This is a genomic window from Pseudomonas sp. H1_D05, assembly GCF_054682705.1.
In genome coordinates this window covers 842,501-898,139 of sequence record NZ_CP162825.1, presented here as the reverse complement: position 1 = coordinate 898,139, position 55,639 = coordinate 842,501, and the positions used below count along the sequence as shown (strand labels likewise).

The following is a 55,639-nucleotide window of genomic DNA, read 5'->3' as shown; positions in this document are numbered from 1 at the left end:
GGCAGATCATTCTGTTCATCGACGAACTGCATACCATGGTCGGCGCCGGTAAAGGCGAAGGCTCGATGGATGCCGGCAACATGCTCAAGCCTGCGCTGGCTCGCGGTGAGTTGCACTGCGTTGGCGCGACCACGCTCAACGAGTACCGCCAATATATAGAGAAGGACGCGGCGCTTGAGCGACGCTTCCAGAAAGTTCTGGTGGATGAGCCGAGCGAAGAAGACACCATTGCCATCCTGCGTGGCCTTAAAGAGCGTTACGAGGTTCACCACAAGGTGGCAATCACCGACGGCGCGATCATCGCCGCGGCCAAGCTCAGCCATCGCTACATCACTGACCGGCAGTTGCCGGACAAGGCCATCGATCTGATCGACGAGGCCGCTAGTCGCATCCGCATGGAAATCGACTCCAAACCGGAAGTGCTCGATCGTCTGGAACGTCGCCTGATTCAGTTGAAGGTGGAATCCCAGGCGCTGAAGAAAGAAAGCGACGAAGCGGCGATGAAACGTCTGGAGAAACTCCAGGAAGAAATCGTCCGCCTCGAACGCGAGTATTCCGATCTGGAAGAAATCTGGAACTCGGAAAAAGCCGAGGTGCAGGGTTCTGCGCAGATTCAGCAGAAGATCGAGCAGTCGCGGCAGGAACTGGAAGCCGCGCGCCGTAAAGGTGACCTCAACCGTATGGCTGAATTGCAGTACGGGGTGATCCCGGATCTGGAACGCAGCCTGCAAATGGTCGACCAGCACGGCAAGAGCGAAAACCAGTTGCTGCGCAGCAAGGTGACTGAAGAAGAAATCGCTGAAGTTGTGTCGAAGTGGACCGGCATCCCGGTGTCGAAAATGCTCGAAGGCGAGCGCGACAAGCTGATGAAGATGGAAAGCCTGTTGCACAAACGGGTCATCGGTCAGGAAGAGGCCGTGGTCGCCGTCGCCAACGCGGTACGCCGTTCGCGCGCCGGGTTGTCCGACCCGAATCGTCCGAGCGGCTCGTTCATGTTCCTCGGCCCGACCGGTGTCGGTAAAACCGAGCTGTGCAAGGCGCTGGCCGAATTCCTCTTTGATACGGAAGAGGCGATGGTGCGGATCGACATGTCCGAGTTCATGGAGAAACATTCCGTGGCTCGCCTGATCGGTGCACCACCGGGATACGTCGGCTACGAAGAGGGTGGTTACCTGACCGAGGCGGTGCGTCGCAAGCCTTATTCGGTGATCCTGCTGGACGAAGTCGAGAAGGCGCACCCGGATGTGTTCAACATCTTGCTGCAAGTGCTCGAGGATGGTCGCCTGACCGACAGCCATGGCCGTACGGTGGATTTCCGCAACACCGTGATCGTCATGACTTCGAACCTGGGGTCGGTACAGATCCAGGAACTGGTCGGTGATCGTGAGGCTCAACGTGCTGCAGTCATGGATGCGCTGACGTCGCACTTCCGTCCGGAGTTCATCAACCGGGTCGACGAAGTGGTGATCTTCGAGCCTTTGGCGCGGGATCAGATCGCGGGCATTACCGAGATCCAGTTGGGCCGTCTGCGCAGCCGTCTGGCCGAGCGCGAGCTGAAGCTGGAACTCAGTCCAGAGGCGATGGACAAGTTGATCGCCGTTGGTTACGACCCGGTGTATGGCGCACGTCCTTTGAAACGGGCGATTCAGCGCTGGATCGAAAACCCGCTGGCACAGTTGATCCTCTCGGGTCACTTCATGCCGGGCGACACGGCAACCGGCACTGTCGAGAACGACGAAATCGTTTTCAACTAAGCCTGAGCGCCAATGAAAAAAGGAGGGCCCCACATTGTGGGGCCTTTTTTTTCGTTAGGCTGTTGAACTCAAAGGAAAAGGCTTGTAAAGTGCGCCCCGCAGTCAGTCGCCAAGACGGTCTCAGCTCACTGAGTTGAAATCTGAAATAAGTTGCAAATCATTAACTTGAAAGCAATTTAGGGGGTTGACAGAGGTGTTCTAGGTTGTAGAATAGCGCGCCTCAGACACACGAACGCAGCGATGCGAAAACGGTGTCGAGAAGCTTCAGGTTTCACCGTTGTAAATTGAAATATGTAGTTCCGTGATAGCTCAGTCGGTAGAGCAAATGACTGTTAATCATTGGGTCCCAGGTTCGAGTCCTGGTCACGGAGCCAATTTCAAGCCGGGGTATAGCGCAGTCCGGTAGCGCGCCTGCTTTGGGAGCAGGATGTCAGGAGTTCGAATCCCCTTACCCCGACCATTTTTGGGTCGTTAGCTCAGTTGGTAGAGCAGTTGGCTTTTAACCAATTGGTCGTAGGTTCGAATCCCACACGACCCACCATTTTTGAAACCAGTTTGCGCTGGGATCGAATCTTAAGATCAGAGGCCAAAAGCGCTGATCGAAGAAGGCGATCTTTGAAAGGTCGCCTTTTTTTTACCGGGGTATAGCGCAGTCCGGTAGCGCGCCTGCTTTGGGAGCAGGATGTCAGGAGTTCGAATCCCCTTACCCCGACCATATTAAAAATCCTCGTATCGAAAGATACGGGGATTTTTTTGTCCGACAAAAACTCATTTCCCCTTCAAGTCATCATACAACCTGCCGATAGCCCGCTAACACGAGGGGACTGCCATGGCTTTCGCCCCTTGAATCTGGCCAATACAAGAATAAGGGCGTTCGTCATGTTGCTTCGTCAGTTGAATATTGCTCCCCGGGCAGCCCTGGGGTTCGCCCTGATCGCGGTGTTGGTAGCCTTGCTCGGCGTGTTTGCGCTGGGGCAGATGTCGAGCATTCGCGATAGTGAAGTCGCAGTAGAAAACCAGTGGCTGCCGAGCATTCGTGGCGGCGACGAGATCCGCGAGATCATGCTGCGCATCCGCACCATCTCGTTGCGTATGGCGCTGGATCAGGACGCGAACAATATCGCCACCTACCGCAGCCAGATGGACACCCGCGACAAAGAGCTGAGCGAGAAAATCGCCGCCTACGACAAACTGGTCGACACCCCGGAGGGCCAGCAGCTATATGACCAATTCAAAAAGAACTTCGCCGCGTATCGCAGCGGTATCGCTCAATCCTTCGCCCTCGCCGAGCAAGGCAAGCGTGATGAGTTGACCAAATTGTTGCTGGTCGACATGAAAACCGTCGTCGATGGCTCCGGCAAGCAACTCAACGACCTGGCGGATTTGTTCGCCAAACAGGTCGCCGCAGAAAGCCAGAAGTCCGCTGCGCACTACGAAAACTCGCGCACGATTGTCAGTTTGTTTATTGCCTTGGCCGCGCTGGCCACGGTGGCGCTGGCGATGATGCTCACCCGCAGTATCGTTCGTCCGCTCAGCAGCGCCGTGAACGCAGCAGAAAGTGTCGCGCAGGGGGATCTGACCCGGCCGATCGAAACCCATGGCAACGATGAAGTCAGTCGCTTGCTCAAAGCCTTGGCAACCATGCAGCAGAACCTGCGCGAGACGCTGCAAGGCATCAGCGGTTCGGCGACGCAACTGGCGACCGCTGCCGATGAACTCAATGCGGTAACTCTCGACAGCACCCAGGGACTGCAACAGCAGAACAACGAAATCGAACAAGCCGCGACGGCCGTCAACCAGATGACGGCAGCAGTGGAAGAGGTCGCACGCAATGCGGTGTCGACGTCTGACGCGACCCGTCAATCCAGCGAGTCGGCGCATCTGGGGCAGGTGCGCGTCAGTGAGACCGCCACGGCCATCAATGCATTGGCCAGCGACGTGCAACAGACCGGTGAGTTGGTGCAATCACTGGCCAATCAATCGCAGGACATCGGCAAAGTGCTCGACGTGATTCGGGCGATTGCCGAGCAGACCAATTTGCTGGCGCTCAACGCGGCGATTGAGGCGGCACGCGCCGGGGAGAGCGGGCGAGGCTTTGCCGTAGTCGCCGATGAAGTACGCGCGCTGGCCTATCGCACGCAGCAATCGACGCAGGAGATCGAGCAGATGGTCCAGGGCATGCGCAGCGGTTCGAGCCTGGCGCTGGATTCGATGCAGGCCAGTACCGCACGGGCGACGACCACGCTGGCCTTGGCTGAGCGTGCCGGTGAGGCGCTGCAAACCATTACCGCGTCGGTGCATGAGATCCATGAGCGCAATCTGGTGATCGCCAGCGCAGCTGAAGAACAAGCGCAAGTAGCCCGGGAAGTGGATCGCAACCTGGTGAATATTCGTGATTTATCGGTACGTTCGGCCGCCGGTGCCGACCAGACCAGCGCGTCCAGCCATGAGTTGTCGAAACTGGCCAATGCCTTGCAGGGCATGGTACGGCGCTTCCAGTTGTAAACGGGCAGACGTGAAAAAGCCGCGTTTCTCTCAGGAGAAGCGCGGCTTGTTTTTTATTGTCGATCAGGCGCCGTCTTGGTCTTTCAGGTGTTCGAACAGACCTTTTGGCATCTTCTTGCCATTGGCTTCAAAGTTGGCCTTCACGTTGTTGTAGGCCTCTTGTTCGTCGATGAAACCGTCATGGTTGGTGTCGATCTTGTCGAAATCGGACTTCGGCGCGACTTTCAGAAATTCGGCGCGCGAGACCTTGCCGTCACCGTCGCTGTCCGTCTTGGCCATCGAAGCATCGCCACATTTGCCTTCACCGCATTTGCCTTCCGGTGCTTTCACCGAAGTTTCTGCCGAGGCGACCATGTAGCCCTGCGCCAGTGGTTGAGCGGCAAACACCGAACCGGACAACATCAGGCCGCCCGCCAGCGCGGCGCCGATCAGGCCAATGGATTTTTTACCGAGGGTCGAAGTACGGGACATTTACATTCTCCTGGGCTGCACTGCGCAACCACACGTTAAGGACGATTGCCTGAGCAGGTGTTGCTCGGGTGTGGCCATTAAGCGGTGGCGGTGTATCGCGTCTGTGTCGCGGAGCGGGGGAGTTTGTAAGCGAAGGAGGGAAAAGCGGGGCGGGGATACAGTAAGAAACAGATCTTTCGATCAACACAAAACATTGTGGGAGCGAGCCGGCTCGCGAAAGCGTCGGGTCAGTCGCATTAACATTGACTGACAGAACGCATTCGCGAGCAGGCTCGCTCCCACAGGTTTTAGTGCAGTTTCAGGCGCGGCTCGGTGCCACGGCCAATCTTGCTGCCCAGCATCAACATCGCCGTGCGGAACGGCCCGTACAGCGCCATCTGGTGCATACGATACAGCGACACGTAAAACATCCGCGCCAGCCAGCCTTCGAGCATCACGCTACCGGTCAGATTGCCCATCAAGTTACCCACCGCCGAAAAGCGCGACAACGAGATCAGCGAGCCGTAGTCGGTGTACTTGTACTCCGGCAAGGTCTTGCCTTCGATGCGCAGTTTCAGCGATTTGGCCAGCAGCGACGCCTGTTGGTGCGCGGCTTGGGCACGCGGCGGCACATTGCGATCGGTACCCGGTTGCGGGCACGCGGCGCAGTCACCGAAAGCAAAGATGTTCTCGTCGCGGGTGGTTTGCAGCGTCGGCAGCACTTGCAGTTGATTGATGCGGTTGGTTTCCAGACCGTCGATGTCCTTGAGGAAACCCGGCGCGCGAATGCCCGCTGCCCAGACTTTCAGGCTGGCCTTGATCTCGTTGCCATCGGCGGTGACCAGGCTGTCGGCGGTTACTTCGCTGACCGAAGCGTTGGTCATCACGTTGACCCCGAGCTTTTCCAGGGTTTTGTGCACCGGCCCGCTGATACGCTCTGGCAGGGCAGGCAGTACCCGTGGACCGGCTTCGATCAGAGTGATGTGCATGTTTTCCGGTTTGATCCGGTCCAGACCATAAGCCGCCAGTTCGTGCGCGGCGTTGTGCAGTTCAGCCGCCAGCTCGACACCAGTGGCGCCAGCGCCGACGATCGCAACGCTGATTTGCTCGACCACATCGGTTTGCCCGGCGTGTGCACGCAGATAGTGATTAAGCAGTTGCTGATGGAAGCGCTCGGCCTGTTTGCGGGTGTCGAGGAACAGGCAGTGCTGTGCCGCACCCTGAGTGCCGAAGTCGTTGGTGGTGCTGCCGACGCTGATCACCAGTGAGTCGTATTGCACTTCACGTGCAGGAACCAGTTCTACGCCGTTTTCGTCGTAGGTGGCGGCCAACTGGATTTTCTTCTGTGCGCGATCGAGCCCGCTCATGCGCCCTAGCTGGAACTCGAAGTGGTTCCATTTTGCCTGGGCAACATAGTTGAGTTCGTCTTCGGAGGAGTTCAGCGATCCGGCGGCCACTTCGTGCAACAGCGGTTTCCAGATGTGCGTCAGGTTGGCGTCGACCAGCATCACACTGGCCGTGCCGCGCTTGCCCAGAGTCTTACCCAGACGGGTAGCCAACTCCAGACCGCCGGCGCCGCCGCCGACAATAACAATACGATGGGACATAGGGATAACTCGCAAGGTTTTTAAAGGAAATCGGTGCGGTTACCCAAGCGAGCGCCAAGCTGCTCATAGCGTCAGGTAACTGATAAATCGGCTCAACAGGCCAAGACCAATGGTCACTGCCAGCACCAGCACGAGGAGCATCCATGGCCGAAATGGCCGGCGCTCGACTCGGTGTTGGGACAGTTGCAGGTACTCTTCGACATGTTTCTGGTCTTCGGGGTTCAGGCGGCTGGTCATATTTGCCTCGTCAGGTAGACGTTGCTGAATGGGCAGAAGCTACAGCGGTTTTTATCCGGGGTTGAACGCAGCATAGCCGCTGTCCGGAACCGGTTCGACGCTCACCCGGTCTTCGAGGCGAATGATCCCGCTTTGTAACACCCGCGCGGTAATTCCGCCATGGCCGCGCACCGCTTGAAAGGTGCCCGGGCCGAGGTTGTTCTGCAGGCGTGCGCAGGGCTGACACCAGCCCGTGGTTTCGAATATTGCCTGACCGATACGAAAGCGCCGACCCTTGAGACTAAACAAATTGATACCGCTGATAACCAGATTGCGCCGCAGATCTTCAGGCCTGACGGGTTGATCGTCGGGGCGACCCATCAAGGCGCTGATTACCGCCAGATGTTCCCACTGGATCAGGGTTACCTGCCGCGCGTTACGCACACCGGGACGGGCATGATCGCCGGTCAGTCCTGCTTCCAGCCGCGCCTCGACGGCATCGAGTTCGATCATCGGCCCGCGCGACTCGGGGCGCACGCCAATCCAGCGCACATATCCGGTCTGCGGCACATCGGCGATCAATTGCTGAAGGGGGGTCACAGGCTGATTCCCACATCAAACACGATGCTGCGACCGAGGTTGCTGCGCAGAAAATCCGGCGCGTCCGGGTGGGCGAACAGCACGCGGGCGAAGGTCGGGCCGACGAGCGACAGCGAGCGCCAGCCTTGACGCAGGTATTCGGTGGGCGGGGGGAAATGGCTATTCAAATCCAGTACTTCTCGTTTGAGGCTGGCGAAGGCGATGATGTCGAGTTCGCCCAAGTCCATACCGCGTTCTTTGTAGTTGTGTGCTTTTTTGCGCAGGGTCGGCGCCAGTCGCAGCAGGAATTCATTGGCCGGGATTCGTTTCGGCTTGGCTTCGCGGCGCACCAGTTGGCTGAGGGAAAAGGCGCTGCGTCGTCGCTGCAATTCATCGCGCCATTCGTCGTTGAGCCGACGGCCCTCGTCGAGCACGAAGAACACCTCGAAATTGGCATCGCGAAACAATACGTCCGGCGGCTCGCCGGCCGGCGCGAATTCGTCGGCGCGGTAGGGAATGTTCAGGCCTTGCAGCAGGCGCTGGCAAACCCAACGCTCACGCTCCCATTTGCGGGCATTGGACAGAAAGGCGTTGGCCTGCTCGGCCGCGATGGTCAGCAGGCGTAAATAATCTGAGTCATCCATAAGCCCAAGCTTAGCGTTCAAATGCGACAAGCTGAAAGCGTTCCGCGGCAAAGTGCATCAGTGGGCAGTGGAGAAGGGCGGTGTAGACTCATGGAAATCGATTATTTGCGCCAAACCGTGAGGACTCATCGTGAAATTTCGCTGGCTGCTGCTGTTTGCTGTTTTTCCGCTGTGTGCCCATGCGCTCGAAACCGGTGAGCGTCTGGCTCCCTGGACGTTGCTCGATCAGTACGAGCAACCCTTCACCCTCGACAACAGCACCACCACGCTGCTGGTGGCACGGGATATGGACGGCGCCAAGCTGATCAAGGAAGCGTTGAAGGACCAACCCAAGGGCTATCTGGAGGCCCGTCACGCGGTGTTCGTTGCCGACATCCAGCGCATGCCGGCGCTGATTGCCAAAATGTTTGCCGTACCGGCCATGCGCGACTACCACTATCGGGTCATGCTGGATCGAGAAGGACGGGTTGCGTCGCGCTATCCCGGCGCGGAAGGCCAGGTGTTGTGGTTGCAACTCAAGGACGGTCGATTGCTCTCGCAACGTGAGTACGCCAACGCGGGTGACCTGCGCGAGGCACTGGAGAAGGCGCGCCCATGATCGGCGTCGAGGTGATGGCGACTGAAAGTCTGTTGCTGGGCTGGCTGATTTATCTGCCGGTGCTGCTTTGGGCGATCGTGCGGGCGCCGTGGGTCGAGTTGTTCAGCGACAGCCGGCGTCAGCATCTGCTGTTCGGCACCGTGTTTGCGTTGTTTCTCTTGTGGTTGATGCGCAGGGATTTCGACACAGGCGTGTCGTATCACTTCCTCGGTATGACGGCGGTAACCCTGTTGCTGGACTGGCCGCTGGCGATCGTTGGCGGGCTGGTGGCGCAAATCGGCCTGGTGCTGCTCGGGCGTCAGGATCTTGCGGCGATGGGGGTCAATGGCGCCTTGTTCATTTTGCTGCCGGTGCTGGTCACCGAGTGCGTGGCAATCCTTGTCGAGCGTGCTCAACCGCGCAACCCGTTCGTGTACATCTTCTGTTCCGGTTTTTTTGCCGCCGCGTTGTCGGCCTTGTTGTGCCTGATCCTCAGCCTGACGCTGCTGTGGTACGACGGCCTTTTCGCCATGCCGGAGTGGCTGGAAGACTTCATCGGTTACGTGTGGCTGATCATTTTCCCCGAAGCGTTCATCAACGGCATGATCATCAGTGCGCTGGTGGTATTCAGCCCGGAGTGGCTGGAGACCTTCAACCGCACGCGCTACCTTTCGGCGCCGTGGAAGGACGACGATCCGAAGTCTTGATCCACATCAAATCCGCCACGCGCGGGAAATTTCATGCTCGCGCAAATCCCTTCAGGAGCAGCGGCATGAGTGTTTACGAGTGGGCAAGGCAGGAGACCCGGCAGAGTCTGGACATGGCGCAGGAGGTGGGCTTTGACCCGGGGTTGAGTTTGCGTGCCTTGCTCAGTGCGGTGGTGCAGCAGAGCAAGGCCGTGCGCAACGCCGAAGACCTGGCCGACGAGTTGCGCTTTCTGGCGGAAAACCTCGACGACGATCAGGACTACGGCTTTATGCGGCCCTGATCGAGATCAGTGACGCGGATCGAAGTCGCCGGAAAACAGTTCGTCCTCGGCATCCGGTGCGACCGGAATCTTGTGTTCTTCAGAGGCCCAGGCGCCGAGGTCGATCAGTTTGCAGCGCGCGGAGCAGAATGGACGAAATTCGCTTTCAGGCGTGAATTCCACGGGGGCGCCGCAGGTTGGGCATTCAACGGTGGGGATCTGGCTCATGCTTGGCCTCCGGATAAAGTCAGGTAAAAGTGATGCAGACGCTCTACTTCGCTGTGCAGCCAGGCGAGGTCGCGGTCGTTGACCACTACGTCGTCGGCGCGGCTCACACGCTCTTCGCGGCTCGACTGAGCCTTGAGGATCGCCTGAACCTGCTGCTCGCTGGTCTGGTCACGCTGCAAGGTACGTTCGATCTGCAATTGTTGCGGGGCGTCGATCACCAGGATGCGCTGAGTCATCGCGTATTGCCCGGATTCGATCAACAGCGGCGAAACCAGTATCGCGTAAGGCGATTTTGCCAGCGCCAGATGATGAGCGATTTCCTCGGCGATCAACGGATGCAGCAGGGCTTCGAGCCAGCGGCGTTCTTCCGGCACTTCAAAGATCAGTTTGCGCAGGGCGGCGCGATCCAGCGTGCCGTCGCCCTGTAAAACGCCAGGCCCGAAGTGTTCGGCTATTTTTGCCAGTGCCGGACGTCCGGGTTCAACCACCCAACGCGCCGCGTGATCGGCATCCACCACGTGGACACCCAGATCAATGAAGTGCTGAGCCGCTGCGCTTTTGCCGCTGCCGATGCCGCCGGTGAGGCCGAGAATCCAGGGTTTTTCCACAGGGGTATTCATTTCAAACCGACAAACTGCCAATAGAAGGCGGTTATTTGACCACCCCAGAGCAAGGCAATCCAGCCGGCAATTGCCAGATAAGGGCCGAAGGGGATTGGCGTCGAGGTTTTTTGCTCGCGCAGGCGCAACAAAATCACCCCGATAATGGCGCCGACCAGTGATGACAACAGAATCGTCAGCGGCAGAATCTGCCAGCCGCCCCATGCCCCCAGCAGCGCCAACAGTTTGAAATCACCATGACCGATGCCGTCCTTGCCAGTCAGCAGTTTGAACAGCCAGAACACTGACCACAGCGCCAGATAACCGGCCACCGCGCCCCACAACGCATCGTGCAAGGTCACGAACAGGCCGAAACTGTTGACGATCAACCCCAGCCACAGCAACGGCAGCACCAGCACATCGGGCAATAGTTGATGCTCGGTGTCGATCAGACTCATCGCCAGCAGACCCCAGGTGAGGACGATCAGCAGGCACGCCGGCCAACCGAAACCCAAGTGCCAGGCGATGAAGGCCGAAAGCAGCCCACAGGCCAGCTCGGTCAACGGATAACGTTTGCTGATCGGTGCGGAGCACGCTGAACAGCGCCCGCGCAGCCATAGATAACTGAGCAGGGGAACGTTCTCCCACGGGCGAATCCGGTGGGCGCAATGCGGGCATTCGGAGTGCGGCAGCATCAGGTTGTAGATGGGTTGCGAGGCTTCGCCGGGCAAACCGAGCACATCGTGTGCCTGTTGGCGCCAGTCGCGTTCGAGCATTTTCGGCAGGCGCCAGATCAGCACATTGAGGAAACTGCCGACCACCAGGCCCAGCAGCAGGGCGGTGCCGACAAACGCTAGCGGATACACGGCAAACAGTTCGTCGATAGGCATGTCAGATCGCTGAGCCGAGTTGGAAGATCGGCAGGTACATGGCCACCACCAGCCCGCCGACGATCACCCCCAGCACGACCATGATGAACGGCTCCATGAGGCTGGTGAGGTTGTCGACCATGTTATCCACTTCTTCCTCGTAAAAGCCCGCAACCTTGTCGAGCATGTCATCCAGGGCGCCGGACTCTTCGCCAATCGCGGTCATTTGCACGGCCATGCTGGGAAAGACCCCGGTGCTGCGCATCGAGAAATTCAGCTGCATACCGGTGGACACGTCCTGGCGAATGCGCAGCACGGCTCGCTTGAAGACCACGTTGCCGGTGGCGCCGGCCACCGAGTCAAGCGCTTCGACCAACGGCACACCGGCGGCAAACGTGGTCGACAAGGTTCGAGCGAATCGCGCCACGGCGGACTTGTACATCAGTGTGCCCACCAGTGGCAGTTTCAGCAGCCAGGTGTCTTTGCGATCGCGCAAGGCCTGGGATGTTTTTAGCGCGTGGCGGGTGCCAAAAATCGCTGCGACCAGTGCAGCGAGAATCGCCCACCACCATTGCTGCATGAATTCCGACAGGCTGATCACCATCAGGGTGAACGCCGGCAGTTCGGCACCGAAACCGGAAAACACTGACTGAAATTGTGGCACTACTTTGACCAGCAGAATCCCGGTGACAACAGCCGCGACCAGCACCACGGCGGTGGGATAGGTCATGGCTTTCTTGATCTTGGCTTTGAGGCTTTCGCTTTTTTCCTTATAGGTCGCGACGCGTTCGAGCAAGGTGTCGAGGGCGCCGGACTGCTCGCCGGCATCGACCAGGTTGCAATACAACTCGTCGAAATACTGCGGTTTCTTGCGCAGGGCTGCGGCGAAGCTGTTACCGGCCGCGACCTCCTGTTTCACGTCGTCCACCAGTTGGCGCATGGCCGGGTTATCAAAGCCTTCGCCAATAATGTCGAACGACTGCAACAGCGGTACGCCGGCTTTCATCATGGTCGCCATCTGCCGGGTGAACAGGGCAATGTCCCGGGCCTTGATGCGTTTGCCAAAGCTCAGCAATGACGCGGATTTCTTGCGCACCTTGCCGGGATTGATCCCCTGTTTACGCAATTGTGCCTTGATCAGCGCCGGGTTCTGGCCGCTCAGTTCACCGGTGACTTTGCTGCCTTTTCTGTCTGTGCCTTCCCAGGCATAAATACTGATTTTTGCTGCCTTGACCGCCATGTTCAGTCCTTGGTGACCCGGTTGATTTCTTCAAGGCTGGTGATGCCTTGCATGGCCTTGTGCAGCCCGGAGGTGCGCAGGTCGTCGAAGCCGTCGCGGCGCATCTGCAGGTCGATTTCCAGCGAGTTACCTTCGGCCATGATCAAGCGTTGCAGCTCCGGTGTGTTTTTCACCACTTCATAAATCCCCACGCGTCCTTTGTAACCGCCGTTGCAGTGATCGCAACCGACCGGCTCGTAGATCGTGAAATGGCCGATGCGTTCCTCGGGGAAGCCTTCCTTGAGCAAGGTTTCGCGCGGGATCTCGATGGCTTTCTTGCAGTGGCTGCACAGTTTGCGCGCCAGGCGCTGGGCGATGATCAGGCTGACCGAGGTGGCGATGTTGAAACCGGGAATGCCCATGTTGTGCAGGCGCGTCAGGGTTTCCGCAGCGCTGTTGGTGTGCAGGGTCGAGAGCACCAGGTGACCGGTCTGCGCGGCTTTGATGGCGATCTCGGCGGTTTCCAGGTCGCGGATTTCACCGACCATGATCACGTCCGGGTCCTGACGCAGAAACGAGCGCAATGCCTGGGCAAAGTCGAGCCCTTGCTTGGGATTGACGTTGACCTGGTTGATGCCTTCCATGTTGATTTCCACCGGGTCTTCGGCGGTGGAGATATTGATGTCGACGGTGTTGAGAATATTCAGGCCGGTGTACAGCGAAACGGTTTTACCCGAACCGGTGGGCCCGGTGACCAGGATCATGCCCTGTGGCTGCTTGAGTGCGGCCATGTACAGATCCTTTTGCTCGGGCTCATAGCCGAGGGCGTCGATACCGATCTGCGCGCTGGACGGGTCGAGAATCCGGATCACCACTTTTTCGCCCCACAGGGTCGGCAGCGTGTTGACCCGGAAATCGATCGACTTGCTTTTCGACAGGCGCATCTTGATCCGCCCGTCCTGAGGTTTGCGCCGTTCCGAAATATCCAGGCTGGCCATGACTTTCAGGCGTGCGGCGATGCGCCCGGCCAGTTGAATCGGCGGTTTGGCAACCTCGCGCAGGATGCCGTCGGTGCGCACCCGCACCCGGTAGTTTTTTTCGTAAGGCTCGAAGTGCAAGTCGGAAGAACCGCTTTTGATCGCGTCGAGCAGCATCTTGTGCACGAAGCGCACCACCGGCGCATCGTCGGCGTCGAGGCCGCCGATGGCGTCCTGCTTGCTGTCGTCGACGGATTCGACATCGACCCCGTCGAGATCGACATCGGCCATGTCCTCGAGACCGCTGGTGTGGGTGTCGAAGAATTTTTCGATGGCATCGGTAAGTTTGTCGTCCTCGACCAGAATGGCTTCGGTGCTCAGCCCGGTGCTGAATTGAATGTCGTTGATCGCTTGATGATTGCTCGGGTCGGAAATGCCCACGAACAGCTTGTTGCCACGCCGCCACAAGGGCAGGGCGTGATGCTGACGCACGAGTTTTTCGCTGACCAGGCCTTTGGGCTGGGTTTCCTTGTCCAGGCAATTGAGATCAAGCAAGGCCATGCCGAAATGCTCACTGGCAATCTCGGCCACCTGCCAGCTCTTGACCAGTTTGTTCTGCACCAGATAGCTGACCAGCGACAGGCGATTGCGCTGGGCCTGTTGCCAGGCTTGCTGGGCGCCTTTTTCCGTGAGCAGTTCGGCCTGGACCAATTGCTTGGCCAGACCGCTCAGAGCGATGTCATTCATGGGGATTCCGCACGCTTGCCGTTCATGACTTATAGCCTAGTCAAGTGACAGCGCCAAACACGGCGGGTGCAGGTGACAAAAAGTGTCAGATAGTGCGGTTACAGGTTGTAGGAATTGGCGTTGCAAGCGCTTCGCGCCTAATGAACGGGGCTTTGCAGGCATTGGCATGGCCTATGCTCCGTGCCTTGCAGATCATGAGAATTCGACTCATGCATGGAGCGTGTCTATGAAAAAACAACAAGGTTTTACTCTGATCGAGCTGCTGATCGTGGTGGCGATCATCGGGATTCTGGCGACCATCGCGTTGCCGCAGTATTCCAAGTATCAGGCGCGGTCGAAGGTGACGGCGGGGCTGGCGGAAATCAGCGCGCTGAAGGTGCCGTTTGAAGACACCATCAATCAAGGCACTGATCCGACTCTGACCCTAGTCGCGGGCAGTGCCACCGCTGCGACTTCCAACTGCACACTGGCCGCTTCCGGCACGGCATCCACCGGTGCCGGGACCATCACTTGCACATTGCTCAATGCTCCGGGTCCGGTGCTGAGCAAAACCATCACCCTGACACGTTCCTCAGGGACCGGCGCAGGTGTGTGGACTTGTGGTACCACCGTTGCTCCGGACTATTCGCCTAAAGGCTGCACTGCCACCGGTACATAAGCTGACGTGTGCTGGCCAGAATGCTCCGCTCTGCGGGGCATTTTTATTGTCTGGCACTTTACAAAAGCTTCAATAATTTCAGCGCCTTAGGAACTTTCCAAAAAACCGCAACTTGCATGTGAATATTCATCGAGTCATGCATTTTGCATGAATCCGGAATTTTCATATATCTGTAACCTATTGATTTATATACCTTTTGTGTCTTTCAAAAAGTTGGCACAACGTTCGCAACTACCTTGGTAACCCTGCTGACAAGACAACCAGCAGACTTTCCAGAAAAACAGGAGTTACTCGTATGAAGAAGTTCGCTATCACTGCCGCTGCTGCTACCGCGCTGACCCTGACCATGGCTTCCGGTGCATTCGCACAATCCACCCAGGCTACTCAGGCTCCAATGACTCTGGCCGCCGGTGAAGTCACCAAGGCGAAAGAAGCTACTTCCGACACCTGGATCACCACCAAAGTCAAAAGCGATCTGGTCACCGAAAAAGGCATTCCGGGCACCGACATCAAAGTAGAAACCAACAAAGGCGTGGTTTCCCTGTCCTCCACTGTTGCAGTGACCGAGGCTCAGAAAACCACCGCAGTGAACATCACCAAGAAAATCAAAGGCGTTAAAGCGGTCTCCGCTGACGGCCTGAAAGCCGAGTAAGGCATGACTTCTCGCCTGGACCGGGAGAAGGCGCGACAGACGGGCCGAGCCATACGTCTGCCGCAACTTTAGAGTTCATGCGAACGGTCACACGGATGTGACCATTACGGGCCCCGGCACTTGTGTCGGGGCCTGTTCTATTTCAGGGACGAAAGAGTCGAAGGGCACCGCAAAACAACTGTGGGAGCGAGCTTGCTCGCGAAAGCGGTATGCCAGTCACAATGGATTTGACTGACCAGACGCCTTCGCGAGCAAGCTCGCTCCCACATGGGTAAGTGATTTGGATCAGTTACCGCGTTTGCTGTTGATCTGCCGCAGGCGATTGCCTTCGAAGCGCAGGTATTGATACATGCCGTTGCTCGGGCCGTAAGTCCACTCCTCGACCTGAAACTCCTCGCGGCGATTGGCGCTGCGCTTGTAGCCCAACACATTACGGCTGACCGGCTCACCGCATTTCTGCAGGACTTCGCTGGAACGGTCGCCCAGGCTGATCAGTTGACTGCCGCAGCGCAGGGTATCGGACGCCGAGGCGTGGCTGGCCGCGAAGGTCATTGCGATCAAGGCCAGCCACTGCAGTTTCATCATTCGGCATCCAGGTGCATTTGCGTCACCACGCGGCCATCGCTCTCGGCTTCACCGAGACTGGCGTCGATGAAGTACACGCGGTCGTCTGCCAACTGGCCTTTATCGACCAGATAATCCTTGATGCTGCTGGCACGGTCCTGACCCAACTGACGCAACAACACCTCGCTGCCACTCCAGAACTTGATCACGCCTTCGCGCATCTTCGCCGTGCGTTCTTCCTTGCCCAGATCCTTCCATTGCGCCGGTGGCTGGGTTTTCAGGCGGGTGCGGTAAATGCCTTCGAGCAGTGGACCTTTCTCGTTGTCCGGCACTTGCAGCAATGACGCCTGCGCCGGGACTTTATCGCCGCGACGCTGGAGCATCTTGTAGTAGTTGTACTGGTACTCACGCTCCAGACGCTGCTCGGCGAGCAATGGACCATCGCTGCTCTGCGCGGCAGTGCCTTCGATTTCCAGACGCAGGGCCGGGCGCTCCTTGAGCGCCTGAGACAGTTTGATCAGCGCCGCTTCGGCATCCTTGTTCAACTCGCTGGAACCCGGGGCAAACGACACCGTGCCAAGGTCTTCCGAACCGCCGCCACTGATCAGTCCGCCAATCATTTTGAAGGGCGCGGCAGCGGCTTTGACGATGAGATTGCGCAGGGTCTGCCAGACAATCGGCATCACGCTGAATTGCGGGTTGTTCAAGTCGCCGGTCACCGGCAACTCGATGGAGATCTTGCCGTCGACGTCTTTGAGCAAGGCAATCGCCAGTTTCAGTGGCAGGCTCACAGCATCCGGGCTGTCGACTTTCTCACCGAGTTGCAATTGCTCGACCACCACTTTGTTTTCGGCTTTGAGCTGGCCCTTGGTGATCAGGTAATGCAGGTCGAGGTTGAGGCGGCCCTTGCGGATGCGGTAACCGGCGAATTTGCCGGAGTAGGGCGTCAACGTCGTCAGCTCGACACGTTTGAAACTGGTGGCGATGTCGAGGCTGGCCATCGGGTCGAACGGATTGACCGCGCCCTTGATGGTCACCGGTGCATAGCGGTCGACCTTGCCTTTGATGTCGACACTGGCCGGTTTCGCCTGACGGCTGTCGATGGTGCCGATCTGGCCATTGAGTTGCTGCACGGCGGTAGCGAAATTCGGCGTCAGGCTGAAGTCGGCGAAGTTGGCCGAACCGTCGTTGATGGCGATGCCGCCGATGTGAATGCCCAGCGGTTTCTGGTTGCTGGCCGGTTTCGCTGCTGCGCTTTTGGTGCCGCTGTCGGCGGGCTGCGGGATCAGCAGGTCATCGATGTTGGTGGTGCGATCATCGTTGATCATGAACCGCACATACGGCTGGAACAGGTTGACCTTGTCAATCGACAGGCTGTCGCCGTGCTGATAGTTCAAGCCTTCGACCACGACCTGCTGCCACTTGAGGAAATCGCGGGTTTTCAGGGTGTCGAGGGTGTGCAGTTGATCGATCTGCGCGCGCCCGGTGACGCTTAGGGCCAGCGGCTCGGTGCTCTTGAGATTGACCTTGAGATCACTGCCGAGCATGCCGCTGCGCAGTTCCAGGCGAATGAACGGGTTGATGTAAGACTGCGCGACTCGCAGGTCGATGTCCTGGGTTTTTACATTGAGCTGGGCGTTGACTGGGGCGAGATTGACCGTGCCGTCAGCCGTGATCTTGCCTTGCTTGCCCACACCGCTGTCGAGTTTGAGCTTGAAGGGCGAGCCGTTGAGGCTGTCGAAGTCTTGCAGATCGACATTCAGCGGGGTGATGTCCAGTGCTACTGCCGGTTTGGCCGAGCGGTCGGCCAGATGCACGGTGTAATTGCGCAATTGCACGTCTTTGAGCAGCACTTGCCACGGTTTGCTCGGCGCCGGTGGGGTTTTCGGCGAGTCGGCAGCTGCCGGTGTGTTCGCCGGTTCGGCAGCCGCTTTGGCAGCCGGTTTCGATGGCTGGCTGGCAAACAGTTTCTGCCAGTCGAGTTGGCCGTCGGCTTCGAGCGCCGCCCAGGTTTCCAGTTTCTGGCTGCGGATCTTGCCGACCACCACTTGTTGTTTGGCCAGATCCACCGAGGTCTCGCTGACATCGAGTCGTTCAAGTTTCGCCAGTGGCCGCCCGTCCGGAGCCTTGATGGCGAATGGCGCGATGCTCACTGCGACATTGTTCAACTGCAGTTCGGTTTCTTTCGACAGATTGAGTTTGTATTCGCTGCTGAGGCTGATCACGCCGTCTTCGAGTACCAAAGGCACCGAGTCACGCACGTAGGGCCAGAAGGCTTTCATCTTGCCGTCGGTGACTTTCAGGGTGCCTTCCGAGGTGAATGGGATCAGGCTGAAGTTGCCGCTCCAGTCGATCCGGCCACCGGCGGGGCCGATGGCGACCAGGGTCATGTCGGCGCTGTCTTCGGGCAGGGTGCTGAGGTTTTTCAGTTCGAAGCTGAGGTCATCGTAGAGAAATTCGATGGGTTCGCTGGGACGCACGTCCTCAAAGTGCACGACGCCGCCGGCCAGTTTGATGTTGTCGATGCGCAGCGGGAAGGGCTTGGCGTCAGGGTCGGCCGGTGTCGGCTCGCTGGCCGGCACATTGAACAGGCCGAGCAGGTTGAGCTTGCCGTCTTTGGCGAAGAGGATTTCGGTTTTTGGCTTGTCCAGCTCGATGTTGGCCAGATGCAGGGCTTTGGTCCACAGGCTGTCGATTTGCAGGTCGGCGTACAGGCGATCAAAACCGATCTGTTCCTTGCCCGGCTCGCCGATGACCAGCCCCCACAAGGTAACTTCAAGGCTGAACGGGTTGAGCTCGATACGCTGGATATGCGCAGGCACTGTTGCGTAGTTGGCCAGTTGCTGATTGGCCACGCGCAGGGCGATGCCCGGCAAAATCAGAAACCCCAGCAGGCTGTAGAGGGCCAGAGCAGTCAACAAGGCGCCAATCGCGCGAATCAATCCTTTGGGCATGTGCGGCTTCATCTGTCTGAATCGGAGTGCCTTGGAGTATGGCACGCGATTCTGGTTCCGAAGTAACAGCCGTGCTGCAGGATTGTTCAGATTTCTCTGTAATCACAAAAAATGTGGGAGCGAGCTTGCTCGCGAAAGCGGTCGTCCAGTTGATCAAGATGCCGACTGACACGACGCCTTCGCGAGCAAGCTCGCTCCCACAGGGAAACAGTTGCCGCCGCGCGAGCGCTTCAGAGCTGCAGAATCAGGGTTTTCAGCGGCGGTTGCTGATCCATCGACGGGAAGTCGGCGCCTGGGGTCATCACGCTCCACTCACGCACCGGTCGCCCGGCCTTCTCGGCACAGCGCAGCACCTGCTCGCGCCAGTCGTCCATGCTGACTTTCGCCAGATTGTTGCAGCAGATCAGCACGCCATTATCGGCGGTGGTCAGCAGGGCCGGTTTGAGCAGGCTCTGATAGTCACGCAGCAAATCGACAGTGCCGAATGCGCTCTTGGCCCACGCTGGCGGATCAAGCAGGACCAGATCGTATTGGCGCTGATCGAGGCGCTGGTAGCTCGGCAGTTTTTGTCCACGGCGCTGACTGATCGGCAGCCCGGCGAGTTGCCGGATCGCCGGAAAGTAATCGGACTGGATGAATTCCATCTCGGGCAACTGGGGGTTGAGCAAACCGTTTTCGCGACCGACCGCCAGATTGCCTTCGGCGAAATCCAGATTGCACACTTCACGCGCGCCACCGGCGGCCGCGCTGAGGCCGACGCCGCAGGTGTAGGCGAACAGGTTGAGCACGGATTTGCCTTGGGCGTGATCCTTGACCCAGCCACGGGTGTTGCGCAGATCGAGGAACAGCAAGGGATCCTGCCCGGCATGGCGGCCGCGCACCCGATAGTTTAGGCCCCATTCGTGGCCGACCAGATCTGCCAGCGCTGCGTCATCAGCTTTGTAGACGCTGTCTTCACGGTCAATGCGCGAGTTGCCACGGGAACGGTCGTTGTAAACCAGCAAGGTTTCCATCCCCAGGCTCTGATTAACCATGGCGTGCAGTTGCAGCAGGTCGTCGCGCTCCAGCGTCTGGTGGAAGCTTTGCACCAGCAGTTGCGGGCCGTAGCGGTCGATGGTCAGGCCACCGGCACCTTCCTGGCTGCCATGGAACAGCCGATAGCAATCGGTGCCCTGGCGGTGCAACTCGGCCAGCAGATCCTGGCGTTGATCGAGGGCGGCGCGCAGCGCCTGATTCAAGGAAGACATGCGGGCGCCTTGCTGGAGAGAATGGGGGCGCGGGAGTTTAGCAGCTTGGCGGGCTATCGAGTTGCGCCCTTCGCGAGCAGGCTCGCTCCCTCATGGGATCCATGGTGCAAATTAGATCTCCTGTGGGAGCGAGCTTGCTCGCGAAGGCGTCCGACGAAGTTTTCAGCTCAAGCCCATCCGGCGTTTGGCGCGTTGTACCGAGCCATTGCGCATTGCCCAGCGCAGCATCGGTGCGCTGCGTCTGACGCTGGCGCGAATCAGTTGCCGTTGCAGCGAACTCTGGCGGACGTCGAGCATGTCGCTGGCCCAGTCCGGCAACAGGTCGATCCCGGCCTTCATCATCAGATCGCCAAACGGTCGCGCCAGAACACTCGGCGCCGGCGCGTCGAGCAGCAGGCGCAAAACCTCACGGCTGCGCTCGTCGCACAGCAACTGCGGGCGCATGCGTTGCAGATACTCGGCCACGGCTTGCCGCGATTTCGGTACATCGCGCGCGCCCAGGCGTTCGGCTATCACGGCGATTTCCGTGTAATAACGATCCTGATCTGCCCCCGACAACTGCGGATTGCGATAACGCAAATGCGCCGCCAGAAAGTTACTCACTTCCGCCACATGCACCCAGGTCAACAAATCCGCATCGCTGGCTGCGTAGGGCCGGCCATCAGGCGCCGTGCCGACCACCTGCAAGTGAATGGTGCGCACTTTCTCGATCAACCAGTCGGCGTCCCGGCGCGAGCCAAACGTGGTACCGGACACAAACTGGCTGGTGCGCCGCAAACGCCCGAGCATGTCCTCACGAAAGTTCGAATGATCCCAGACCCCGGCCAATGCCAGCGGATGCAAAGCTTGCAGCAACAGCGCGCTGATGCCACCGATCAACATGCTGCTGAAATCGCCGTGCACCTGCCAACTGATCGAGTCCGGACCAAACAGGCCGGGATCGCCCTTGGGATTTTCCAGGTCGAGCTGACCGAGCGACAGCCCGGTCAGGCTCATGAGTTGCTGTTCGATACGGCAGCGGATGAATTCCATGACCACTCAGTGAGAAAGGCCAGGCGCGGCCGGTTGACCGCGCCCGGGGTGTTACTGATTGAGGCGCTTGTCGATCAGGCCTTGCACCACACTCGGATCGGCCAGGGTCGAGGTATCACCGAGGCTGTCGAGTTCGTTGCAGGCGATCTTGCGCAAGATGCGCCGCATGATCTTGCCTGAGCGGGTTTTCGGCAAGGCCGGCGCCCACTGGATCAGATCCGGTTTGGCGAAGCTGCCGATTTCCTTGCTGACGTGGGCCAGCAATTCTTTCTTCAACTCGTCATTCGGTTCGGTGCCGTTCATGGGTGTGACGAAGGCGTAGATGCCCTGACCTTTGACGTCGTGGGGGTAACCGACCACGGCAGCCTCGGCGATGCTGTCGTGCAGTACCAGCGCGCTTTCCACTTCGGCGGTGCCGATGCGATGGCCGGAGACGTTGATCACGTCATCGATGCGCCCGGTGATCCAGTAATCGCCGTCCTCATCGCGGCGTGCGCCGTCGCCGGTGAAGTAGTAGCCGGGGTAGGGTTTGAAATAGGTGTCGACCATGCGCTGCGGGTCGCCATAGACGCTGCGGATCTGCGCCGGCCAACTCGACTTGATCGCCAGCACGCCACTGCCGGCGCCTTTGATTTCCTTGCCGTGCTCATCGAGCAGCACCGGTTGCACGCCGAACATCGGTTGCGTGGCGCAGCCAGGCTTGATTCGCTGGGCGCTGACCAGGGGACTGAGCATGATGCCGCCGGTTTCGGTCTGCCACCAAGTGTCGACGATGGGGCAGCGCTGTTCTCCGACGACATTGAAATACCATTCCCACGCTTCCGGGTTGATCGGCTCACCGACGCTGCCGAGTAATCTGAGGCTGGCGCGCGAGGTTTCCTTCAACGGCTCGGCGCCTTCGCGCATCAACGCGCGCAGGGCGGTCGGCGCGGTGTAGAAAATGTTGACCTTGTGTTTATCAATCACCTGCCAGAAACGTGAACTGCTCGGATAGCTCGGCACGCCTTCGAACATCAGCGTGGTCGCACCATTGGCCAGCGGGCCGTAGACAATGTAGCTGTGACCGGTGACCCAGCCGACGTCAGCAGTGCACCAGAACACTTCGCCGTCGCGGTAATCGAGCACGTACTTGAAGGTCATCGCCGCTTGCAGCAGGTAGCCGCCGGTGGTGTGCAGCACGCCTTTGGGTTTGCCGGTGCTGCCGGAGGTGTAGAGGATGAACAGCGGGTCTTCGGCGTCCATCGGCTCCGGTGGGCAATCGTCGCTGACCTCGCGCACGGCCTGGTGATACCAGAGGTCACGACCCTCGACCCAGTCGACTTTGCCTTGGCTGCGCTCGACCACCACGACGGTGCTGACGTCGGGGCAACTTTGCAGGGCTTTGTCGACGTTCTGCTTGAGCGGGACGAACTTGCCACCGCGCACGCCTTCATCGGCGGTGATCACCGTGCGGCAATCGGCATCGAGGATGCGGTCACGCAGGGAGTCAGGGGAGAAACCGCCAAACACCACCGAATGGATTGCGCCGATCCGCGAACAGGCGAGCATGGCGTATGCGGCCTCGGGGATCATTGGCATGTAGATGCACACCCGGTCGCCTTTCTTCACACCACGGCTTTTCAGCACGTTGGCCAGGCGGCAGACGTGGTGATGGAGTTTTTTATAAGTGATTTGCGCTGATTCTGCCGGGTCGTCGCCCTCCCAGAGCAGGGCGGTCTGATCGCCGCGCTTGTCCAGATGGCGGTCGATGCAGTTGTAACTGACGTTCAGCTTCGCACCGGCAAACCAGGCGGCTTCACCGGTTTTCAGGTCGTAGCGCTGAACGGTCTGCCACGGCGTGCTCCAGTCGAGGAACCGCGTGGCCTGTTCGGCCCAGAAGGTGCTGGGGTGTTCAATGGATTCGCGGTACAGGCGCCGATAGTCTTCCTGACTCAACTGAGCGGCCCGGCGGACGGCATCGGCTTTGGGGAACGTGCTGATATCGAACATGACGGTTCCTTATTCTTGTGGTGCGACAGGAATAAAGATGCGCCGAGCGATGCAGAGGTTCAAGTCATGTGTAAAACAACTGTGGGAGCGAGCCTGCTCGCGAATGCGGTGAGTCAGTCAACAAAGAGGCTGAATGACACACCGCATTCGCGAGCAGGCTCGCTCCCACATTGGAAATGGGTTGCCCACTGGAATTGTGGGCAACCCATTCACATCACCCGCGGTGACGACCGCGGAAGTAGTTGATCAGGCCCTGAGTGGACGGATCATCAGCGTTGGTTTCATCGCTGCCGACCAGACGGTTGTAAACGCCTTTGCCCAGTTCCTTGCCCAGTTCCACGCCCCATTGGTCGAAGGCGTTAATGCCCCAGACCACGCTTTGCACGAACACTTTGTGTTCATACATCGCCACCAGTGCGCCGAGACGACGCGGGCTGATGCGCTCGACCACGAGGGTGTTGCTCGGACGGTTGCCCGGGATCACCTTGTGCGGCGCGAGCTTGTGCACTTCTTCTTCGCTCATGCCCTTGTCGCGCAGTTCCTGCTCGGCTTCCGGCAAGGTCTTGCCGAGCATCAGCGCCTGGCTCTGCGACAGGCAGTTGGCGTAAAGCCACTGGTGGTGGTCGGAGACCGGGTTGAAGCTGACGATCGGCACGATGAAATCGGCCGGAATCAACTGCGAACCTTGATGCAGCAACTGGTGGTAGGCGTGCTGACCGTTGCAGCCGACGCCGCCCCAGATCACCGGACCGGTATCGGTCGACACCGGCGTGCCGTCCTGACGCACGCTCTTGCCGTTGGATTCCATGTCCAGCTGTTGCAAGTGCTTGGTGATGTTACGCAGATAGTGGTCGTACGGCAGGATCGCGTGGCTTTGCGCGCCCCAGAAGTTGCCGTACCACACACCGAGCAGGGCCAGCAGCACCGGCATGTTCTGTTCGAACGGCGCGGTCTGGAAATGCTGGTCCATGGTGTAGGCGCCGGACAGCAGTTCCTTGAAGTTGGACATGCCGATGGCCAGGGCGATCGGCAAACCGATGGCCGACCACAGCGAATAACGACCACCGACCCAGTCCCACATCGGGAAGATGTTTTCTTCGCGGATACCGAACGCTACGGCAGCAGCGTTGTTGCTCGATACGGCGATGAAGTGACGATACAGCTCGGCTTCCGAACCGCCCTGCGCCAGGTACCAGGCGCGCGCAGCCTGAGCGTTCTTCAGGGTTTCGAGGGTGTTGAAGGATTTCGACGAAACAATGAACAGCGTGGTCTCGGCGCGCAGTTTCTGCGTCAGCTCGTGGAACTCACTGCCGTCGATGTTCGCCAGATAATGGCAACGCACGCCTTTCTGTGCGTAGGACAGCAGCGCTTCGGAAACCAGCTCAGGGCCGAGGAACGAGCCACCGATACCGATGTTGACCACGTCGGTGATCGGCTTCTCGGTGTAACCGCGCCACAGACCGTCGTGGATTCGGCCGACCAGATCGGTAATCTGGTTCAGGACTTTGTGGACTTCCGGCATCACGTTGACGCCGTTGACCGACAGTTTGTCGCCTACCGGGCGGCGCAGGGCGGTGTGCAGCGCCGGGCGGCCTTCGGAAGTGTTGACGATTTCGCCTTCAAACAGCGCTTTGATGGCGCCCTTGAGATCGACTTCATTGGCCAGACCGACCAGCAGGTTGCGGGTCTGGGCGTTGATCAAATTCTTCGAATAATCGAGAAACAGTCCGCAGCTGCTGAGGGTGAACTGGTTGAAACGCTGCGGATCGGCGTTGAAGGCTTCGCGCATGCTGAAATCCTGCATGGCTTGGCGGTGATCTTTCAACGCTTGCCAGGCGGGCAGAGCGGTAACGTCTTGAGGAGTGAGGTAATACGCCATCGCTGCGGTTTTCCTTTTTACTTGAACGGCCTTTTGAACACTGAACAGACCCGGCACGCCATGTTTGGGCATGGGATCAACTGCGTCGACACGATTTCTGGACACAGGGCGAATACAGTAAACCTCGCGCTGCGTTCTGTCTTGACTTTGTCTGACCAGATCCCTGTACTTTTTTAACATCGAGACCGGGAACTGGCCGACAAACGGAGGGGGAGCGGGGCGATTTCGTGATCAGGCGAGCTGAACCGGGATGGCGTTGCTGGTGTGACTCAGCTCGTTGCCTGGCGCCATGTAGAGCATGCGCGGCTTGAAATTGACCAGTTCCGCTTCGCTGTAATGGGCGTAGGCACAAATGATCACACGGTTGCCAACCTTGGCTTTGTGCGCTGCGGCGCCGTTGACGGAGATCATCCGCGAGCCTTCTTCGCCACGAATCGCGTAGGTGGTGAAACGCTCGCCGTTGTCGACGTTATAAATCTGGATCTGCTCGTATTCACGAATGCCGGACAAGTCCAGCCACTCGCCATCAATGGCGCACGAACCTTCGTAATCGAGCACCGCATGAGTGACTTCGGCGCGGTGCAGTTTGGCCTTGAGCATGATCGCGTGCATGAGGGATTTTCCCGGGTTGGAATCGAACGGCGGGCAGTGTGCCCGAAGGCTTTAGGGGCGGCAATAAGGCTTGAAACGCAATTTTCATAACACCGAAAACCACTGTAGGAGTGAGCCTGCTCGCGATAGCGGTGTGTCATTCAACACTAATGCTGACTGACACACCGCTATCGCGAGCAGGCTCACTCCTACAGGGGGTATTGCGGTGTTTTTAAGCGGGGGTGTCGAGGTTCAGATGCAGGTTGTCGATCAACCGAGTAGTGCCAAGAAACGCCGCCACCAGAATCACCAGATCGCGATCCTCCGCCGTCGCTGGACGCAAGGTCAGTGCATGGCGGATTTCCAGGTAATCCGGACGCAGGCCCGCCGCTTCCAGCTGCTGTACCTGGGCACTGATCATTGCCGGGAAGTCGCGTTGGCCTTGCTTGATCAACTCGGCAATGTTGCTCAGCGAGCGATAGACCACCGGAGCCACCGCGCGCTGTTCCTCGTTGAGGAAGCCATTGCGCGATGACAGCGCCAGGCCATCGGCTGCACGCACGGTCGGTTCGCCGATGATCTGGATCGGCATGTTCAGGTCATGCACCAGCGCGCGGATCACCGCCAGTTGCTGGTAATCCTTCTGACCGAAAATCGCCAGATCCGGCTGGACCATGTTGAACAGTTTGCTGACGACGGTCGCCACACCCTCGAAATGCCCCGGACGGCTGGCGCCGCACAGGCCTTCGGACAACTGCGGCACGCTGACCCGAGTCTGACCGGCCATGCCGTCGGGGTACATTTCTTCGACAGTCGGCGCGAAGAGCAGGGAGCAACCGGCTTCGAGCAGCTTCTCCTGATCCGCTGCCAACGTGCGCGGGTATTTATCGAGGTCTTCGCCGGCGCCGAACTGCAGCGGGTTGACGAAAATACTCGCGACCACGAAGTCCACCCGTTGGGTGGCTTTGGTGATCAGTGCAACGTGACCGCTGTGCAGGTTGCCCATGGTCGGCACAAAGCCGATGCGCTTGCCTTCGCTGCGGGCGCGGGCTACGGCGGCGCGCAGTTCGCGTACGGTTTTAACGGTGTTCATGCAGAGAATCCGTGTTCGATGCCAGGGAACGTGGTGGCTTTGACTTCGTTGACGTAAGCCTTCAGCGCGGATTGGATGCTGTCCTGGCCGTGCATGAAGTTTTTGACAAATTTCGGCACGCGGCCGGTGATCGACAGGCCGAGCATGTCGTGCAGTACCAGGACCTGGCCGTCGGTGGCGTTACCGGCGCCGATGCCGATGACTGGAATCTTCACCGCCTGGCTGATTTCGGCAGCCAGTTCGCTCGGTACGCATTCGAGCAGCAGCATGGCGGCGCCGGCCTGTTCCAGCGAGATCGCATCGGCACGCATCTGCCGCGCCTGATTTTCGTTACGGCCCTGCACTTTATAGCCGCCGAGAATGTTCACTGCTTGCGGAGTCAGGCCCATGTGCGCGCATACCGGTACACCGCGCTCGGCGAGCAGACGGATCGACTCGGCCAGCCACAGCTGACCTTCGACCTTGACCATGTGCGCACCGGCCTGCATCAGCATGGCGCTGTTAGTCATGGTTTGTTCAAGGGTGGCGTTGGCCATGAACGGCAAGTCAGCCAGGATCAGGGCATCGGTATTGCCACGTTTGACGCAAGCGGTGTGGTAGGCCATTTCTGCGGTGGTCACCGGCAAAGTGCTGTCGTGACCTTGCAGGACCATGCCGAGGGAGTCGCCCACCAGCAGCACTTCGACACCAGCCTCGTTGCAGGCGTGGGCGAAGGTCGCGTCATAGCAGGTCAGCATGGTGATCTTTTCACCTTTCTGCTTGAGGCTCTGGAGCGTGGTCAGGGTGATGGCTGGCATGTAAAAAATCCTCGTTCAGGCGCTCTGGAAACTACTGCGAGTAACGCGCGTGATTCTTCATCTACTCAGGCGCACGCTCTTTTGTCGTGCTTATAAGGCCTGGATTGCGCCCGTATGTGCCGGGTTGGCGGCAGCGGGACGCCTATAGTCGTGATGAGCCAACAGGAAGTCAATTGCGTGTGTTACCGCATTGTTACGAGGGGAGTGTTACCGGCGTTACTGATGCGATTCAGCGCTGCGGCGGGCCTGATTCGCGGGGTTTTTGTCGGACAATAAATCTGGATGTGGCGCAATCCCTGTAGGAGTGAGCCTGCTCGCGATAGCGTTCTGTCAGCCAAAGATTTATTGGTTGATCCACCGCTATCGCGAGCAGGCTCACTCCTACAAAGGGCGGATTTGTGTCAGGCGTGGGGGAGGCGTTCCAGGCCGACGAACGGGCAGGCTGCCAGCAGCTCGGACAAGGTGCGGCCATCGGCCAGACGCATATCTTGCGGCGCCAGTTCGGCGAGGGGATAGAGCACGAACGCACGTTCCTGAATCTGATAATGCGGGACTTTCAGGCGCGGTTCGTCGATCAAGCGATCACCGAACAGCAGAATATCCAGGTCCAACGTGCGCGGGCCCCAGCGCTCCAGACGCTCGCGGCCCTGATCATTCTCGATCGCCTGTAAGGCATCGAGCAGATCCAGCGGCGCAAGATCGCTGTCAAGCGCAGCGACCGCGTTGGTGTACCGCGGTTGGCCTGGCAGCAACGAGTCGCTTTGATAGAAGGCGGAAACGCCCGCGAGTGTGGTCTGCGGCAGTTGCCCCAGCGCCTCGACGGCGCTGCGCAACTGTTCGGCCGGGTCAGCGAGGTTACTGCCCATGCCGATGTAGATGCGTTCCATGCCTTTATTCGCCTGTAGCGCTCGGGGCGCCGGCGCGTTTGCGCTTGGAACCGCTGCTGCGGCGACGTTTGCGCGGAGCACCGCTGGCGTCATCGCCCTTGCCGCTGAGGTCGCGGATCATATCGCGACGTTCGCTGTCGTTGGCGTCCTGATAGTCAGTCCACCATTCACCGAGGCCATCAGTCTCCTCGCCGGCGCTTTCACGCAGCAACAGGAAGTCGTAACCGGCGCGGAAACGCGGATTGTCCAGCAACAGGTCGGCACGTTTGCCGCTGCGGCGTGGCAGGCGCTCCTGCATGTCCCAGATCTCGCGGATCGGCATAGTGAAGCGTTTCGGAATCGCAATGCGCTGGCATTGTTCGGCGATCAGCTCGTGCGCGCCTTCCTGCATCGCTGGAATCGGCGGCATGCCACGTTCCTGCAAGCGCAACACGCGAGCCGGCAAAGCAGGCCACAACAGTGCGGCAAACAGGAACGCCGGGGTCACCGGTTTGTTCTGCTTGATGCGCAGGTCAGTGTTGGTCAGCGCTTCGCTGATCAGCGTGTGGGTGTATTCCGGGTTGTGTTCCAGCGCATCGGCACTGGCCGGGAACAGCGGGGCGAACAGTTGCAGATCGACCAGCATTTCGAAGGTGATCGCGCCGTGCCCAGAGAGGAACAGCTTGAGCACTTCTTCGAACAGACGTGCTGACGGAATCTCGCGTAGCATCGGCGCCAGTTCGCGGATCGGCTGCACCGTGTGCTTCTCGATGCCGAAATTGAGCTTGGCGGCGAAACGCACGGCGCGCAGCATGCGTACCGGGTCTTCCTGGTAGCGCTGCTTCGGATCACCGATCAGTCGGATCAGGTGATTGCGGATGTCGTGTACGCCGTTGGCGTAGTCGAGGATGCGCTCGCTGACCGGGTCGTAATACAGGGCGTTGATGGTGAAGTCGCGGCGTTGCGCGTCTTCTTCCAGGGTGCCGTAAACGTTGTCGCGCAGAATGCGCCCGCTCTCGTTACGCGAAGACTGGTTGCTGTCTTCGTCGTCTTCGTTGACCGGGTGATTGGCGCGGAAGGTCGCGACTTCGATGATTTCGCGACCGAAATGGATGTGCACCAGTTTGAAGCGACGGCCAATGATCCGCGCATTGCGGAATTCGGCACGGACTTGCTCGGGGGTGGCGCTGGTGGCGACGTCGAAATCCTTGGGCGTGATGCCCAGCAGCATGTCACGCACGCAACCGCCGACCAGATAAGCCTGGTAACCGGCACCTTGCAGGCGTTCGACGATATTCACCGCATAGCGGCTGAATTGCGTTTTCTGCAGCGAATGTTGGCCGCTGTTGAGCACTTCAGGGGTGCTGCGGATGTGTTGCGTACGACGCACGGGAGTTCGGAATGACTGGAACAGCTTCTTCAGCATGGGATGCACTGTTTGAAGGAATGTTCGGCCATACCAAAGAATGACCGCATGATGGGCGCAGATTCTAGCATTTAGTCGGGGGATGGTGTAGGACACGGCAGATTTGAGCTGTAAGCCGCAAGCTGCAAGGGGCGAGCAAGGGAAAATCGAAGGATTTTGCCGGAAGGGAGAAACTACAAGGGGAGCCGAAGCTCCCCAAGAAGTAGTTGCGTGCTCTTTTTATTATTGATTCGGGCTTCTTGTTTTTGTTGAGTGCCCTCGCCACGAAGTGTTTCCTTCGTGACCCTCCCAATCGGGAGCCAAGAGCAAACGGATTGCTTTGGTCGCTGAATTGCAGTGATCTCTCGATCCAACCAGTACAGGCTCTGTCTTAGGACAGTTTTTGTTGTTCTCGGCCTGGTCGTGGGGCAAGCCCCAAATACAACGCCTCTCCAAAAGAATCAGTTAGCTGCGCCTCTCGCCGTCTTGTTTTTATTGTGCGTGAGTCGATTCGTCTTATTTTTATTGTCTTGTGCATTGCTTGTTATTGTTCTTGTACCAAACATATAGCAGGGGCCGTGCCAACTTTTGCGAAACCCAATAAAACAAGGGGTTAGGTCGATATAACCGTTTTGTCGGGGCGAAAAAAAGCCGGGGTTTCGTTACCGATAACCCCGGCTTCTGTTACGTGAATCGACTGAGGTAACAGTTTTTTCACATCTTCAAGCGTTACCCGCACACTCGACAGGTAACGTTCAGCTCTCGCTGGCGACCCCGGTCTTGCGCCGTGGGATGCCTAGACGCTGACGGCGCTCCCACAGACATTTACGGCTGACGCCCAGTTTGCGCGCCAGTTCGGTCTCGGTCATGTGGTCCTGATGCTCGAGAACGAAGTGCTGGAAGTAGTCTTCCAGCGACAGGTCTTCGGTCGGCTCGTGGCTGCTGTTGCTGGCGTTACCCGGCGTTTGTGGCGGCAGACCGATGAACTCGTCGTCTTCCAGATCGCTCAGCTCGATGTCGATGCCCAGCAGGTCGGCGGAGATTTCCGCGCTTTCGCTCAGAATCACCGCGCGCTCGACTGCGTTTTCCAGTTCACGCACGTTACCCGGCCAGGAATAATGACGAATCGCCTGTTCGGCATCCGCGGCAAATTTCAGGTCGGTACGGTTGATGCGCGCACTTTGGCGAGCGAGGAAAGCCGTGGCGATCTCGTTGACGTCGGCGCCGCGCTCGCGCAGGGCAGGCAGTTTTAACGCGATCACGTGCAGACGGTAATAAAGGTCTTCACGGAACTGGCCGATTTTCGCCAGGCTCTTCAAGTCGCGGTGAGTGGCCGCGATCAGGCGTACATCGACCTTCTGCGACTGCACCGAGCCAACACGGCGAATTTCGCCTTCCTGCAACACACGCAGCAGTCGAGCCTGAGCTTCCAGCGGCAGTTCGCCGATTTCGTCGAGGAACAAGGTGCCGCCGTCCGCCGCTTCGACCAGACCGGCACGCCCGGCGCTGGCGCCGGTGAATGCGCCTTTCTCGTGGCCGAACAGTTCGGACTCGATCAGGCTTTCCGGAATGGCTGCGCAGTTCACCGAGATCATCGGCGCCTTGGCGCGTTTCGACAGGTTGTGCAGTGCGCGGGCCACCAGTTCTTTACCGGTGCCGGACTCGCCCTGGATCAACACATTGGAATCGGTTGGCGCGACTTTGCGGATCTTGCTGTACAAGTCCTGCATCGGTGGGCAGGAGCCGATGATGCCAATCTCGCCATTGCTGTTGTCGACGGCGGATTTGCCGCTGCCATTGGCCGGTTTACTGGCAACTGCTTCGCCGGCCGCCGGTGCCGATTGGCGATCACGCAGGATCCGCGCGACAGCCTGAAGCATTTCATCGTGGTCGAAAGGCTTGGCGATGTAGTCCACCGCGCCCATCTTCATCGAGTCGACCGCCGAGCGCAGGCTGGCATAGCTGGTCATGATCAGCACCGGTGTGCCCTGGCCGAGCTTGATCAGCTCAGTACCCGGCGCGCCCGGCAAACGCAGATCGCTGACGATCAGATCGAACGTAGGAATGGTGAAGCGTTCTTGTGCTTCCTGCACTGAACCGGCTTCGCTGACCTGGTACTGGTTGCGTTCCAGCAGGCGGCGCAAGGCGGAGCGGATAATTGTTTCGTCTTCGACGATCAAAATGTGCGGCATTGATTCGATACTCTCGACGGTCTCAGTTCACAGCGGACGTCGCTTCGACATGACGCGGTAAGGTCACCCGGATACGGGTGCCGCGTTGGCTCTGTACATCAGCCGGGCTGTCGATGGTGATTTGTCCATAATGCTCTTCAACGATGGAATAGACCAGTGCAAGGCCCAGACCGGTGCCTTCGCCAGGATCCTTGGTGGTGAAGAAGGGTTCGAACAATCTATCCATGATGTTCTTCGGAATACCGCTGCCTTCGTCTTCGACGATCAGATCGACCGTGTGTTCGCCGGCTTCGCTCTTGACCCGTACCGCACTGTGCGGCGGCGAGGCGTCGCGGGCGTTGGAGAGCAAGTTGATCAATACCTGGGCGAGTCGCTGCGGATCGCCTTCGACCCAATGATCAGGATCGCAGAGGTTGTAGAACTGCACCTCGAAATTGCGTCGGTTCAGGGCCAGCAGGCCGATTGCATCTTGAGCGACCTCTGCCAGACAAACGGGCTCGTCACTGTGCTGATGGCTGCCAGCGTGGGCGAAACTCATCAACGACTGGACGATGCGCGACACACGTTTGGTCTGTTCGAGAATCTGCCCGCTGATTTCCGTCAGTTCGCCGTCGTCTTCACGCTCTTCGCGCAGGTTTTGCGCAAGACAAGCAATGCCGGTGATCGGGTTGCCGATTTCGTGAGCCACACCCGCCGCGAGACGACCAATGCTGGCCAGACGCTCGGAGTGCACCAGTTTGTCTTCGAGCATCTGCGTTTCGGTCAAATCTTCGACCAGTAGCACCAGGCCGCTGTTACCCGGTGCCAACGGTTCGTCGATTGCCGCTTTGTGCAGGTTCAACCAGCGTGTTTGGCCATCGAGGGCCAGGTGCTGTTTGTGCAAATGCTCGTCCGGCAGATCGATGAAACCTTGCAGCAGGCCTTTCCATGGCTCGCCGATGGTACTCAGGCGCGAACCGACCACGCGTTGCGCGGCGATTCCGGTGAGCTCTTCCATGGCCTTGTTCCACATCAGGATCTCTTGATCCTTGGCCAGCGAGCAGACGCCCATCGGCAGTTCCTGCAAGGTTTGGCGGTGGTAACGGCGCAGGGCGTCGAGTTCGGCGGCCAGGCCTGTGAGGCGCGAGTGGTAATCCTCGAGGCGGCTTTCGATGAAGTGGATGTCTTCGGTCACATAGTTTTCGCCACCCGCCTTGTAGGGCAGGAAGGTTTCCACCATGTCCTGCGCCACGCTCGGGCCCATCAGACCGGAAAGGTTGGCCTCGATACGGTCACGCAAACGGCGCAGTGCATAAGGACGGCGTTCGTCAAATGGTAGATAGAGGTCACGCAACGCTTGCTCGACTTCTTTCTGCGCAGCCTTGGCGCCCAGCGGTTTGGCCAGTTGTGTGGCGAATTCCTGTGGCGAGGCCGCATGCAGTTCACGGCGCTGCGGACGACGGACGTTGTCTACCGCACAGGCTTCGGCGGCGCTGGCTTCTTCCGGGCTGGCGTTGGTGAACAGCGAGATCAGCGTGAACATCAAGACGTTTGCAGCCAGCGAGGCGATTGCCGCCATGTGCCAACTGGTGTCGTCGAGCACGTAAATCATGTTCAGCAGCGGGATGTAGAAACCCTGCAGATTGCCGACCAGCGGCAGCAGCATGGTCACTACCCAGACCAGAATCCCCGCCAGCAGACCGGCGATAAAGCCGCGACGGTTGGCGGTCGGCCAGTACAACACCGACAACACCCCGGGCAGGAATTGCAGGGTCGCGACAAACGCGACGATGCCGAGGTTGGCCAGATCCTGCTCGGCGCCAAGCATCAGGTAGAAACCGAAACCGGCCATGATGATCGCGACGATCAGCGCGCGGCGGGTCCACTTCAGCCAGCGGTAGATGTTGCCTTCGGCCGGCGGCTGGTAGAGCGGCAAAACCAAGTGGTTCAGCGCCATGCCCGACAGCGCCAGCGTGGTGACGATGATCAGCCCGCTGGCCGCCGATAAACCGCCGACATAGGCGAGCAACGCCAGCGGTTTGCTGTTGGCGGCGATGCCGATGCCGAGGGTGAAGTATTCCGGGTTGGTTGTGGCGCCGAGTTTGAGGCCGGCCCAGAGAATCAGCGGCACCGCCAGGCTCATCAGCAGCAGGAACAGCGGCAGGCCCCAGCTCGCACTGACCAGCGAGCGCGGGTTGAGGTTTTCGGTAAAAGTCATGTGATACATGTGCGGCATCACGATCGCCGAGGCAAAGAACACCAGCAGCAGCGTACGCCAGGGGCCTTCCTGCAACGGCGTGTGCAGCGCGGCGAGGGCAGTCTGGTTTTGCAGCAGCCAAATCTCAAGCTGTTGCGGACCATCGAACACGCCGTACAGCGCATACAGGCCGACGCCGCCGAGAGCGATCAGTTTGATCACCGACTCGAAGGCAATCGCAAACACCAGCCCTTCGTGCTTCTCACGAGTGGCGATATGCCGGGAACCGAAGAAAATCGTGAACAGGATGATCAGCGCACAGAACGCCAGCGCGACGCGACTCTGGATCGGCTCGCCGGTCAGAATGCCGATGGAGTCGGCCACCGCCTGAATCTGCAACGCCAGCAGCGGCAGCACACCGATCAACATGAAAATAGTGGTCAGCGCGCCGGCCCAGGTGCTGCGAAAGCGAAACGCGAACAGATCCGCCAGCGACGACAGTTGATAGGTGCGGGTGATTTTCAGGATCGGATAGAGCAACACCGGCGCTAGCAGAAATGCGCCGGACACGCCGAGGTAACTGGACAGAAAGCCGTAGCCGTACTGATAGGCGAGGCCGACCGTGCCGTAGAACGCCCACGCACTGGCGTAAACCCCCAGCGACAAGGTGTAGGTCAGCGGGTGGCGAATGATCGCCCGCGGGATCATGCCCCGTTCGCTGATCCAGGCGACGCCGAACAGCACCGCCAGGTACGCGGCGCTGATCAGGATCATCTGGGTCAGGCTAAAGCTCATCGGCATCTTTTTGGCTCTGCAGGATGAAGGTCACGACAATCAGGATCAACCAGAGCAGATAGGGGCGATACCAGGCGCCCGTAGCGTCGATCCACCAATCCATGATGGCGGGGGAAAACAGGTAGATCCCCACGACTAAAAGCAGGACCAAGCGATAGATGTACATCCCGGCCTCTCTTTTTTATGCGCGTGCCCGAAAACGTGCGGCGATGGTAACGGATGGGCGCGCGACTGCAAGTGTCGTCATAGCAGTTGCGCTTCGGGCAGGGTCAGTGTGCGCGGGATCTTCGTGGCATCCCAGTGTGCGCTGCCCCACTTGAGTAATTCTTGCGGTGAGGCGTGGGCCAGTTCAGCGCCAGGGTTTTGCCCCAGAGCACGCAGGGCGCGCAGCAACAATGGTGTGGCTTGATCGGCTTGCAGCGGCGGCGAGCGATAGGACTTGCCGAGTTTGTTGCCGTCCGGTTGGGTAATCAGCGGCAGGTGCAGATAGCGCGGCTGGCGCAACCCCAGCAACTCTTGCAGATAGAGTTGGCGCGGCGTCGAGTCGAGCAGGTCGGCACCACGCACGATGTCGGTGATACCTTGCCAGGCATCATCCAGCACCACCGCCAGTTGATAGGCGTAGAGACCGTCACGGCGGCGGATCACGAAATCGCCGACGTCGCGACCCAGATGCTGGCGGTATTCGCCTTGCACGCGGTCGATAAAGTGGTATTCCAGTTCGGGTACGCGCAGGCGGATAGCGGCGTCTTGCTGATCGTGGCCAGCATTGCGGCACAGGCCCGGATAAATCCCGTTATACGCTTCGAGCTGTTTGCGCGAGCACGTGCAGGCGTAAGCGAGGCCGTGATTGAACAGGCTGTTGAGCACGTCCGCGTAGGCGTCGTGGCGATCGCTCTGGCGCACCATGTCGCCGTCCCATTCGAAGCCGTAGCTTTCCAGCGCCTTGAGAATCGCCGCTTGTGCGCCGGGTTCTTCGCGGGGCGGGTCGAGATCTTCCATGCGCACCAGCCAGCGACCGCCGACCGAGCGAGCGTCGAGGTAAGAGGCGAGGGCGGCAACCAGCGAACCGAAGTGCAAGTGGCCACTGGGGGTTGGGGCGAAGCGGCCGATGTAGGCGGGGGATGTTTTGGCAGTCATGGAGACGAAGCTACTTTTCAGGCTATACGCAGGTCAACCTGTGGGAGTGAGCCTGCTCGCGATAGCGGTGTGACATTCAACACCGATATCGACCGACCCACCGCTATCGCGAGCAGGCTCACTCCTACAAAAGGCAAAAGGCAGAAACAAAAACGGAGCGTTCGCACGCTCCGTTTTTCGTTCAGGTCGAGATTACTTGCCGACCTGCTTTTCCTTGATTTCCGCCAAGGTCTTGCAGTCGATGCACAGATCCGCGGTTGGACGGGCTTCGAGGCGCTTGACGCCGATCTCGATGCCGCAGGACTCGCACCAGCCGTACTCTTCGTCCTGAATCAGCTCCAGGGTCTTGTCGATCTTCTTGATCAACTTGCGCTCGCGGTCGCGGGCGCGCAGCTCGAGGGCGAATTCTTCTTCCTGACTGGCACGGTCGGCCGGGTCAGGGAAGTTGGCCGCTTCGTCTTTCATGTGATCAACAGTACGGTCGACTTCCTGCATCAAGTCCTGTTTCCACTTGTTCAGGATCTTGGTGAAGTGCGCTCGCATCGGGGCGCCCATGTACTCTTCACCGGCCTTCGGAACATAAGGTTCGAAACCGCTGATCGTCGTTTGCTGCTGTTGCTTTGCTTGGGTGGGCATGAAATGGACCGCCTCTACTCTTGTAATCCATTGCGCAGGATTGCTCCATCACCGACACCTGCCGGCCCTGCGGCTGCAAGCGGGCGAACTTACCAGATCAATTCGGCCTGCGCTACTCCCGGATGTCGAGGCCCCGGCGGGTGGCGCTTGCAAATGTTTGGCAAGCCGTGTCTGGTGGTGCTGAAGACCTGTTCAATCACTGATTTTAGTCAATCCTGGAGCGTACGCTCATATCGTTACAGTCCAGCGTTCTCGAGGCTGTGACCGCTGCGGGTTCTCGCTCGTTCCGGCAGATGGGTAGAATCGTCTCTTTTTCCCTGCCGAAGGAAAACCAATGGCTCAGCCCTACAGTGCGCGCAGTCGTGCGATCGAACCGTTCCATGTGATGGCGCTGCTGGCGCGGGCCAATGAATTACAGGCTGAAGGCCACGACGTGATCCACCTGGAAATCGGCGAGCCGGACTTTACTACTGCCGAGCCGATCATCCGTGCCGGGCAGGCCGCTTTAACGGCGGGCAAGACCCGTTACACCGCTGCGCGCGGCATTCCTGAATTGCGCGAGGCGATTTCCGGTTTTTACCAATCGCGCTATGGCCTGAACATCGATCCGCGGCGGATTCTGATCACGCCGGGCGGTTCCGGTGCGCTGTTGCTGGCCAGCGCTTTGCTGGTCGATCCAGGTAAACACTGGCTGCTGGCGGATCCGGGTTATCCGTGTAACCGGCATTTTCTGCGGCTGGTGGAAGGTGCCGCGCAGCTTGTTCCTGTAGGGCCGGACGTGCGCTATCAGTTGACTCCGGATCTGGTCGAGCGTCATTGGGATCACGACAGCGTCGGTGCATTGGTCGCTTCGCCGGCCAACCCGACCGGGACGATCCTGACCCGCGATGAGCTGGGCGGGTTATCCACAGCCATCAAGGCGAAACACGGGCATCTGGTGGTGGACGAGATCTATCACGGTCTGACTTACGGCACCGATGCTGCGAGCGTGCTGGAAGTCGATGACAGCGCTTTTGTGTTGAACAGTTTCTCCAAATATTTCGGCATGACCGGCTGGCGTCTCGGCTGGCTGGTGGCGCCGGATGCTGCCGTCAGCGAGCTGGAAAAACTGGCGCAGAACCTCTACATCAGCGCGCCGAGCATGGCCCAATATGCGGCGTTGGCCTGTTTCGAACCGGACACCATCGCCATTCTGGAAGAGCGCCGAACCGAATTTGGTCGCCGCCGTGATTTCCTCCTGCCAGCGTTGCGCGAGTTGGGTTTCAACATCGCCGTGGAGCCGGAAGGCGCGTTCTATCTTTACGCCGATATCAGCCAGTTCGGCGGCGATGCCTTCGCGTTCTGCCGACATTTTCTCGAAACCGAACATGTAGCGTTCACCCCGGGTCTGGATTTCGGTCGCTATCAGGCCAGCCACCATGTGCGTTTTGCCTACACGCAAAACCTCCCTCGCTTACAGGAAGCGGTGGAGCGTATTGCCCGTGGTTTGAAGAGCTGGCAAGGCTGATGCGCTTTTATCCTGCTCTGGAAGAGGCGCGACTGATCCGTCGTTACAAGCGTTTTCTCGCCGATATCGAAACCGTTGACGGCGAGTTGCTGACCATTCACTGCCCCAACACTGGTTCGATGCTCAACTGTCAGGTCGAAGGCGGGCAGGTCTGGTTCAGCCGCTCAAATGACCCCAAGCGTAAATTGCCCGGTACTTGGGAAATTGGCGAAACCCCGCAGGGTCGGTTGTTTTGCGTGAATACCGCACGGGCCAACGGTTTGGTCGAGGAGGCGCTGCAGGCCGGCGTCATCAGCGAGTTGAACGGCTTTACCGCATTGAAACGTGAAGTCGCATACGGGCAGGAAAAGAGCCGAATCGACTTCCGCCTCGAATACCCGAGCGGCCCGGCTTATGTTGAAGTGAAAAGCGTCACCCTCGGTTTCGACGGCACCGCCGTGGCGGCGTTTCCCGATGCGGTGACCCAGCGCGGCGCCAAACATCTGCGTGAGCTGGCGCATCTGGCGCGGGACGGCATTCGGGCGGTGCAGTTGTATTGCGTCAATCTGACCGGGATTGACGCGGTGCGGCCGGCGAAGGAAATCGATTCGGCCTACGCCGATGCGCTTCTCGAAGCGGTGGCTTGTGGCGTTGAGGTGCTGGCGTATGGCGTGCGGCTGGACCATGAAGAGATGGTCATCGACCGGCGTCTCGACGTGCTGCTTAACGGTTAAACATCGATCCACAGCCCTTGCGCATCTTCCCGGCAAGAAATGGCGGTGAGTGCTTGCCCGGCGCAAGGCCCGGCGACGCATTCACCGTCCTCGATCAGAAACAGTGCGCCGTGGGTGGCGCACTGGATCAGGCTGTTGCTCGGGTCGAGAAACCGGTCGGGTTGCCATTCCAGGCCCACGCCCCGGTGCGGGCAGCGATTGAGGTAGACATAGGCCTGACCATTGCGACGCACGGCAAACAGCTTTTTTCCGTCGATCTCGAATCCACGACTTTTCGCTTCGGCCAGATCGGCGCCTGCGCAGAGAAGCTTCATGACTATCCTCTAGTGTCCGCTCGTGTCTGGATATGTCCGAGCTTGACGTTTAAATGCAAACAATTATCAAATGGCGGCCTTCACCCGCAGGCATCTGGCAGATGTCGAGGATACTTGGCCTGCCATCCGGATGCCCGGGAAAAAACCTTATTCAAGGAAGCTGTGTATGCGCCTGAGTACCCGCGTTGCCGTGCTGTGTGTCGGACTTTTGGTCAGCCACCAGGCTGCAGCGGCCGATTTGCCGCAACGTTGGGTCAGCGCCGGCGGTGCGCTGTCGGAGTGGGTAACGGCATTGGGCGGCGAGTCGAAACTGGTTGGCGTCGATACCACCAGCCAGCATCCGGAGTCGTTGAAGGCGCTACCGAGTATTGGTTATCAGCGCAGTCTGTCCGCTGAGGGCATTCTCAGTTTGCGCCCGGATATCCTGATCGGCACCGAAGAAATGGGCCCGCCACCGGTACTGTCGCAGGTAAAAGCGGCCAAGGTTCAGGTGGCGTTGTTTTCGGCTCAGCCAGATCTGCCAACGCTGGAGAAAAACGTTACTCATTTGGGCCAATTGCTCGGCGCACAGGCTCAGGCCGCGCAAATGCTGCACAGTTATCAACAGCAACTCGATGCGCAGAAGGCCCGGGTTACTGAAGTGCAGACCAAACAAAAAGCACCGGGTGTGTTGCTGTTGCTTGGACATGCCGGTGGCAAGCCATTGATTGCTGGCAAGGACACCGCCGCCGACTGGTTGCTGCAACAGGCGGGCGGACATAACCTGGCGACGCAAACGGGTTACAAGCCGTTTTCCGTGGAATCCCTTGCCAGTCTCGATCCTGAAGTGCTGGTGTTCGCCGACCGTGCATTGACCGGTGAGGCGGCGAAAGCGGCGCTGTTCAAGGAAAACCCGATTCTCAATTCAAGTCGCGCCGCGAAGACCGGGCGTGTGCTGGAGCTGGATCCGACCCTGCTGGTCGGTGGGCTCGGGCCGCGTTTGCCAGCGGCGCTGAAAACCCTGACTGACGGTTTCTATCCGGCCAAGAGCGGCCAATGACCACACTGGTAAAACCCCGTGACTTGTTCATTGGCCTGACGCTCCTGTGTTTATTGGCGATCTGGCTATCGTTGGCACTCGGGCCTGTCAGTCTGCCGCTGTTCGACACGTTGCGTGCCGCGCTACGCATGCTTGGTGTGCCGTTGGCACCGGACGGACTGGAGCAGGCTGAGCTGATCCTTGGGCAGATTCGTCTGCCGCGAACGCTGCTGGGACTTGCAGTGGGCGGTGTGCTGGCGTTGTCTGGCGTGGCGATGCAGGGCTTGTTTCGTAACCCGCTGGCCGATCCGGGACTGGTCGGTGTTTCCAGCGGAGCGGCATTGGGCGCAGCGATCGCGATTGTCGGCGGTGCTTTTTTTGGCGGCCTGCCGGAATGGATCGGGCCGTATCTGCTGTCGGTCTGCGCGTTTCTCGGCGGCCTCGGCGTGACGGCGCTGGTGTATCGACTGGGTCGCCGTAATGGCCAGACCAACGTCGCTACCATGTTGCTGGCGGGCATTGCACTGACGGCGCTGGCCGGTTCGGCGGTGGGGCTGTTCACTTATCTGGCGGATGACGCGACCTTGCGTACGCTGACGTTCTGGAACCTCGGCAGTCTCAACGGCGCCAGTTACGCGCGGTTGTGGCCATTGCTGATCATCAGCGCCGGCGTGGCGTTGTGGTTGCCGCGTCGCGCCAAAGCGCTGAATGCCTTGCTGCTCGGGGAATCCGAGGCTGGTCATTTGGGCATTGATGTCGAGCGGCTCAAGCGTGAATTGGTGTTTTGCACGGCGCTCGGGGTTGGCGCAGCAGTGGCGGCCGCCGGGATGATCGGTTTTGTCGGGCTGGTGGTGCCGCATCTGGTGCGCTTGCTGGCGGGGCCGGATCACAAAGTGTTGCTGCCGGCCTCCGTGCTGGCGGGGGCGAGCCTGTTGCTGTTGGCTGATCTGGTCGCGCGGCTGGCGCTGGCACCGGCAGAGTTGCCGATCGGCATCGTCACCGCGTTTATCGGTGCGCCGTTCTTCCTCTATTTGCTGCTGCGAGGGCGTGCCTGATGTTGCGTGCGCAGAATCTGCACATCCAGCGTGGTCGCAAGGCTGTGCTCAGCGATGTCTCGTTGCAGCTCGAACCGGGTCAAGTGCTCGGTGTGCTTGGGCCGAACGGTGCTGGCAAAAGTACGTTACTCGGTGCCTTGTGCGGTGAACTGGCAGCGAGCGCGGGCGGAGTTTCGCTCGATGGGCAAGCGTTGAGTCACTGGACTGGCCCGCAGCGCGCGCAACGACTGGCGGTGTTGCCTCAGGTGTCGACCCTGGATTTTGCTTTTCGCGTTGAGGAAGTGGTCGGCATGGGCCGCTTGCCTTGGCAAAGCGGGCGGGTGCGGGATGCCGAAATCATCGCACAGGCATTGACGGCAGCGGATGCCGGGCACTTGAGCGGTCGCAGTTATCTGGCGTTGTCCGGGGGCGAGCGTCAGCGTGTGCATCTGGCGCGGGTGCTCGCGCAGCTTTGGCCGGGGCAGGCCGGACAGACGCTGCTGCTGGATGAACCAACGTCAATGCTCGATCCGCTGCATCAACACACGACACTGCAGGCCGTACGCGAGTTTGCCGATCGTGGCGCGGCGGTGTTGGTGATCCTGCATGATCTGAATCTGGCGGCGCGTTATTGTGATCGCATTCTGCTGCTGGAGGGTGGGCGTCCGGTGGCGCTGGATACACCGCAGCAGGTTTTGCGTCCGGACACGCTTCAGGCCGTATTCGGTCTCGAAGTGTTGGTGCAGCCGCACCCGGAGCGCGGGCATCCGCTGATCATCGCCCGCTGACAGGATCCTTGAGGTGATGGCATGCGTGGGTTGTGGTTGTTGGCGGTGATGTTACTTGCGGGGTGTCAGCATGTTGCGGCGCCACCGCCGATCAATGGCGAGATTCGCGACCTGCACAGCGGTCAGGTGCTGACGGCACAGCAGTTGCTGACGGGTCTTGCCGAGCCTGAGCGGCTGATCATTGGTGAGCAGCATGACAACGCCGATCATCACGCCGCGCAATTGTGGCTGTTGCGCTCGCTCGGTGAACAGCGGTCGCAGGGCAGTCTGCTATTGGAAATGCTCACGCCGGATCAGCAGCCTCGCGTTGATCAAGTGCGCCAGGCTGCAACGCCGCCCGCGGACTTCCCTGCCGCATTGGCCTGGAAGGACGGCTGGGACTGGAATCTCTATGAACCCATTGTCCGCTTCGCGCTGACTCAGCCGTATCCACTGCTGGCGGCGAATCTGGATAGCGCTGAAATCCGCGCCTTCTATCGTGATCCGCCGGTGTTAAAGGGGACGCGCAGCAATACGGAATCCGTGAAAGCCGTTTTGCTGGAGCAGATCAGCGATTCCCACTGTGGCCTGCTGCCCGAATCACAGATGCCGGCGATGCTCGCCGTTCAGCAACAACGTGATCGGCGTATGGCCGAACGTCTGCTGGCGGCTCCTTCACCTTCAGTCCTGCTGGCCGGTGCGTGGCATGCGCGCAAGGACGTCGGCGTGCCGTTGCATGTTGTGGATCTGGGCGCCGCCCAGGCACCCACCGTGTTGATGCTGGCAGAGCAGGGCGCCGAAGTGACCGCCGCGATGGCCGACTACGTTTGGTACACGCCGGCAACGCCAAAGCAGGATTACTGCGAGCAGATGCGTAAACAGTTCGGCAAATGACTTTTCCACAGGCAAAAAAAGACCCGGTAAAAACCGGGTCAAATAACCGTGATTAGCCTGATGAGGAGATAATCTGAGAGTCCGAACCAAGGGCTTTTCAGAATATCGACTGATCTCGCGACCAGTTGTGATAATCATAGCGATTCTCATTACCGAGTCAACAACTGTTTTTCCGTTTCTTTGAAATCGTCTGGAAAATGGTCGGTACGCCCCGCAAACAAAGACTTTTAGTGTTGACCTTCAGTCGGTGTCATTTGCGTGATCTGCCGATTCAACTGGCCGATCCGCCGTGCCATGCTCTCGATCAGGCTGTGGGCGATCTTTGGATTGGTGCGGATCATGCTCAAAAAATGATCACCGGGAATCAGCATCACCGTGCTCGGTTCTCGTGCGATCACCGTGGCGTTGCGTGGCTCGCCAGTAAACACGGCCATGGCACCGAAAATCTCGTCTTTGGCCACATCTCCCACCTTATGCCCGTCGACAAACGCTTCGGCATGTCCGTCGATGATCACGAACACGTGATCAGCCGCGTCCCCTTGGTTGATGAGGATTTCACCCGCCTCGACCCGTTTGAAGCCATTGGTGCTGCGAAACTCGCGCGGTTTCAGTTCCGCGACGGCATGGGCGAGGATCGCCATCTGCCCCAGCAGATACTCTAGAAACTGGTCTGTCCGATGAGCGTCGGCATACACATGCTGGAAAACCTCACGGCGCCAATAGGGCGTCAAGCGCAACGCCCCGTCACTGCACAAACGGCAATCAGCCCAGTCCTCACCTTGCTGAAGGCCGATCAAATCGCCGTCCTGCCAATAAAACAGCGGACGGGCGCCGATACAGCCGTTGATCATCCCTTCATTCAGCATGAATAGCTGATCGGCGGGTAACTGCGTCAGCAAATCATCCGCCGCCTCCAGTTCCAGCATTGGACCGCAAGGCGCCAAATCGCGCAGCCACAGTGCGGGCAAGCTCTGCAAACGGTTGATCAAGGCATCGGCGCAGGCCGATTGTTCCCCCAGTAAATACATGACGGTCAATGCCCGTTCAGTTCTTGTGGCGCGAGGAAATGGCTTCGAGTTGCTTGTTGAGGGCGTCCTTGCGTTCGGCAGGGATGTCGTTCCAGTGCACATCCATCAGCGCGCCTTCGATCGCATACAACAACACCTTCGATGCGCGAAACCCGCGGGTACGCACGGCCCGGTAGGCGTCCACCGCGCCCAGGCGACGCAAGTCCGAGGCGCTGTGGATGCCCACGGCATGCAGCCATTGCGCCGACGTCTTGCCAAGATTCTTCAGGTGTTGCAGTTCATCATTCATCAAGCCTCCTTGCGACGGCCGAATGGTGCGTGGGCGAGCTTCTCAGGAGTGTAGCCATCAGTAGGAAAAGCGTGATTGTTTGGTCGGATTCAACGCAAACGCTTCTAAGAAAGGGCGCTTGAAAGGCTTGCGAACGCAGAAAGAAGGGGAAAAAACACATATCAATGTAGGCGTGAGCCTGCTCGCGATAGCGGACTGGCAGGCACACATGTGTTTAATGTTAGACCGCTATCGCGAGCAGGCTCACGCCTACAGGGTGGGCGTCGTGTCAGAGGGGAGGCGACTATCAGCGGGTGCGATAGCGCAGGCGCGTACCGAAATTCATCGACATCAGAATCTCGTCAGCGCTCAGTTCCGGCGGGAAGTAAGCCCCGGAAATCTGCGCGTGAGCCAGGCTCGCGCCTTCCAGCGACGCATTGCGGAAATCGATGCCTCGCAGATCGGCAGAACGGAAATACGCGTCCCTGAAATCCACGCCATCGGCATTCAGTTCGCGCAAATCAAGACCACGGAAATCGCCGCCGACCATGTCGATCGGGCCATCTTGTGGGCGCTCTTTGTTGAAACCTGTGATGTCGTCTTTGTGCAGCAAGGCATATAGCGGGGTGTCGAGAAGTTTCGGCTGGCTCATGTCATATCACCGTTAGTTTTATGACGCCAGTATAGTGCCACTATTTGGCGGCCGTGAAGCAAGCGTGGGCTTCACGGCCGAAATAGTTTTTTACAGGCCTGGCAGGCGTTGACGAATCTGCGCGACCACGGTGTCCAGCGTGCCGGATTCATTGGTCTGTACGCGTTTGCTGCGCAGGATTTCTTCCGGCGTCAGCGCTTCGCGATTGGCCTGCTGCGCTTCGATCACCGCCAGGGTGGCGTCGGACGGATCCTTTTGGTCGGCCTGACGAATCGCCAGCCAGCTCTCGATCACCGCTTGTGGCGCGTTGCAATCGAGGATCAGGAATGGCGTGCCGGTGGCTTCGGCAATTTTTGCCGCGTTGTCGCGTTGTTCGCGCTTCAGGTAAGTCGCGTCGATCACCACCGGGAAACCGGCGTGCAGGATCACTTCAGCGATTTCATGCAGACGCGCGTAAGTGGCGGCGCTGGCGTCGGCACTGTAAATGCCAGCCTGCACATCATTAGCAACAGTTTGCTCACCGAACAGACGCTTGCGTTCTACGTCCGAACGCAGACGGATGGCACCCAGCGCTTCGACCAGACGCATGGCCACGTGGCTCTTGCCGACAGCGGAAACACCGTGGGTGATTGCCATGAAGCGCGATGGAATGGTGCTGTAGCTTTCCGCCAGGTTGGCGTAGTTGCGGTACTGGCGCAGGGTGGTGGCGCGCTGCACCGGGGTCGCGTCAGCCGGCATGCTGAACAGGGCAACCTTGGCACGCACCAGTGCACGGTAGGCTTTATAGAAGTTCAGCACTTCCAGGCCCTGATAGTCGCCAGTCAGCTCCAGATACTGGCTGATGAAGCGGCGCGCCAGGGATTTCAGACCACGGTCTTCCAGGTCCATCGCGAGGAAACCGGTGTCGGCCCAGACGTCAGTGAAGCGGAACGGTTCGTTGAACTCGATGCAGTCGAAGATAACCACTTTGCCGTCGATGACCGTGGCGTTGCCCAAGTGGATATCACCGTGGCATTCACGGGTGAACCCTTCGACCTTGCGCTGGGCGAACAGTGGCTTGAGACGTTCGAAGCTGCTTTCGGCCCAGGCTTTCAGTGCCTCGAGTTGCAGCAGATCGTTTTTGTCGCTGAGAAACGGCAGGATCTGTTCGAAGTTTTGCGAGACCGGCGCCATCACGCTGTCCGGGGTGCCGGCGTCGTGTTCGGCCGGGACCTTTGGCGCGGTGAGGTGGAAGCGTGCGATCTGCTCTGCCATCTCGTCGATGTGCCGAGTCGTCAGCTCACCGTTGGCTTGCAAGGTGCTGAGCAAACCGCTCTGCGGGAATTGACGCATTTTCAGCACGTATTCGATGGCCGGACCGTCGCCGCCCAGTTGCGGTGCTTCAAGGCTGCCGGTGACTGGCAACACTTCCAGATACAAATCATCGGTCAGATGCTGGTTCAAACGCAGCTCTTCCGCACAGAAATGCGCGCGCGATTCGAGGCCAGTGAAGTCGAGGAAGCCGAAATTAACCGGCTTCTTCACTTTATAAGCGAAGGGACCGGTGAGGATCACCCACGAGATATGGGTTTCGATGACCTGAAACCCTTCGACAGGGTGCGGGTAGAGGGCCGGGTTTTGCAGGGCAGCGATCAGAGACTGGCTCACGGGCGATCCTTCAGAGACTGGGGGAAATTCGAGGCCGCCATTATGGCCGCTCGCCAGCCCGACGCAAACCTCGGAGCGCTCCTGTTGAGGATGAATAAAGTGCGTATAATCCGCCGCCATGACTCGAACTCGATCCCCCCGTACCAAGAAAAAACCACCCTCCAAGGGCCTTAGCCCATGGTTGAGCTGGGCCATTAAACTCAGTCTGGTCGGCCTTGTCGTGCTGGCTGGCTTCGCCGTTTACCTCGATGCCGTGGTGCAGGAGAAGTTCTCCGGCAAGCGCTGGACCATCCCGGCCAAGGTTTACGCGCGGCCGCTCGAGCTGTTCGTCGGACAAAAGCTCAGCAAGGACGACTTCCTTACCGAACTCGATGCCCTCGGTTATCGCCGCGAAGCCGTGAGCAATGGCCCCGGCGCGGCAGCCGTTAGCGGCAACACCGTCGATTTGAATACCCGTGGCTTCCAGTTCTATGAAGGCCTGGAAAAACCGCAGCCGGTGCGCGTGCGTTTCTCTGGCGATTATGTGGCTGAGCTGTCAGCGACCAACGGTTCGAAATTGTCTGTGGTGCGCCTCGAACCGCTGATGATCGGTGGTATTTATCCGAAAAATCTCGAAGACCGCATTCTGATCAAGCTCGATCAAGTGCCGCCATATCTGCTCGAAACTCTGGTTGCCGTGGAAGACCGCGATTACTACAGCCACTGGGGCGTGTCGCCGAAGTCGATTGCCCGCGCTATCTGGGTCAACACCTCGGGCGGCAAGATGACGCAGGGCGGCAGTACGCTGACCCAGCAGTTGGTGAAAAACTTCTACCTGACCAACGAACGCAGCCTGACCCGCAAACTCACCGAAGCGATGATGGCGATGCTGCTGGAGCTGCATTACGACAAAAAGGAAATCCTTGAGGCCTACCTCAACGAAGTCTTTGTCGGCCAGGACGGTCAACGTGCGGTCCACGGTTTCGGTCTGGCCAGTCAGTTCTTCTTCGGTCAGCCGTTGTCCGAGCTGAAACTGCATCAGGTAGCGTTGCTGGTCGGCATGGTCAAAGGCCCGTCTTACTACAACCCGCGTCGCAACCCGGAGCGCGCACTTGAACGGCGTAACCTGGTGCTCGATGTGCTTGAGCAACAGGGCGTGGCGACGGCCGAGCAGGTCGAAGCGGCGAAGAAAATGCCATTGGGCGTAACCACGCGCGGCAAGCTCGCCGACAGTTCGTTCCCGGGCTTCATCGATCTGGTCAAACGTCAGTTGCGTGAAGACTATCGCGACGAAGACTTGACCGAAGAAGGCCTGCGCATCTTCACCAGCTTCGACCCGATCCTGCAGATGAAAGCCGAGGCGTCGGTCAACGACACCTTTAAACGTCTGTCCGGGCGCAAAGGCTCTGATGACGTGGAAGCGGCGATGGTCGTGACCAATCCGGAAACCGGTGAAGTCCAGGCGATGATCGGCAGCCGTCAGGCCAGTTATGCCGGGTTCAACCGCGCACTGGATGCCGTGCGACCGATCGGCTCGTTGATCAAGCCTGCGGTTTATCTGACTGCGCTGGAAAAACCGAGCCAGTACACCCTGACCAGTTGGCTGTCGGACGACCCGTTGTCGGTCAAAGGCGCGAACGGTCAGGTGTGGAAACCGCAGAACTACGACCGTCGCTCCCACGGCACCGTGTTCCTTTATCAGGGGCTCGCGCATTCCTACAACCTTTCGACTTCGCGTCTAGGTCTGGAAGTTGGTGTGCCGAATGTGCTCAAGACCTTGGGTCGTCTGGGTGTGACGCGCGAATTTCCTGCATTCCCGTCGATGTTGCTCGGTGCCGGTGGCATGACCCCGATCGAAGTCGCGACCATGTACCAGACGCTGGCCAACGGTGGTTTCAATACGCCGATGCGCGGTATTCGCAGTGTGCTGACCGCCGAGGGCGAACCGCTCAAGCGTTATCCGTTCCAGATCGAGCAGCGCTTCGATCCGGCGTCCATCTATCTGATCCAGAACGCCATGCAGCGCGTGATGCGTGAAGGTACCGGCAGCTCGGTTTATAACGTGTTGCCGAAGACTTTGACGCTGGCGGGCAAGACCGGTACCAGTAACGATTCCCGTGACAGCTGGTTCGCCGGTTTCAGTCAGGATCTGCTGGCGGTGGTCTGGCTGGGGCGCGATGACAACGGCAAGACGCCGTTCACCGGGGCCACCGGTGCGTTGCAGGTCTGGACCAGTTTCATGCGCAAGGCCGATCCGCTACCGCTGGACATGCCGCAGCCGGACAATGTCGTACAGGCTTGGGTCGATTCGCGTACCGGGCAGGGCTCCGATGCCAACTGTCCGGGGGCGGTGCAGATGCCGTATATTCGCGGCAGCGAACCGCCACCCGGCGCCGCGTGTGCGGGCGAAACGCCTGCCTCCGGCGAGTCGGTGATGGATTGGGTCAAGGGCTGGATGAATTAAGCAAAGAGGGTTTCAAGTGAACAAGTGGTTGATTCCAGCGGTGACCGCCGTGGCTTTGCTCAGCGGCTGCTCTACCGTACAGCGTGGTTCGATTCCGGTTGTTGACTCCGGTACTGCGGTGTCCAACAGCGAACGTATTTCGGCCAATGGCGGCTTTCGTCAAACCACCGTAAAGCGTCCTGCGCAAGCGCAGACTCAAGCGATTCCGCAAGGCGATACCGGCGTGGTGGTGATGGTGCCGGGTGGCGGCGCGACAACGTCCGCGCCGATCAGCTCTTCGCCGATTGTGCCGGGCCCTGCGTCCGGTGGTATCACGGCAGGCCCGTACAACCCTTCAGCGATTGATTCTGCGCCGGTCAACACGGGCAGCTACAGCATGCCGTCGACACCGAGCGGTATTCCCTCGGCTAGCAGCGGCGGTGGCCTGTCGGCGGATGAGCAACTGGACGGCCCGGTACTCGCCTTGCTGACGACAGCTCAACAGCAACAGGCCGGCGGTGACCTCAACGGTGCGTCCTCCAGTCTGGAGCGTGCTCAGCGTGTTGCCCCGCGTGAGCCGCAAGTGCTTTATCGCTTGGCGCAGGTGCGCATGGCCCAAGGTGATGCGCCACAAGCGGAGCAATTCGCTCGTCGCGCGCTGACCATGGCCAACGGTCGTCCGGACCTGCAAGCCAACCTGTGGGAAATCATCGCTCAGTCCCGTGAGAAACAAGGCGATTCCGCCGGTGCCGCTCAGGCCCGTCAGAAGGCCAAGGTTTCGCTGTAATGGATGCTCGTTTCCCGAAAATCGCCGATCAGCTGTTGCTGATCGAGCGTGAACTGCGCACTCAAGGCTGGTGGGACGAGGTTCAGCCGTCGGTGGAAGCGTTGAGCAGTGTCGAGCCGTTTTCGGTCGATACGCTCGACTTCGAGCAATGGCTGCAATGGATCTTCCTGCCGAAGATGAAATATATCCTTGAGCAGGACCAGCCGTTGCCGAATGCCTCGGGGATTCAGGAAATGGCTGAAATGGTCTTCGCCCAGCGCAACCTGGGTGGCAAGGATCGGCAGCTTCAGGTGCTGCTTAAAGAGTTTGACCTGCTGATCACTGCCTCGCGCTAATACCGATTCTGTGTAGGAGCTGCCGAAGGCTGCGATCTATTGATCTTTAAAGTCAAAAGATCGAAGCCTCGTTTCACTCGACAGCTCCTACAGTCCTGCAGATGGCTATTGGCAATTCTCGGCTATCTGTTTCTGAGCCTCGACAAGGCGTTCCTGACGCTGCGCATCATCCAGCCGTCGCATCTGTCCCTCCACCTCTTCCCTCAAACGCGGATTGTTCTGCAATTGCGCAAGGTTTGTGCGTGCCTGCTCGCAAAACTGCTTGAGCTGCTCCTGTTGGTCCGCGACCTGTTTCTTCACTTTGTTGTCGATAGTCTTCTGGTCACCGAGTACACCGCTGCCCGGCATTGCCGCTGGTGTGGTCGGAGGCGAGGAGGGCGTCTGCATTGTCGTCGATGGCTGACCCGGTGGCGGCTGCGCATCGAAGTGCGTGACACCCTGGGCATCGACCCATTTGTAGATTTGAGCGGCCATGCACCATGGGCTGAGGCCGATCAGCAGAGTAAGGAGGAGCGTTCGCATGCTGATTCCTTGGCAAAAATGCGCAATTGACACTAACAGAGTAGCGGTTTTCAGGTTTTTTCTTGCGTTCTCATGTGCTTACCCACAATTAACCACATAGACGGCTTGACTTGGAGAGGGCGAAACAGAAGAATCCAAAGTCCGCTGTAGAGGGACTGCCAGAAGCAGACCCACTCGGTAGATCATGAGGCGCACATCCGCGCCGACCTGTTACACCCGCAACGCGTTACCTCGCGCTGGGTGGGAAAGGCCCGCAACACTTGGGACGATCCCAATACTTGCTCAGTCAGTGCTGACGTAGTCGGCGACCACCGTCGCTCATGCTCTGCCGAGAAGTAAACCTATTAAGACCCGCCCCTTTTTTGTGGACGGTATTCTGGCGTTTTAGAGGTGAACAACGTGGAGCTTTTATCTGGCGGTGAGATGCTCGTCCGCTTTTTGCGTGACGAAGGCGTCAAATATATCTACGGGTACCCGGGTGGTGCTCTCCTGCATGTTTACGATGCCCTGTTCAAAGAACCGGAAGTGACTCACATCCTGGTTCGTCACGAACAAGCGGCAACCCATATGGCTGACGGTTATGCCCGTGCCACCGGTAAAGCCGGCGTGGTATTGGTGACGTCCGGTCCTGGCGCCACAAACGCCATCACCGGTATCGCGACCGCCTATATGGACTCGATTCCAATGGTGATCATTTCCGGTCAGGTGCCAAGCACCATGGTCGGCACCGACGCGTTCCAGGAAACCGACATGATCGGTATCTCCCGGCCGATCGTGAAGCACAGCTTCATGATCAAGCACGCCTCGGAAATCCCGGAAGTCATGAAGAAGGCGTTCTACCTGGCGCAATCCGGTCGTCCGGGCCCGGTCGTGGTCGATATCCCGAAAGACATGACCAACCCGGCCGAGAAGTTCGAATACATCTTCCCGAAGAAAGCCAAGCTGCGTTCCTACAGCCCGGCCGTTCGTGGTCACTCCGGGCAAATCCGCAAGGCAGCAGAAATGCTTCTGGCGGCCAAGCGTCCGGTCATGTACTCCGGTGGCGGCGTAATTCTCGGCAACGGTTCCGCACCGCTGACCGAACTGGCGAAAATGCTCAACCTGCCCGTGACCAACACGTTGATGGGCCTGGGTGGTTTCCCGGGGACTGATCGTCAGTTCATCGGCATGCTCGGCATGCACGGAAGTTACACCGCCAACCTGGCGATGCACCATGCTGACGTGATCCTGGCTGTCGGTGCACGCTTCGACGATCGCGTGATCAATGGCGCAGCGAAGTTCTGCCCGAACGCCAAGATCATTCACATCGACATCGACCCGGCTTCGATTTCCAAGACCATCAAGGCCGACGTGCCAATCGTGGGCCCGGTGGAGAGCGTCCTGACCGAAATGGTCGCGATCCTCAAGGAAATCGGCGAGACCCCGAACAAGGAGTCCGTGGCCAGTTGGTGGAAGCAGGTGGATGAATGGCGCGGTGATCGCGGCCTGTTCCCTTACGAAAAGGGCGACGGCAGCCTGATCAAGCCGCAGACCGTGATCGAAACCCTCTGCGAAGTGACCAAGGGCGATGCCTTTATCACTTCCGACGTGGGCCAGCACCAGATGTTCGCGGCGCAGTACTACACGTTCAACAAGCCGAATCGCTGGATCAACTCCGGTGGTCTGGGCACCATGGGCTTCGGTTTCCCGGCGGCCATGGGCATCAAGTTGAGCTTCCCGGATGACGACGTTGCCTGCGTCACCGGCGAAGGCAGTATCCAGATGAACATCCAGGAACTGTCGACCTGCCTGCAATATGGCTTGCCAGTCAAAATCGTCATCCTGAACAACGGTGTTCTGGGGATGGTTCGTCAGTGGCAGGACATGAGCTACGGCAGCCGTCACTCGCACTCCTACATGGAATCGCTGCCTGACTTCGTCAAGCTGGCTGAAGCCTACGGCCACGTTGGCGTACGCATCACCGAATCGAAAGATTTGAAGTCGAAGATGGCAGAAGCGTTCGCCATGAAGGATCGCCTGGTCGTGATCGATATTTCGGTCGACACCAGCGAGCACGTCTACCCGATGCAGATCAAAGACGGCTCGATGCGCGATATGTGGCTGAGCAAGACGGAGCGTACTTAATCATGCGGCACATTATTTCCTTGCTTCTGGAAAACGAACCCGGCGCTTTGTCTCGCGTAGTCGGCCTGTTCTCGCAGCGCAACTACAACATCGAAAGCCTGACTGTGGCCCCGACCGAAGACCCGACCCTGTCGCGTCTGACGCTGACCACTGTGGGTCACGATGAAGTCATCGAGCAGATCACCAAAAACCTGAACAAGCTGATCGAAGTGGTCAAGCTGGTGGACCTCTCGGAAAGTGCTCACATCGAGCGCGAACTGATGCTGGTCAAGGTCAAGGCCACTGGCGCCCAACGCGCCGAGATCAAACGCACCACCGATATTTACCGTGGACAGATCGTCGATGTCAGCGCCAGCGTGTATACCGTTCAACTGACCGGTACCAGCGACAAGCTCGACAGCTTCATTCAGTCCATCGGCACCGCATCGATTCTGGAAACCGTCCGTAGCGGCGTGACCGGCATTGCCCGCGGCGACAAAGTACTCAGCATCTAAACCAAATTAGCGAATGGCCTGAACGGCCTGGATATAAAGGGGAAATTCATGAAAGTTTTCTACGATAAAGACTGCGACCTGTCGATCATCCAGGGCAAGAAAGTTGCCATCATCGGTTACGGTTCCCAGGGCCACGCCCAAGCGTGCAACCTGAAAGACTCCGGTGTCGACGTTACCGTTGGTCTGCGTAAAGGTTCGGCCACTGTTGCCAAAGCTGAAGCTCACGGCCTGAAAGTGACCGACGTTGCTTCCGCTGTTGCTGCGGCCGACCTGGTCATGATCCTGACCCCGGACGAGTTCCAGTCCTCGCTGTACAAGAATGAAATCGAGCCGAACATCAAGAAAGGCGCCACCCTGGCCTTCTCCCACGGCTTCGCGATCCACTACAACCAGGTTGTTCCGCGTGCCGACCTCGACGTGATCATGATCGCGCCGAAAGCTCCGGGTCACACCGTACGTTCCGAGTTCGTCAAGGGCGGCGGTATCCCTGACCTGATCGCTATCTACCAGGACGCCTCGGGCAACGCCAAAAACGTTGCGCTGTCCTACGCCGCTGGCGTTGGTGGCGGTCGTACCGGCATCATCGAAACCACCTTCAAGGACGAGACCGAAACCGACCTGTTCGGCGAACAAGCCGTTCTGTGCGGCGGTACCGTTGAACTGGTAAAAGCCGGTTTCGAAACCCTGGTTGAAGCTGGCTACGCGCCGGAAATGGCCTACTTCGAGTGCCTGCACGAACTGAAGCTGATCGTTGACCTCATGTACGAAGGCGGTATCGCCAACATGAACTACTCGATCTCCAACAACGCCGAGTACGGCGAGTACGTGACCGGTCCGGAAGTGATCAACGCCGAATCCCGTCAGGCCATGCGCAACGCCCTGAAACGTATTCAGGACGGCGAATACGCCAAAATGTTCATCAGCGAAGGCGCAACCGGCTACCCTTCGATGACCGCCAAGCGTCGTAACAACGCCGCTCACGGTATCGAAGTCATCGGCGAGCAACTGCGCTCCATGATGCCGTGGATCGGTGCCAACAAGATCGTCGACAAAGCCAAAAACTAAGTCGTTGTCCCTTGTATGAAAAAACGCGGCCTCGGCCGCGTTTTTTCGTTTGAGGCGGTGGTTCTGGTATAAAGCTGCAGCGTTTGTGGCCGAACTGTCGTCCTCAAGCACCTGTCGAATTTTCTTCAAACCGTTGCAAGGTAATGTCCATGAGCGAACGTCCCGAAGAGCCGAACAAGGCTTCTGACGCCGAAAGCCTGTTGCCCATCGATGAGCACATCGAAGAAGGGCACGACGCAGAAGGTCGTAAAGTCCGGCATCGTGGTATCTATCTGCTGCCGAACCTGTTCACCACTGCGAACCTGTTCGCAGGGTTTTACTCCATCATCAACTCGATGAGCGCCCAGGCTGCGTTGAGTGCCGGTGATTCGGCGAACGCGAGCAAGTATTTTGCGTTCGCCGCGATCGCGATTTTCGTCGCCATGGTGCTCGACGGCCTCGACGGTCGTGTCGCGCGCATGACCAATACGCAAAGTGCCTTTGGCGCCGAGTACGACTCGCTGTCGGATATGGTCGCGTTCGGTGTTGCACCGGCGTTGCTGGCATTCGGTTGGGCGTTGGGCGACATGGGCAAGGTCGGCTGGATGGTTGCCTTCATCTATGTAGCAGGCGCGGCGTTGCGTCTGGCGCGTTTCAATACGCAGGTTGGCACGGCGGATAAACGTTATTTCATTGGTCTGGCCAGCCCGGCAGCGGCCGGTGTGGTGGCGGGGATTGTCTGGGCATTCAGTGATTACGGGATCCAGGGTTCGAAGATGTCGTTCCTGGTCGCGTTGATGGTGGCGGCTGCCGGCATGCTGATGGTCAGCAACATCAAGTACAACAGCTTTAAAGAGCTGGATCTGAAAGGGCGCGTACCGTTCGTGGCGATCCTTGCGGTGGTGCTGGTGTTCGCCGTGGTGTTCAGTGATCCGCCGCGCATTCTGTTGCTGGTGTTCCTCGCTTACGCGGCTTCCGGCCCGGTTCAGTACCTGTTGCATCTTCGTCGGCACAAAAAAGCCGAGTGATGTAATTTCCCGCATACTCCGCAGTCTATGGGTGCATCTGTCCTCCAAAGCTGCGGAGTTGCCATGTTGATCAAAGTCCCCAAAGCGTCCGACTGCTACGAGTCGGATGTCACGCCTGAGTCCATTTATCTCTCTCGCCGCCAATTGCTGGGGGCCACTGCTGCCGGTATCGCCGTCAGTAGCCTGCCGCGCTGGGCCAATGCCGACGATGCGGCGCGGTATGCCGATGTCGAGCCGGGCAAGGCACCTGCATGGTTCACCGAGAAGCTGCCTTCTACTAAATGGGGGGCGGTCAACGTCAAGGATGAGGCGATCACGCCTTATAAAGACGCCACTCACTACAACAACTTTTATGAGTTCGGTACCGACAAGGGCGACCCGGCGGCGAATGCGGGCTCGCTGAAAACCGAACCATGGAGTGTGGTGGTCGACGGGGA

52 protein-coding genes, 4 tRNA genes and 2 pseudogenes (2 of these 58 cut by a window edge) are annotated in these 55,639 nt (G+C 59.1%); 26 read left to right on the top strand and 32 right to left on the bottom strand.

Going from position 1 to position 55,639, the window contains the following annotated elements; genetic code table 11:
* The 7 genes and pseudogenes from clpB to AB4O11_RS04050 form a co-directional block, all read left to right on the top strand.
* On the top strand, positions 1-1,754 hold the 3' portion of the coding sequence (gene clpB, locus AB4O11_RS04080) for an ATP-dependent chaperone ClpB (RefSeq protein ID WP_093434855.1). Its footprint begins 811 nt before the window's first position; 1,754 of the gene's 2,565 nt are visible here — the last part of the coding sequence; its start codon lies beyond the left edge, outside the window; it ends in the stop codon at positions 1,752-1,754.
* A gap of 298 nt (positions 1,755-2,052) precedes the next feature.
* Positions 2,053-2,128: transfer RNA gene (locus tag AB4O11_RS04075), tRNA-Asn, on the top strand.
* A 9-nt stretch (positions 2,129-2,137) separates the two neighbouring features.
* A tRNA-Pro gene (locus AB4O11_RS04070) sits at positions 2,138-2,214 on the top strand.
* Positions 2,215-2,219: 5 nt separating this feature from the next.
* Positions 2,220-2,295 (top strand) — tRNA-Lys (locus AB4O11_RS04065).
* Positions 2,296-2,392: 97 nt separating this feature from the next.
* A tRNA-Pro gene (locus tag AB4O11_RS04060) sits at positions 2,393-2,469 on the top strand.
* A 164-nt stretch (positions 2,470-2,633) separates the two neighbouring features.
* Positions 2,634-3,356 (top strand): annotated as a pseudogene (locus tag AB4O11_RS04055) (MCP four helix bundle domain-containing protein); the annotation flags it as partial.
* Positions 3,357-3,395: 39 nt separating this feature from the next.
* A complete protein-coding gene (locus AB4O11_RS04050) occupies positions 3,396-4,259 on the top strand; it encodes a methyl-accepting chemotaxis protein (protein ID WP_460131045.1) in 864 nt (287 codons plus the stop codon).
* A gap of 63 nt (positions 4,260-4,322) precedes the next feature.
* Here AB4O11_RS04050 and AB4O11_RS04045 read toward each other — a convergent pair whose 3' ends face one another.
* The 5 genes from AB4O11_RS04045 to AB4O11_RS04025 form a co-directional block, all read right to left on the bottom strand.
* The gene (locus AB4O11_RS04045; protein WP_016986236.1) at positions 4,323-4,730 is read right to left on the bottom strand and encodes an HvfA family oxazolone/thioamide-modified RiPP metallophore; all 408 of its coding nucleotides are present in this window, start codon (positions 4,728-4,730) and stop codon (positions 4,323-4,325) included.
* A 287-nt stretch (positions 4,731-5,017) separates the two neighbouring features.
* The gene (locus AB4O11_RS04040; protein WP_186625101.1) at positions 5,018-6,316 is read right to left on the bottom strand and encodes an NAD(P)/FAD-dependent oxidoreductase; all 1,299 of its coding nucleotides are present in this window, start codon (positions 6,314-6,316) and stop codon (positions 5,018-5,020) included.
* Between the two features lie 63 nt (positions 6,317-6,379).
* Positions 6,380-6,553 (bottom strand): DUF3094 domain-containing protein, encoded by a 174-nt coding sequence (locus tag AB4O11_RS04035; protein WP_007909875.1) that lies wholly within the window; start codon positions 6,551-6,553, stop codon positions 6,380-6,382.
* A gap of 51 nt (positions 6,554-6,604) precedes the next feature.
* On the bottom strand, positions 6,605-7,132 hold the full coding sequence (locus tag AB4O11_RS04030) for an MOSC domain-containing protein (protein ID WP_460130198.1): 528 nt from the start codon (positions 7,130-7,132) through the stop codon (positions 6,605-6,607).
* Positions 7,129-7,755 carry a DUF1780 domain-containing protein gene (locus AB4O11_RS04025; RefSeq protein WP_007909887.1) on the bottom strand — a complete coding sequence of 209 codons (627 nt, stop codon included), beginning with the start codon at positions 7,753-7,755 and terminating at the stop codon, positions 7,129-7,131. The genes AB4O11_RS04030 and AB4O11_RS04025 overlap by 4 nt, the downstream gene beginning before the upstream one ends.
* Before the next feature lie 130 nt (positions 7,756-7,885).
* On the opposite strand from AB4O11_RS04025, the gene AB4O11_RS04020 reads away from it, so the two are divergent.
* The 3 genes from AB4O11_RS04020 to AB4O11_RS04010 all read left to right on the top strand — a co-directional run bounded on the left by AB4O11_RS04020 (position 7,886) and on the right by AB4O11_RS04010 (position 9,320).
* Positions 7,886-8,353 (top strand): FAD/FMN-containing dehydrogenase, encoded by a 468-nt coding sequence (locus AB4O11_RS04020; RefSeq protein ID WP_099757211.1) that lies wholly within the window; start codon positions 7,886-7,888, stop codon positions 8,351-8,353.
* On the top strand, positions 8,350-9,039 hold the full coding sequence (locus tag AB4O11_RS04015; protein WP_186625111.1) for an energy-coupling factor ABC transporter permease: 690 nt from the start codon (positions 8,350-8,352) through the stop codon (positions 9,037-9,039). Before AB4O11_RS04020 ends, AB4O11_RS04015 begins: the two co-directional genes overlap by 4 nt.
* 65 nt (positions 9,040-9,104) lie before the next feature.
* A complete protein-coding gene (locus AB4O11_RS04010) occupies positions 9,105-9,320 on the top strand; it encodes a hypothetical protein (protein WP_007909901.1) in 216 nt (71 codons plus the stop codon).
* Between the two features lie 6 nt (positions 9,321-9,326).
* Here the strand turns inward: AB4O11_RS04010 and yacG are convergent, their stop codons facing one another.
* Genes yacG through pilB form a run of 5 tightly spaced genes read right to left on the bottom strand, consistent with a single transcriptional unit; the run spans position 9,327 to position 13,938 of the window.
* Complete coding sequence (gene yacG, locus AB4O11_RS04005; protein ID WP_186625120.1) at positions 9,327-9,527, bottom strand: DNA gyrase inhibitor YacG; 201 nt, start codon at positions 9,525-9,527, stop codon at positions 9,327-9,329.
* Complete coding sequence (gene coaE, locus AB4O11_RS04000) at positions 9,524-10,147, bottom strand: dephospho-CoA kinase (RefSeq protein WP_093434870.1); 624 nt, start codon at positions 10,145-10,147, stop codon at positions 9,524-9,526. The genes yacG and coaE overlap by 4 nt, the downstream gene beginning before the upstream one ends.
* Positions 10,144-11,016, bottom strand: a complete 873-nt coding sequence (locus AB4O11_RS03995; protein ID WP_460130195.1) for a prepilin peptidase — start codon at positions 11,014-11,016, stop codon at positions 10,144-10,146. Before AB4O11_RS03995 ends, coaE begins: the two co-directional genes overlap by 4 nt.
* A gap of 1 nt (position 11,017) precedes the next feature.
* Complete coding sequence (locus tag AB4O11_RS03990) at positions 11,018-12,235, bottom strand: type II secretion system F family protein (RefSeq protein WP_460130193.1); 1,218 nt, start codon at positions 12,233-12,235, stop codon at positions 11,018-11,020.
* A 2-nt stretch (positions 12,236-12,237) separates the two neighbouring features.
* Positions 12,238-13,938, bottom strand: coding sequence for a type IV-A pilus assembly ATPase PilB (pilB, locus tag AB4O11_RS03985; protein ID WP_093434878.1), 1,701 nt, complete (start codon positions 13,936-13,938; stop codon positions 12,238-12,240).
* A gap of 226 nt (positions 13,939-14,164) precedes the next feature.
* Here pilB and AB4O11_RS03980 point away from each other — a divergent pair, with 226 nt between their 5' ends.
* Both AB4O11_RS03980 and AB4O11_RS03975 read left to right on the top strand, forming a co-directional pair.
* Positions 14,165-14,596, top strand: coding sequence for a pilin (locus AB4O11_RS03980; protein WP_093434881.1), 432 nt, complete (start codon positions 14,165-14,167; stop codon positions 14,594-14,596).
* A 295-nt stretch (positions 14,597-14,891) separates the two neighbouring features.
* Positions 14,892-15,248 (top strand): BON domain-containing protein, encoded by a 357-nt coding sequence (locus tag AB4O11_RS03975; RefSeq protein ID WP_077574577.1) that lies wholly within the window; start codon positions 14,892-14,894, stop codon positions 15,246-15,248.
* Positions 15,249-15,533: 285 nt separating this feature from the next.
* On the opposite strand, the gene AB4O11_RS03970 is transcribed toward AB4O11_RS03975, so the two are convergent.
* The 16 genes from AB4O11_RS03970 to dksA form a co-directional block, all read right to left on the bottom strand.
* A complete protein-coding gene (locus AB4O11_RS03970; protein ID WP_186625170.1) occupies positions 15,534-15,830 on the bottom strand; it encodes a DUF2845 domain-containing protein in 297 nt (98 codons plus the stop codon).
* Positions 15,830-18,778: a DUF748 domain-containing protein gene (locus AB4O11_RS03965; RefSeq protein WP_186625122.1), complete on the bottom strand. Its 2,949-nt coding sequence runs from the start codon at positions 18,776-18,778 to the stop codon at positions 15,830-15,832. The genes AB4O11_RS03970 and AB4O11_RS03965 overlap by 1 nt, the downstream gene beginning before the upstream one ends.
* Positions 18,779-18,996: 218 nt before the next feature.
* Positions 18,997-20,013 (bottom strand): class I SAM-dependent rRNA methyltransferase, encoded by a 1,017-nt coding sequence (locus tag AB4O11_RS03960; protein ID WP_320336311.1) that lies wholly within the window; start codon positions 20,011-20,013, stop codon positions 18,997-18,999.
* Positions 20,014-20,175: 162 nt separating this feature from the next.
* Positions 20,176-21,045 carry an oxygenase MpaB family protein gene (locus AB4O11_RS03955; RefSeq protein WP_460089002.1) on the bottom strand — a complete coding sequence of 290 codons (870 nt, stop codon included), beginning with the start codon at positions 21,043-21,045 and terminating at the stop codon, positions 20,176-20,178.
* A gap of 51 nt (positions 21,046-21,096) precedes the next feature.
* Positions 21,097-23,034, bottom strand: coding sequence for an acetate--CoA ligase (acs, locus tag AB4O11_RS03950; RefSeq protein ID WP_460130189.1), 1,938 nt, complete (start codon positions 23,032-23,034; stop codon positions 21,097-21,099).
* A 214-nt stretch (positions 23,035-23,248) separates the two neighbouring features.
* Positions 23,249-24,913: a glucose-6-phosphate isomerase gene (gene pgi / locus AB4O11_RS03945; RefSeq protein WP_186625127.1), complete on the bottom strand. Its 1,665-nt coding sequence runs from the start codon at positions 24,911-24,913 to the stop codon at positions 23,249-23,251.
* Positions 24,914-25,144: 231 nt separating this feature from the next.
* Positions 25,145-25,525, bottom strand: a complete 381-nt coding sequence (gene panD / locus AB4O11_RS03940; protein ID WP_257356134.1) for an aspartate 1-decarboxylase — start codon at positions 25,523-25,525, stop codon at positions 25,145-25,147.
* 211 nt (positions 25,526-25,736) lie between these two features.
* Positions 25,737-26,597, bottom strand: coding sequence for a pantoate--beta-alanine ligase (panC, locus tag AB4O11_RS03935; RefSeq protein WP_186625129.1), 861 nt, complete (start codon positions 26,595-26,597; stop codon positions 25,737-25,739).
* Positions 26,594-27,394 carry a 3-methyl-2-oxobutanoate hydroxymethyltransferase gene (gene panB, locus AB4O11_RS03930; protein ID WP_093434905.1) on the bottom strand — a complete coding sequence of 267 codons (801 nt, stop codon included), beginning with the start codon at positions 27,392-27,394 and terminating at the stop codon, positions 26,594-26,596. Before panB ends, panC begins: the two co-directional genes overlap by 4 nt.
* Positions 27,395-27,795: 401 nt before the next feature.
* A complete protein-coding gene (gene folK, locus AB4O11_RS03925; protein ID WP_093434907.1) occupies positions 27,796-28,281 on the bottom strand; it encodes a 2-amino-4-hydroxy-6-hydroxymethyldihydropteridine diphosphokinase in 486 nt (161 codons plus the stop codon).
* A gap of 4 nt (positions 28,282-28,285) precedes the next feature.
* Positions 28,286-29,686: a polynucleotide adenylyltransferase PcnB gene (locus AB4O11_RS03920; RefSeq protein WP_064118692.1), complete on the bottom strand. Its 1,401-nt coding sequence runs from the start codon at positions 29,684-29,686 to the stop codon at positions 28,286-28,288.
* Between the two features lie 734 nt (positions 29,687-30,420).
* Positions 30,421-31,857 carry a sigma-54-dependent transcriptional regulator gene (locus AB4O11_RS03915; protein WP_093434911.1) on the bottom strand — a complete coding sequence of 479 codons (1,437 nt, stop codon included), beginning with the start codon at positions 31,855-31,857 and terminating at the stop codon, positions 30,421-30,423.
* Positions 31,858-31,879: 22 nt separating this feature from the next.
* Positions 31,880-34,834, bottom strand: a complete 2,955-nt coding sequence (locus AB4O11_RS03910) for a sensor histidine kinase (protein ID WP_177413113.1) — start codon at positions 34,832-34,834, stop codon at positions 31,880-31,882.
* Positions 34,818-34,994 carry a hypothetical protein gene (locus tag AB4O11_RS03905; protein ID WP_003176118.1) on the bottom strand — a complete coding sequence of 59 codons (177 nt, stop codon included), beginning with the start codon at positions 34,992-34,994 and terminating at the stop codon, positions 34,818-34,820. The genes AB4O11_RS03910 and AB4O11_RS03905 overlap by 17 nt, the downstream gene beginning before the upstream one ends.
* 77 nt (positions 34,995-35,071) lie before the next feature.
* Positions 35,072-35,968 carry a tRNA glutamyl-Q(34) synthetase GluQRS gene (gene gluQRS, locus AB4O11_RS03900; RefSeq protein ID WP_093434915.1) on the bottom strand — a complete coding sequence of 299 codons (897 nt, stop codon included), beginning with the start codon at positions 35,966-35,968 and terminating at the stop codon, positions 35,072-35,074.
* A 192-nt stretch (positions 35,969-36,160) separates the two neighbouring features.
* Positions 36,161-36,604 (bottom strand): RNA polymerase-binding protein DksA, encoded by a 444-nt coding sequence (gene dksA / locus AB4O11_RS03895; RefSeq protein ID WP_064118688.1) that lies wholly within the window; start codon positions 36,602-36,604, stop codon positions 36,161-36,163.
* Positions 36,605-36,938: 334 nt separating this feature from the next.
* On the opposite strand from dksA, the gene AB4O11_RS03890 reads away from it, so the two are divergent.
* Together AB4O11_RS03890 and sfsA are read left to right on the top strand one after the other, a co-directional pair.
* Positions 36,939-38,111, top strand: a complete 1,173-nt coding sequence (locus AB4O11_RS03890; RefSeq protein ID WP_460130186.1) for a pyridoxal phosphate-dependent aminotransferase — start codon at positions 36,939-36,941, stop codon at positions 38,109-38,111.
* A complete protein-coding gene (sfsA, locus tag AB4O11_RS03885; RefSeq protein WP_093434919.1) occupies positions 38,111-38,824 on the top strand; it encodes a DNA/RNA nuclease SfsA in 714 nt (237 codons plus the stop codon). Before AB4O11_RS03890 ends, sfsA begins: the two co-directional genes overlap by 1 nt.
* On the opposite strand, the gene AB4O11_RS03880 is transcribed toward sfsA, so the two are convergent.
* On the bottom strand, positions 38,821-39,138 hold the full coding sequence (locus AB4O11_RS03880) for a Rieske (2Fe-2S) protein (RefSeq protein ID WP_093434921.1): 318 nt from the start codon (positions 39,136-39,138) through the stop codon (positions 38,821-38,823). The genes sfsA and AB4O11_RS03880 overlap by 4 nt on opposite strands.
* A gap of 166 nt (positions 39,139-39,304) precedes the next feature.
* Between AB4O11_RS03880 and AB4O11_RS03875 the strand changes: the two genes are divergently transcribed.
* The 4 genes and pseudogenes from AB4O11_RS03875 to AB4O11_RS03860 all read left to right on the top strand — a co-directional run bounded on the left by AB4O11_RS03875 (position 39,305) and on the right by AB4O11_RS03860 (position 42,851).
* On the top strand, positions 39,305-40,177 hold the full coding sequence (locus tag AB4O11_RS03875) for a heme/hemin ABC transporter substrate-binding protein (RefSeq protein WP_460130184.1): 873 nt from the start codon (positions 39,305-39,307) through the stop codon (positions 40,175-40,177).
* Positions 40,174-41,211, top strand: coding sequence for a FecCD family ABC transporter permease (locus AB4O11_RS03870; RefSeq protein ID WP_460130182.1), 1,038 nt, complete (start codon positions 40,174-40,176; stop codon positions 41,209-41,211). The genes AB4O11_RS03875 and AB4O11_RS03870 overlap by 4 nt, the downstream gene beginning before the upstream one ends.
* Before the next feature lie 59 nt (positions 41,212-41,270).
* Positions 41,271-41,978 (top strand): annotated as a pseudogene (locus tag AB4O11_RS03865) (heme ABC transporter ATP-binding protein); the annotation flags it as partial.
* A 21-nt stretch (positions 41,979-41,999) separates the two neighbouring features.
* Positions 42,000-42,851: a ChaN family lipoprotein gene (locus AB4O11_RS03860; RefSeq protein WP_460130181.1), complete on the top strand. Its 852-nt coding sequence runs from the start codon at positions 42,000-42,002 to the stop codon at positions 42,849-42,851.
* A gap of 227 nt (positions 42,852-43,078) precedes the next feature.
* On the opposite strand, the gene AB4O11_RS03855 is transcribed toward AB4O11_RS03860, so the two are convergent.
* The 4 genes from AB4O11_RS03855 to AB4O11_RS03840 form a co-directional block, all read right to left on the bottom strand.
* Complete coding sequence (locus AB4O11_RS03855; RefSeq protein WP_460130179.1) at positions 43,079-43,879, bottom strand: Crp/Fnr family transcriptional regulator; 801 nt, start codon at positions 43,877-43,879, stop codon at positions 43,079-43,081.
* 16 nt (positions 43,880-43,895) lie between these two features.
* The gene (locus AB4O11_RS03850) at positions 43,896-44,168 is read right to left on the bottom strand and encodes a TfoX/Sxy family protein (RefSeq protein WP_003228231.1); all 273 of its coding nucleotides are present in this window, start codon (positions 44,166-44,168) and stop codon (positions 43,896-43,898) included.
* Between the two features lie 286 nt (positions 44,169-44,454).
* Positions 44,455-44,799, bottom strand: a complete 345-nt coding sequence (locus AB4O11_RS03845) for a pentapeptide repeat-containing protein (RefSeq protein ID WP_007909940.1) — start codon at positions 44,797-44,799, stop codon at positions 44,455-44,457.
* 90 nt (positions 44,800-44,889) lie between these two features.
* Positions 44,890-46,446, bottom strand: a complete 1,557-nt coding sequence (locus tag AB4O11_RS03840) for a bifunctional aminoglycoside phosphotransferase/ATP-binding protein (RefSeq protein WP_460130177.1) — start codon at positions 46,444-46,446, stop codon at positions 44,890-44,892.
* Positions 46,447-46,564: 118 nt separating this feature from the next.
* On the opposite strand from AB4O11_RS03840, the gene mrcB reads away from it, so the two are divergent.
* The 3 genes from mrcB to AB4O11_RS03825 are packed head-to-tail and all read left to right on the top strand — an operon-like array spanning position 46,565 to position 49,990.
* Positions 46,565-48,889 (top strand): penicillin-binding protein 1B, encoded by a 2,325-nt coding sequence (gene mrcB, locus AB4O11_RS03835; RefSeq protein WP_077574551.1) that lies wholly within the window; start codon positions 46,565-46,567, stop codon positions 48,887-48,889.
* Between the two features lie 16 nt (positions 48,890-48,905).
* Positions 48,906-49,655: a hypothetical protein gene (locus tag AB4O11_RS03830; protein ID WP_099757196.1), complete on the top strand. Its 750-nt coding sequence runs from the start codon at positions 48,906-48,908 to the stop codon at positions 49,653-49,655.
* Positions 49,655-49,990 (top strand): YqcC family protein, encoded by a 336-nt coding sequence (locus AB4O11_RS03825; protein ID WP_460130174.1) that lies wholly within the window; start codon positions 49,655-49,657, stop codon positions 49,988-49,990. Before AB4O11_RS03830 ends, AB4O11_RS03825 begins: the two co-directional genes overlap by 1 nt.
* A 105-nt stretch (positions 49,991-50,095) precedes the next feature.
* Here AB4O11_RS03825 and AB4O11_RS03820 read toward each other — a convergent pair whose 3' ends face one another.
* Entirely contained in the window at positions 50,096-50,512 is a 417-nt protein-coding gene (locus AB4O11_RS03820) for a DUF4124 domain-containing protein (protein WP_460130172.1), read from the bottom strand.
* A 399-nt stretch (positions 50,513-50,911) separates the two neighbouring features.
* Between AB4O11_RS03820 and AB4O11_RS03815 the strand changes: the two genes are divergently transcribed.
* The 5 genes from AB4O11_RS03815 to msrP form a co-directional block, all read left to right on the top strand.
* Positions 50,912-52,636, top strand: a complete 1,725-nt coding sequence (locus AB4O11_RS03815; RefSeq protein WP_093434972.1) for an acetolactate synthase 3 large subunit — start codon at positions 50,912-50,914, stop codon at positions 52,634-52,636.
* Positions 52,637-52,638: 2 nt separating this feature from the next.
* Positions 52,639-53,130 (top strand): acetolactate synthase small subunit, encoded by a 492-nt coding sequence (ilvN, locus tag AB4O11_RS03810; protein ID WP_003176102.1) that lies wholly within the window; start codon positions 52,639-52,641, stop codon positions 53,128-53,130.
* Between the two features lie 48 nt (positions 53,131-53,178).
* Positions 53,179-54,195 (top strand): ketol-acid reductoisomerase, encoded by a 1,017-nt coding sequence (gene ilvC, locus AB4O11_RS03805; protein WP_007909969.1) that lies wholly within the window; start codon positions 53,179-53,181, stop codon positions 54,193-54,195.
* Between the two features lie 149 nt (positions 54,196-54,344).
* Positions 54,345-55,202 carry a CDP-diacylglycerol--serine O-phosphatidyltransferase gene (gene pssA / locus AB4O11_RS03800; protein WP_016983477.1) on the top strand — a complete coding sequence of 286 codons (858 nt, stop codon included), beginning with the start codon at positions 54,345-54,347 and terminating at the stop codon, positions 55,200-55,202.
* 63 nt (positions 55,203-55,265) lie between these two features.
* A protein-coding gene (msrP, locus tag AB4O11_RS03795) for a protein-methionine-sulfoxide reductase catalytic subunit MsrP (protein WP_186625168.1) crosses the window boundary here: on the top strand, positions 55,266-55,639 show its start. It continues 640 nt past the right edge of the window; 374 of the gene's 1,014 nt are visible here — the first part of the coding sequence; the start codon lies at positions 55,266-55,268; its stop codon lies beyond the right edge, outside the window.

What these genes read in the sequence shown, in the direction of transcription:
- AB4O11_RS04050 (WP_460131045.1), top strand. Translation starts at nt 3,396, where the DNA reads ATGCAGCAGAACCTGCGCGAGACGCTGCAAGGCATCAGCGGTTCGGCG.
- AB4O11_RS04045 (WP_016986236.1), bottom strand. Translation starts at nt 4,730, where the DNA reads ATGTCCCGTACTTCGACCCTCGGTAAAAAATCCATTGGCCTGATCGGC.
- AB4O11_RS04040 (WP_186625101.1), bottom strand. Translation starts at nt 6,316, where the DNA reads ATGTCCCATCGTATTGTTATTGTCGGCGGCGGCGCCGGCGGTCTGGAG.
- AB4O11_RS04035 (WP_007909875.1), bottom strand. Translation starts at nt 6,553, where the DNA reads ATGACCAGCCGCCTGAACCCCGAAGACCAGAAACATGTCGAAGAGTAC.
- AB4O11_RS04025 (WP_007909887.1), bottom strand. Translation starts at nt 7,755, where the DNA reads ATGGATGACTCAGATTATTTACGCCTGCTGACCATCGCGGCCGAGCAG.
- AB4O11_RS04015 (WP_186625111.1), top strand. Translation starts at nt 8,350, where the DNA reads ATGATCGGCGTCGAGGTGATGGCGACTGAAAGTCTGTTGCTGGGCTGG.
- AB4O11_RS04010 (WP_007909901.1), top strand. Translation starts at nt 9,105, where the DNA reads ATGAGTGTTTACGAGTGGGCAAGGCAGGAGACCCGGCAGAGTCTGGAC.
- yacG (WP_186625120.1), bottom strand. Translation starts at nt 9,527, where the DNA reads ATGAGCCAGATCCCCACCGTTGAATGCCCAACCTGCGGCGCCCCCGTG.
- coaE (WP_093434870.1), bottom strand. Translation starts at nt 10,147, where the DNA reads ATGAATACCCCTGTGGAAAAACCCTGGATTCTCGGCCTCACCGGCGGC.
- AB4O11_RS03995 (WP_460130195.1), bottom strand. Translation starts at nt 11,016, where the DNA reads ATGCCTATCGACGAACTGTTTGCCGTGTATCCGCTAGCGTTTGTCGGC.
- AB4O11_RS03990 (WP_460130193.1), bottom strand. Translation starts at nt 12,235, where the DNA reads ATGGCGGTCAAGGCAGCAAAAATCAGTATTTATGCCTGGGAAGGCACA.
- pilB (WP_093434878.1), bottom strand. Translation starts at nt 13,938, where the DNA reads ATGAATGACATCGCTCTGAGCGGTCTGGCCAAGCAATTGGTCCAGGCC.
- AB4O11_RS03980 (WP_093434881.1), top strand. Translation starts at nt 14,165, where the DNA reads ATGAAAAAACAACAAGGTTTTACTCTGATCGAGCTGCTGATCGTGGTG.
- AB4O11_RS03975 (WP_077574577.1), top strand. Translation starts at nt 14,892, where the DNA reads ATGAAGAAGTTCGCTATCACTGCCGCTGCTGCTACCGCGCTGACCCTG.
- AB4O11_RS03970 (WP_186625170.1), bottom strand. Translation starts at nt 15,830, where the DNA reads ATGAAACTGCAGTGGCTGGCCTTGATCGCAATGACCTTCGCGGCCAGC.
- AB4O11_RS03965 (WP_186625122.1), bottom strand. Translation starts at nt 18,778, where the DNA reads ATGAAGCCGCACATGCCCAAAGGATTGATTCGCGCGATTGGCGCCTTG.
- AB4O11_RS03960 (WP_320336311.1), bottom strand. Translation starts at nt 20,013, where the DNA reads ATGTCTTCCTTGAATCAGGCGCTGCGCGCCGCCCTCGATCAACGCCAG.
- AB4O11_RS03955 (WP_460089002.1), bottom strand. Translation starts at nt 21,045, where the DNA reads ATGGAATTCATCCGCTGCCGTATCGAACAGCAACTCATGAGCCTGACC.
- acs (WP_460130189.1), bottom strand. Translation starts at nt 23,034, where the DNA reads ATGTTCGATATCAGCACGTTCCCCAAAGCCGATGCCGTCCGCCGGGCC.
- pgi (WP_186625127.1), bottom strand. Translation starts at nt 24,913, where the DNA reads ATGGCGTATTACCTCACTCCTCAAGACGTTACCGCTCTGCCCGCCTGG.
- panD (WP_257356134.1), bottom strand. Translation starts at nt 25,525, where the DNA reads ATGCACGCGATCATGCTCAAGGCCAAACTGCACCGCGCCGAAGTCACT.
- panC (WP_186625129.1), bottom strand. Translation starts at nt 26,597, where the DNA reads ATGAACACCGTTAAAACCGTACGCGAACTGCGCGCCGCCGTAGCCCGC.
- panB (WP_093434905.1), bottom strand. Translation starts at nt 27,394, where the DNA reads ATGCCAGCCATCACCCTGACCACGCTCCAGAGCCTCAAGCAGAAAGGT.
- folK (WP_093434907.1), bottom strand. Translation starts at nt 28,281, where the DNA reads ATGGAACGCATCTACATCGGCATGGGCAGTAACCTCGCTGACCCGGCC.
- AB4O11_RS03920 (WP_064118692.1), bottom strand. Translation starts at nt 29,686, where the DNA reads ATGCTGAAGAAGCTGTTCCAGTCATTCCGAACTCCCGTGCGTCGTACG.
- AB4O11_RS03915 (WP_093434911.1), bottom strand. Translation starts at nt 31,857, where the DNA reads ATGCCGCACATTTTGATCGTCGAAGACGAAACAATTATCCGCTCCGCC.
- AB4O11_RS03910 (WP_177413113.1), bottom strand. Translation starts at nt 34,834, where the DNA reads ATGCCGATGAGCTTTAGCCTGACCCAGATGATCCTGATCAGCGCCGCG.
- AB4O11_RS03905 (WP_003176118.1), bottom strand. Translation starts at nt 34,994, where the DNA reads ATGTACATCTATCGCTTGGTCCTGCTTTTAGTCGTGGGGATCTACCTG.
- gluQRS (WP_093434915.1), bottom strand. Translation starts at nt 35,968, where the DNA reads ATGACTGCCAAAACATCCCCCGCCTACATCGGCCGCTTCGCCCCAACC.
- dksA (WP_064118688.1), bottom strand. Translation starts at nt 36,604, where the DNA reads ATGCCCACCCAAGCAAAGCAACAGCAGCAAACGACGATCAGCGGTTTC.
- AB4O11_RS03890 (WP_460130186.1), top strand. Translation starts at nt 36,939, where the DNA reads ATGGCTCAGCCCTACAGTGCGCGCAGTCGTGCGATCGAACCGTTCCAT.
- sfsA (WP_093434919.1), top strand. Translation starts at nt 38,111, where the DNA reads ATGCGCTTTTATCCTGCTCTGGAAGAGGCGCGACTGATCCGTCGTTAC.
- AB4O11_RS03880 (WP_093434921.1), bottom strand. Translation starts at nt 39,138, where the DNA reads ATGAAGCTTCTCTGCGCAGGCGCCGATCTGGCCGAAGCGAAAAGTCGT.
- AB4O11_RS03875 (WP_460130184.1), top strand. Translation starts at nt 39,305, where the DNA reads ATGCGCCTGAGTACCCGCGTTGCCGTGCTGTGTGTCGGACTTTTGGTC.
- AB4O11_RS03870 (WP_460130182.1), top strand. Translation starts at nt 40,174, where the DNA reads ATGACCACACTGGTAAAACCCCGTGACTTGTTCATTGGCCTGACGCTC.
- AB4O11_RS03860 (WP_460130181.1), top strand. Translation starts at nt 42,000, where the DNA reads ATGCGTGGGTTGTGGTTGTTGGCGGTGATGTTACTTGCGGGGTGTCAG.
- AB4O11_RS03855 (WP_460130179.1), bottom strand. Translation starts at nt 43,879, where the DNA reads ATGTATTTACTGGGGGAACAATCGGCCTGCGCCGATGCCTTGATCAAC.
- AB4O11_RS03850 (WP_003228231.1), bottom strand. Translation starts at nt 44,168, where the DNA reads ATGAATGATGAACTGCAACACCTGAAGAATCTTGGCAAGACGTCGGCG.
- AB4O11_RS03845 (WP_007909940.1), bottom strand. Translation starts at nt 44,799, where the DNA reads ATGAGCCAGCCGAAACTTCTCGACACCCCGCTATATGCCTTGCTGCAC.
- mrcB (WP_077574551.1), top strand. Translation starts at nt 46,565, where the DNA reads ATGACTCGAACTCGATCCCCCCGTACCAAGAAAAAACCACCCTCCAAG.
- AB4O11_RS03825 (WP_460130174.1), top strand. Translation starts at nt 49,655, where the DNA reads ATGGATGCTCGTTTCCCGAAAATCGCCGATCAGCTGTTGCTGATCGAG.
- AB4O11_RS03820 (WP_460130172.1), bottom strand. Translation starts at nt 50,512, where the DNA reads ATGCGAACGCTCCTCCTTACTCTGCTGATCGGCCTCAGCCCATGGTGC.
- ilvN (WP_003176102.1), top strand. Translation starts at nt 52,639, where the DNA reads ATGCGGCACATTATTTCCTTGCTTCTGGAAAACGAACCCGGCGCTTTG.
- ilvC (WP_007909969.1), top strand. Translation starts at nt 53,179, where the DNA reads ATGAAAGTTTTCTACGATAAAGACTGCGACCTGTCGATCATCCAGGGC.
- pssA (WP_016983477.1), top strand. Translation starts at nt 54,345, where the DNA reads ATGAGCGAACGTCCCGAAGAGCCGAACAAGGCTTCTGACGCCGAAAGC.